Here is a 52,786-nt window from a genome sequence, read left to right on the forward strand (position 1 = left end):
AGACCCACTTGCCACGGATGTGGCGCTCGACGGTGAACACGCCGGGCGTGTAGTCGAGCTTTTCGCTGGCATCTTCGCCGATACGCTTGAGGGCGCAGCCGCACTGGCAGTGGGTGTTGTCCGGTTCGTGATGGATCAGAGTGCGAGGAAACTGCGGTGGCAGCGGGGCGCGCTTGGGTTGCAGGCGCACTTTGGCTTCGACAGATGCCGGTTGTAGCGCCTCAAGTTCGGCTTCGATAGCGGCGATATCCGTATCGATCAAGTCACCGAGCAGGCTGGCTTGATCCGGGCTCAACTGCTCGCTGCGCTTGGCAAACTTGAAGCGTTTGAGCAGCGCGATCTCGTGGGTCAGTTTCTCGTTGACCGACTTGTGATGAGTGATTTTCTTGTCCATCGTCTCGACGCGCTGGATCAACTGCGCCGCCAAGGCACGCAGTTCTTCAAGGGTTAATTGATCGAGATTCGGATGCGAAGTCATGTCGCCGATTTTGCCAAAGAGGGCTAGTGGCGGCGATAGACTGATGGGCCAATTGCGTTGGCAAGCGCGCCATGGCAGGCGAGTTAGAGCACCGTGATGGCCCCTCCGGAACCGACGCGTTGCCAAGGTAAGCCGAGCACTAAGGCTTGAAGTTGCTCTGCGTCCAACGCGACTTCAGAGCCGTGCCGCACGCCAGGCCAAAAGAAGCGTCCTTGATTCAAGCGCCGGGCGGCAAGCCAAATCCCCACGCCGTCATGCACCAACACTTTCATACGATTGGCGCGGCGGTTGGCGAACAGATAAGCACAGTGCGGCTTCGCCGCACCGAACACCGCGACGACTCGCGCCAGCGCGGTGTCAGTGCCGGCGCGCATGTCCATGGGCTCGGTGGCGAGCCAGATCGAGTCGATGCGGATCATCGCAGCAGATCTCGCAGGAAAGCAGAACACGCCGCTGCATTTTCTGCCGGCCAACTCACAACGACTATGCCTTTTGAATGAGGCACTTCGATTCGGATCGTGGCGGGAAAAGCTGGATGCTTCGCTATCGGCGGCGCTGCCTTGACCGGAATGAAAGCAGCTTGCAGTGCCAAATTTTTCTGCGCATGCACTCGTATCCATTTATGGACGAGGTTGGCATTGAGGTTGTGGGTCAATGCGACATTGGCAATCGAGGTGTCAGGCTGCGCACATTCGGCAATGACCTGGGCCTTGAAGGATTTGGAATAGGAACGGCGTTCTTGTGGCATGGGCGTCCGCTTAAGAAAGGCTAAAAATGGTGTCCACTTAAATTTTGGTGGACACCATCGCCTCAAGCGACGGTGTCAGGAAGGTGTGTTGCGCGGACGGTTACGATTCTCATATAACTTATTGAAAATGATGAGGATATTCGTGGATTGCAAATCCGCCTACGCCGGTTCGATTCCGACCTCGGCCTCCACTCTTGAAAACCCCGTAGATTAACGTCTACGGGGTTTTTTATTGGGCGTAAGAAAAGGCCCGGGTGCCAACCTCTCGAGCAGGCCGATCTACCTTCCTCCGCATCCGCCTGTGCAGGCGCCATTCCCTTCCCGTTGTGTACAGCGTTGTGCCGTGTCCCTCCCACGCTCGAAGGTTTTTTCGACGAGTGACGTGTCTAGATCAAGGGTCAGGAGGCTTTTAAGGTTGTCATGGCCCGTGTTGGCGACTACCCTGAAAATGTTCGTATTGTTACGAATAATTTCGGTTGTGGCTGTTTTCAAGTCACGCTACTTCAGGATGAGGAACGAAAATGTTTTCACACGAAGGTCCCGCAATAGAGCTGCTGCTATTCATTTTTGGTCTGGCGATGCTACTTTTGGTCGTTTGGTTTTTTCATCATCAATACGAGCGGAAGACGGGGAAGGGTGTTAAAAAACTACATGATCTCGACGAGAAACGCTCAACCTGACGCTGCTGTCGAATGACCTGATCGAGTCGGCTCCCGCTGGCTCGCACTATTCGCTGACGTAAAGATCGAGGGCTGGCTACGATTTCCGAGTCGAGGCCCTCATTCTTGAGCGTACTGAACTCTATCTTCAGCGCCAGTCTCTGACCTGCTGATGCGCTGCGCCTTCACTTCAACCGCGTAGCAGGCGATTTTATCCCGCTGAGTTGCCAGCAACGTGCCGATCTTCATTAGCGCCAACGCCTCACTCGGCGTCCTGCTGCTGTTCGCCAGGGCTGTCAGTTCAACCACGGACCAGCCAATGACTGCAGTTGCATCTTCCAGGTCATAAAACAATTCCTGCTGGGCAGTTCTGGGTCCATCGAGGCCCTGTATCAACTCTTTCATCTACTTCTCCCTTTGGTGCTGATCAGGTAGCGAAGTTGGCCTTACTCGCATCAACGAATGACGTGTATCCACCCCAACACAAACCCTACCAAGACGTTACACGAAACTCATGACGGACTTCATTTACCGAGGTCTTAATTGACGTACACCCAACCTTGTAAAGCAGAGAGCGTTGTCATGAAGTTGAATTACCTAACCAAGGCGGCTGTTGTTGTCGCGCTGTTGTCGACCTTGTCGGGCTGCTGGATATTCATGCCGCCGGGCGGTGGCGGGGGTGGTGATCACGGCGGTGGTGGTCATGGTCAAGGCGGTGGCCCAGGCGGTGGTCCGCGTTAACCGTTAGTCAGCCAGAGGTGGGCCATGAATTATGGCTCACCTCTTTTTTTGCCCCGGATAAATCCCAGGCAAAGAAAAGCCCGCGATGGGGAGCACGGGCTAAAAGGAATGTTCATTAGGAGCTGGGTTCACCATAAGGCCGCGTCTGTGAAAGCTTTGTGAAAACGCCGGAGCCATCTGAACCTGAAGTGTATGCCTCGATCCGTGCCTGGCTGTACGGGGCGCCGGGCGGCATAACCCACTACTGTCGCAGGCCTACCACACTGCTCGGATGCCGCACCATGTCCATGTCTACCAGCCTGCTGTCAGCCTTTGTGCTGTTCGCCTTCGTGTCCTCGATCACCCCAGGGCCGAATAACACCATGTTGCTTGCCTCGGGGGTGAACTTCGGGTTTCGTCGCTCGATGCCCCATGCGCTGGGGATCAGTATCGGCTTCATGCTGCTGGTGATTTCGGTCGGCCTGGGCCTGGGCGAAGTGTTCAAGGTATTCCCGTGGGCCTACACGGTGTTGCGCTATGTGGGCGCGGTGTACTTGCTGTACCTGGCCTGGAAGATCGCCACGGCGGGCGGCATGTCCGATAGCAATGATGAACACGGCAAACCCATGACGTTCTTGGGCGCGGCGGCGTTTCAGTGGGTGAACCCCAAGGCGTGGATAATGGCGCTCGGGGCCATCACCACCTATACGCCGGCTGAGGGCTATGTCACCAACGTGCTGGTGATTGCGCTGGTCTTTGCCGTGGTCAACCTACCCAGCGTGTGCGTGTGGGTCGGGTGTGGCAGCGGCTTGCGTAATGTGCTGCGCGAGCCGCGCTGGTTGAGGCTGTTCAATTGGTCAATGGCCGGGTTGCTGGTGCTGTCGCTGTACCCGATGTTGTTTGCCGGCTAGGTGCTAAACCGGCGAGATGGTCGCCAGCAGGCCGATGCCGATGGTCAGCACCAAAAAACCGAACAGGAAAATCGCCATCTTGGTCATAAGGCCTCCGAAGGAAGGGGGTGGGGATGGGGGCCATTGTCCGCCCAGGCGGCGTTTCAATACAGGCGCAGATAGCAAAGAAAAAACCGTATCAGATGCGTCGGCGAGGGTTCTGCCACGGGCTTTTGGCGCCCGTGGTTTTTTCAAGATCAGTGCCTGAGACAGCCAGCGTTTTTCCCCCTAAGATGGCGCCCATTGCATCAACAATAAAAGTGGGCCAATCCTCGATGGAAAGACGCCAGTTCAGCGGTGGCATGAAAGGCAAGAACCTGCGCTACCTCAACGAAACCTCCCAGCCGGCATCGGTCACTCGCGTCGGCTTCCTGCTGCTCGAACATTTTTCCCTGCCGGCATTCACCCAGACCCTCGACACCGTGGTCACCGCCAACCTGCTGCGACCTGATCTGTTCGCCACGCGCACCTTCGGTTGTGACGACGGGGAAGTCATCAGTGACCTGGGCCTGGTGATCCGGCCGGATGCGCGTCTCGATGCACCCGCGCTGCAAGGCCTGGATCTGCTGGTGATCTGCGGCGGCTTTCGCACCGAACTCAAGGCTGACGACCAATTGATCCAACTGCTGCGTAGTGCCGCCGAGCAGGGCGTGAGCCTCGCGGGGTTGTGGAACGGCGCATGGTTCCTCGGCCGTGCCGGCCTGTTGCAGGGCTACCGCTGCGCCATCCACCCCGAACACCGCCCGGCCCTGGCGGAAGTGTCCAAGGCCACCCACGTTACCAGCGAGCCCTACGTGATCGACCGCGACCGCCTCACCGCGTCGAGCCCCTCCGGCGCCTTCCACATGGCCCTGGACTGGATCAAAAGCTTGCACGACAAAGCCCTGGTCGAAGGTATCGAAGACATCCTGGCCTTCGAGGAATCGCGTTATCGGCGGATCAAACCCACTGAAAACGTCAGCGTCAGCGCGCCCCTGCGCGAAGTGGTCAAGCTGATGGATGCCAACCTCGAAGAACCGCTGGAACTCGACCAACTCGCCGTCTACGCCGGCCGCTCGCGCCGCCAACTGGAGCGCCTGTTCAAGGAACAACTGGGCACCACGCCGCAGCGCTACTACATGGAACTGCGCGTCACCGAAGCACGCCGGCTGTTGCAGCACACCGAACTGTCACAGGTGGAAGTGCTGGTGGCGTGCGGGTTTGTCTCGCCGAGCCATTTCAGCAAATGCTACAGCTCGTATTTCGGATATCGCCCCTCCAAGGAGAAGCGGTTGGTCAAGTAAAGTGACTGCCGCTCCGTGCACTCCGACATGATTTTTCAAGGAGGACCCATGTCTCTTACACGTTTGGATCGTTATCGCGGCAGTTTGCTGGGCTTGGCCTGTGGCGATGCAGTCGGTACCACGGTCGAGTTCATGCCCCGTGGCACATTTACTCCGCTCACCGATATGGTGGGAGGAGGGCCGTTCAACCTCAAGCCCGGCCAGTGGACTGACGATACTTCAATGGCGCTGTGCCTCGCCGAAAGTCTGTTGCGCAAAGAGGGTTTTGACGCGGCGGATCAGATGGGTCGATATCTGAATTGGTGGAAATGGGGCTATTTGAGTTCCACCGGCGACTGTTTCGATATTGGCCTGACCGTGAGTAAGGCGCTAACGGCGTATCAAGACAGTGCAAACCCCTTTTCAGGCTCTACGGATCCGTATTCCGCCGGAAATGGTTCGTTGATGCGCCTTGCACCGGTGGTGCTGTTTTACTTTCCGGACCTTCAACGTATCCGCCATTACGCCGCCGAAAGCTCGCGCACCACCCACGCTGCTCAGGAAGCAATCGAGTGCTGCCTGGTGCTGGCCCAGGCAATCAGCAATGCGCTTGAGGGTGTTTCAAAGGATCAGGTATTGCAGTTGGCGCAGATGGACCTCGCGACCGCCAAAGTCGCCGCACTTGCGCAGGGCAATTACCTGGATAAGTCCCGTGATGACATCGTCGGCACCGGCTACGCCGTGGCGTCTCTTGAGGCCGCACTCTGGTGCTTCCACCATACCGACAGCTTTGCGGCGGCAGTGCTGATGGCGGCCAATCTGGGCGATGACGCAGACACTACCGCAGCCATCGTTGGTCAGCTGGCCGGTGCGTATTATGGCGCCCAAGCAATTCCTGGCGGCTGGTTGGAAAAGCTGTGGATGCGCGAAGAAATCCAAGGCACGGCGGATGCCCTGTTGGCTGCTTCGACCGGTAATCTCGTGCAGTGAAGCGAGCACCGTCTGCAAAACCATGAAGATCAAATGTGGGAGTTGTCGAGCTCAATTGTGGTGAGCGGGCTTGTCCCGCGTTGGGCTGCGCAGCAGCCCCAAAACCAGGCGCAGAGGAGTGCCTGAGACTCGGCATTCGTCTTGATCAGGGGCGCTTCGCCCCCCACGCGGGGCAAGCCCGCTCACCACATGAAATAGCTTGTGCAAGTTGCTGTGCTTGGACGTGGCGGTTCTTCTCAAAACCGCCCCAGTCGATACGGCCCTAGCGCCGGCAACCCCGAAAACGCAGGCGCCCCCGACGCCAATTGCCCCACCATCTCCGCCGTCACCGCCGCCTGGGTCAGCCCCAGATGCTGATGCCCGAACGCAAGCAGCACCTTCCCGTCACACACCCGATCAATAATCGGCAGCGAATCCGGCAGCGACGGTCTGAAGCCCATCCACGGGGTCGCGTCCTCTGCACTCAAATCCTCACGAAACAACCCCTGGCTCAACCGATGCAACTGCCACGCCCGCGCCATGTTCGGCGGGCGGTCGAGGCCGGCGAATTCCACGGTGCCGGCCAGGCGCAGGCCGCCTGTCATGGGTGTCATGATGAACTTGCGCTCCAGGGACGTGACGGCAAACGGCAGGCGCTGATGTTCATGGGGCAGCATCAGGTGATAGCCGCGTTCGGTATCCAGCGGGACTTTTTTGCCGGTCAGGGCGGCGGTGAGTCTGGCCGAGTGGGCGCCACAGGCGATCAGCACCTGGCGGGCGGCAAAGGTGCCTTGATCGGTGCTCACGGTGACGCCATCGCCTTCAACCCGCGCATCCAGCACCTGGTGTTGGAGGAACTGCACGCCACTGGCCTTGGCCGCCTCCACCAATTCGCAGACCAATCGGTAAGGGTCGAGGAAGTGCCCTGTTCGCGGGAAAAACAGGCCGCCCTGGATCTGGGCGCCCAATTGCGGGGCAATCCCTCGAATGGCATCCGCCGACCAGAAATCCACCGGCACGTTTTGCGCCTGCACGCGCCGTTGCAAGCCATCGATGGCCGCGCGGGAGTCTGAACGTTCGAACACCAGCAGCGAGCCATCTTCGCGCAACAGCTCCGGGCGCTGAATACTGGCCAGCAACCGTTGCCAGGCGCCAAGGCTCGCTTCATTGAGCGCGCGCAGACCCGTCACCGTGCCCTGGTAACTCGCCGGGCGCAGGTTCAGCAGCAGGCGGATGAACCAGGGCAGGGCGCGTGGCAGGTATTTCCAGTCCAGGCGCAGCGGGCCCATGGGGTCCATGAGCATGGCGGGCAAGCGCTTGAGGATCGACAGGTCGGCGATCGGGAACACTTGCTCGGTCGCCAGGTGCCCGGCGTTGCCGTAGGAGGCGCCCATGCCGGGCGCCTGCTGGTCGATCACCCGCACTTTCCGCCCCTGGCGCGCCAGCTGCAGGGCGCAGGCAACGCCAATGATGCCGGCTCCGATTACGGCGATATCCGCGGGGTCAGGGTCGTGCATCAGCTACGCCTCTCTCGACCAGTTGGCATACCACTGGCGAAACAGCGCGTACTGGGTTTCGGCGTAACGCCGCTGGGCATCGCTGAGCACGTCGGTCTCGTTGAAGTGCAGGGCGTAGCCCTGGTCGCCGTTGAGTACCATCAGGTGCTTGTAATACAGCACCAGGTCGCAGCCTTCGTCGAAGGACGACAACACCGCCAACGCCGCTTCCAGTTCCCGCGCCAGGCGCCGGGCCTTGGCATCGCCCTTGGCGGCTTGCTTGCTCAGGGCCACCAGGTGCAGCACTTCGCGGGGCAAGGCATTGCCGACGCCGGTGATTGCGCCCGTGGCGTTGCAGTTGACGAAACCGTGCACCACCTGGGTATCGACGCCGACCATCAGTGTCACGCTGTCGTCCTGGGAGGTGATGTGCTCGGCGGCATAGCGCAGGTCGGCAGCGCCACCGAACTCCTTGAAGCCGATCAGGTTCGGGTGTTCGCGACGCAGTTCGAAGAACAACTCCGCGCGAGTGGCGAAGCCGTAGTAGGGGCTGTTGTAGATCACCGCCGGCAGGTTGGGCGCGGCCTTGAGGATCGCCGAGAAATGCGCCTTTTGCGCCGTGGCGGACGCACCTCGGGACAGCACGCGCGGAATCACCATCAAGCCCTGGGCGCCGACCTTGGCCGCGTGGGCGGCGTGGGCCACCGCCTCGCGGCTGTTCACCGCGCCGGTACCGACAATGGTCGGCACGCCGGCCGCCACCAGGCGCGCCACGCCTTCCTGGCGCTCGGCTTCGGTGAGCAACGGCCAGTCGCCCATGGACCCGCAATACACCACGGCGCTCATGCCGATATCGATCAACTCGCGGCCCTTGGCGACCAGCGCGTCGAAGTCCGGCTTGCGCGCGGCGGTGCATGGGGTCATCAGCGCGGGGACGCAACCGGTGAAGATGTTGTCGCTCATTGTCCTGGCTCCTTGCAGCGTTCAATCAAAGGGGTTGGGCTCAGATGCCCCAGGCAAACGGGTCCTGCTCGTCGATCAGCAAGGTGCTGTCGGCGGTCATGTAGGCGCGGCCGGTGATGAAGGGGATGACACGTGTGCCGTCCCATTCATATCGGCCTTCGAAGCGGCTGCCGGTGATGCTGGCTTGTACCCAGGTTTCACCGGGGTTGAGTTTCCCATCGGCGGCCAGGCACGCCAGCTTGGCGCTGGTGCCGGTGCCGCAGGGGGAGCGATCGTAGGCTTTGCCGGGGCACATGACGAAGTTGCGGCTGTCGGCGTGGGCGTCGTCGGCGAACAGTTCGATATGGTCGATCAGGGCGCCGTCTGCGCCGTGGATGCCCTGGGCCTCGAGGGCCTTGAGCATCGCCCAAGTGTAGTCGGTGAGAGCGTCGACGTTGCTCATCTCCAACGCCATGCCATGCTCGCAGACCAGGAAGAACCAGTTGCCGCCCCAGGCAATATCGCCCTGGACTGCGCCATGGCCCGGTACATCCACCGTCACCTGCTGGCGATAGCGATAGGCAGGCACGTTGCGCAGGGTCACGGCACCGTAGTCGTGCAAGGTCGCGGCCACCGTCCCCACCGGGGTGTCGAGGGTGTGCACGCCCGGCTGGATAAGCCCCAAGTGCTGCAGGGACGCCACCAGGCCGATGGTGCCGTGGCCGCACATGCCCAGGTAACCGGTGTTGTTGAAAAAGATCACCCCGCAGGTGGCGCCCGGGGTGACGGGCGCACAGTACAGCGCCCCCACCAGTACGTCATTGCCACGGGGTTCCAGCAAGCAGGCGCGGCGCCATGGGTCGTGCTCCGTGCGCAGGTTTTCCAACTGGTCGGCGATGCTCGCGCCCTTGAGCGCGGGGAAGCCGGTCATCACCAGGCGCGTGGGTTCGCCGCCGGTGTGGGAGTCGATCACATGCAGTCGCTTCATAACGCGCTCCATCAATAAGAGCTGTGGGCTGCCTTCTTGTGAGTGTAGGGATAGGCATGCAGTGGCCCTATCGTGAACGCGCAGGCTGGGCGGCGATTGATGTTTTTTGCCGACATCGATGACGAAATCAGCACAGTTCGCCCTGCTCGACAGCACCCCAGGCATGGGGCAATCTGCTTGCCATCAAGGTGACAGCCGGGGAGAGACACTCATGCTTCAACGCGCGTTTGCGAGCCTTTGCCAAGGGGCCAGCCCTCCCCACAGCATCGAGCAGCTACTGGCCGGTGTGGCGCAGCTGCTGCCAATGCTCGACGTGATCCCCAATGCCGCCATCTTCATCAAGGACCTGGAGGCCCGTTACGTCCTCGCCAACCGCACTCTGGTGCAGCGCTGCGGCCTCAAGCAGCTGCAACCATTGCTGGGCAAGACCAGCGCCGACGTCTTTCCCGCACCATTGGGACCGGGCTACACCGAGCAGGACCGGCGCGTGCTGCAGCAAGGTTTTGTGCTGGAAGACCAACTTGAACTGCACCTGTACGGCAGCCGTGAACCCGGCTGGTGCCTCACCCACAAATGGCCGCTGTACAACCACGAAGGCCGCATCATCGGCCTGGCCGGGATCTCGGTCGACCTGCAATCGGCCAGCCAAACCCACCCGGCCTACCAACGCCTGGCCGCTGTGGACGAGCATATCCGCACGCACTTCAACCGCCGCGTCACCCTCGGCGAACTGACGCGCATCGCCGGGATTTCCGTGGCGCAACTGGAGCGCTACTGCAAGCGCGTGTTCCACCTGACACCCCGGCAGATGATCCAGAAAGTACGCTTGGAACACGCCCATCGGTTGCTGCACAGCGACATGCCGATTACCGAGGTCGCGCTGCAGTGCGGCTATACCGACCACAGCGCGTTCACCCGGCAGTTCAAGGCATCGACGGGGTTTACGCCGAGGCAGTATCGGGAAACCTGCTGAGCGCCCGAGCCCCCGTTCAGGCACGCCACATTGCAATGCAACGAATGGCCCACCGAGCCCTCATATGTTCACGAGTAATGTTTAACCACGACAGGTACCAAGCTTATGACCGCGGCTGAAAACAACCATGTGAACTGGCTGGTGGAACAATCGATGCTGCACGCGGCACGCCAGCGCGCCAAGCTCTATTCGGGCCAGGGCCGGTTGTGGCAACAGCCGTATGCGCAGACCCGGCCCCGTGATGCCTCGGCCTTGTCGTCGGTGTGGTTTACCGCCTACCCGGCGTCGATTGTGACGCGCGAGGGCGGTACGGTGCTGGAGGCGCTGGGGGATGAGACGCTGTGGCATGCGCTGTCGAAGATCGGCATCCAGGGCATCCATAACGGCCCGCTGAAGAAATCCGGTGGCCTGACCGGCACCCGGCACACGCCGACCATCGACGGCAATTTCGACCGCATCAGCTTCGAGATCGACCCGCAGTTGGGCACCGAGGCGCAGTTGCAGGCGTTGACGCGCATGGCGGCGGCGCACAATGCGGTGATCATCGACGACGTGATTCCGTCCCACACCGGCAAGGGCGCGGACTTTCGCCTGGCGGAGATGGCCTACGAGGATTACCCCGGCCTTTACCATATGGTGGAGATCCGCGAGGAAGACTGGCCGCTGCTGCCCGACGTGACCGAGGGTCGTGATGCGCAGAACCTCAGCCCGGCCCAGGTGGACGCCCTGCGCGACAAGCACTATATCGTCGGCCAGTTACAGCGGGTGATCTTCTTCGAGCCCGGCGTCAAGGAAACCGACTGGAGCACCACGCCGGTGGTCATCGGCGTGGATGGCAAGCCGCGTCGCTGGGTGTACCTGCATTACTTCAAGGAAGGCCAGCCGTCGCTGAACTGGCTCGACCCGACCTTCGCCGCGCAGCAGATGATCATCGGCGACGCCTTGCACGCCATCGACGTGATGGGCGCGAAGATCCTGCGCCTGGACGCCAATGGTTTCCTCGGCGTGGAACGCACCCTCGATGGCACGGCCTGGTCCGAGAGCCATCCGCTGTCGATCACCGGCAACCAACTGCTGGGCGGGGCGATTCGCAAGGCCGGTGGTTTCAGCTTCCAGGAGTTGAACCTCACGGTGGATGACATTGCGTCGATGTCCCATGGCGGCGCCGACCTGTCCTATGACTTCATCACCCGCCCGGCGTACCAGCACGCGCTGTTGATGGGCGATGCCGAATTCCTGCGCCTGATGCTGCGCGAAATGCACCGCCAGGGCATCGACCCCGGCTCGCTGATCCATGCCTTACAGAACCACGATGAGCTGACCCTGGAGCTGGTGCACTTCTGGACCCTGCATGCCCACGACACCTTCCTTTACCAGGGGCAGACATTCCCCGGCAATATCCTGCGCGAGCACATCCGCGAGCAGATGTACGAACGCCTGGCCGGCGAGCACGCGCCGTATAACCTCAAGTTCGTGACCAATGGCGTGTCCTGCACCACCGCCAGCATCATCACGGCCGCGCTGGGCATTCGCGACCTGGAGGCGATCAGTGCCGCCGACATTCAACAGATTCGCCAGATCCATTTACTGCTGGTGATGTACAACGCCATGCAGCCCGGGGTGTTCGCCTTGTCCGGCTGGGACCTGGTAGGCGCGCTGCCGTTGGCCGCCGAGGAAGTCGCGCACTTGATGCAGGATGGCGATACCCGCTGGATTCATCGCGGCGCCTACGACCTGGTGGACCTGAACCCGGACGCAGAATTGTCGGCCGGCCAGATGCCGCGCTCGAAAAGCCTCTACGGCAGCCTCAACAGCCAGTTGCAGGACCCGGACTCGTTCGCCTCGCAACTGCAAAAGATCCTCGCCGTGCGCCGCGCCTACGACATCGCCGCCAGCCGCCAGATACTGGTGCCCGACGTGCAGAACCCCGGCCTGTTGATCATGGTCCACGAATTGCCGGCCGGCAGAGGCACGCAAATCACCGCGCTGAACTTCGGCGCCACGCCGATCACCGAAACCCTGAACCTGCCGGATATCGCGGCGGGGATGGTGGTGGACATCATCAACGAACGGGTGGAGGGCGACCTGACGGCGGAGGGCGCGTTCACCATTACCCTGGATGCGTACGAGGGGTTGGCGCTGCGGGTTATCAGCAGCACGCCGATGTAACCTCAATCTTCCAAGCACCGAAGAACCCAATGTGGGAAGGGCGGTGCGACGATTCGACTTGCCCCCGATAGCGGTGTGTCAGTCACAGAGTTGTTAACTGACCCACTGCAATCACTGTCCAGCCTGTTCAAGGCCGGCAGTCGCCCCGAGCATCAGCCTGCCGATCTTCGATGCCGGCAGCAACCGCGCGACCCTGGATGCGGCCAAGGTCGAGAAAGAGATCCAGGTGAAGACCTACCAGCAAACCCTGCAAACCGCATTCAAGGAAGTCGCCGACGCTCTGGCCGTGCGCAGCACCCTGGACCAGCGCCTCACTGCCGAGCAAGCGCTGACCGAGGCGAGCCGGAAGAGCTACGACCTGTCCGACGCGCTCTACCGCGCCGGCTCGCAAAGCTACCTCGAAGCCCTGGATTCCCAACGCTCGCTGTACAGCGCCCATCAGGACCTGATCACCCTGCGCCTGGCGGAGCAGAGTAATCGGGTGAGTTTGTATAAGGTGATGGGGGGCGGGTGGCAATCGCTTTGAGCGTGATGATTGGGTCTGACAATGGCGTGTCAAGCAGCAGTAACGCTTAACACCCACGTTAAATAATTAATGCTCTTGACGCAATTGTCGTTCTTAGGGGTCAGGTCAGAAAGTGATATTCGTCATTTTGATCATAAGTGACGATAGTGCCATCCCAATGTTTTGAGTAGATGCCGATAATGTCTCTAAGGAAATCCGCATTTCTACTGGAGTATTCACTTAGCGTGTCTTTATATTCCTCAGGATCACATTCCTCAAAGCCGAGAGATGTTAGCTTTTTGCACCGCTCGGTACCGGCTTCAATAGTGCGGGAGTAGGTTTCATATGAAAGACCCGAGCTTCGGACGATAAAGGCGTCATTCTCGTCGAGCCCACCCCAGTTCAAAGGCGCTAGTAGATTTACTATTTTTCCCTCAAAGTGATTGTTTACGATGCTTTTCATTGAGGGGGTTTTATGCGTATCGGTCAGTCTTCCGATATATTCGGTTGTTGTGGTTTGTGTGTCGACCTGTATGGAGAAGTGTGGTAGAAAATTGGCTTCATCTTCTGGAGTGAGTGTTTTATATAGAGATAATAGAATGTGGTTGGGGTTGAATATGTAAATGCTGATTTTATTTATATTATTTTGTTTTTCTATCTCGGCAAACGTCCTGTTGATCTGCTCGGTCCATTGAGGGTTGTGGATCAAGCATTTCCTTATTTCTTCGCGGGTAGTGGCGAGATAGCGAGTGTCTTCTCCGCTCAACGTCTTCTTGTAATGCTGTCGCGTGTTCCCCTGGTCGCCGCATAATTCGCTGACGAGGGTTTCTTTAACCAGAAGATCGTTGTGCGCGAGGGCGCCGAATTTCAAAACATCCATAATCTCCCATTCATCATGGAAGAGCTTCTCGGCGAACTTCGCCGGATAACCCATTTCGTGGTCATCGTAGGGAACTTCAGGAGGCGCTGCCATAATTTGCTCATGGGCGTCATGCAGCAGCTGTTCGTTATTCTCGGTGTATTTCAAGGTGTCGCGCCATTCTTCCAGGGCGTCACCCTCAAGAAGCGTTTCGAGTTGCATCAGGCAGTACTCTAAATCAAGCTCCACCATCGCAAAGTACAACATGTATGGCATCAACGGTACGCGTTTTATGTAGTCGTCATAGGTTCGAGCAGGTCCTAGCTGCTCGAACAGTTTAGTGAGTTTTTCGTATTTCTTGCGGCGGTCTAATTCTGGTCTACCTTGGGCGGCGCTGAGTTGAATAAGCACATAGTCTTTGATGCCTTTTGCTGCGCAGGAAGCGATGTATTGCTCAGTCCCAATCCTCAGGTTCTCTAAAGACTGATAGCGAATTAAATGGTGTTGCGAGCTGAATAATCTGTCTGACCGCACCGGCGCTGGGGTGACAGGTTTAGCATGCGTTGGGTTCCCAGATGTATCAACGGTCAACTGGATTCCGGAAAGTCTGAAGTTTACTCGGGCTACTAGTGAGGAGAAGGGTATCAGCAGCTCCTTCCATTCTGTTGAGACAATCAAGATTCTGAGTTCGTCTTCTTTTAGTCCGAGATTTAGTTTGATGCCTTCGATGTACTTTAATATTTCATGAATGGCTTGGCGTGCTGCGGCATTGGTTTTTTTTAACTCAATCAGTACATACTTTCCATTTTTATCGCGGGCCAAAATATCCACAAAACTTCGTGTGCCTTCTGGGTTTGGTAAAAACTTTTCAGTTTTTTCCAATGTGAGGCCCTCTTCAAGAATGTCGAGGTTCTCAGCCAGTTTGTCTCTTATTACAGATTCGTCGACCTTCATTATCTATCCTTGATGTTGCGTTGAGTCAGTCCCTTCGGAGTACTGGGTGGCATATTGCCACTGATTGTGTGGAGTTCGCTAGTGGGGCTGTTGGTGAGTCCAATGGCCGTTGCCATTGGGCTACGCTCCAGGCGCCTTAAGCTTTACGGAGCAAATGAAACGTTGTTAAACGCCTCAGGGCCGCCGCTGATCCTGCGCCGCCTGCAACACTCGCAGCAAATTCCCGCTCCAGATATTCGCGATCTGCACCTCGCTATACCCCGCATCCAGCAACCGCTGGGTAATCACCGGCAACTGGCTCACATCGTCCAGCCCGCTTACGCCACCGCCGCCGTCCCAGTCGGCGCCGATACCGACGTGGTCCGGGCCGGCCACTTCCAGCAGGTGCAACAGGTGCTTCATGAACACGTCGAGGCTGGCCTTGGGTTGGGCGAAGCGTTGGTTGAGGCTGTCGCGTTCCTGATAGAGCGCCTTGACCTGCTCCGGGCTGAGGGCGGCGAGGTTGTGGAAGCGTGCGCCGAGCGCGGCCATGGCTTTGTTGCGATCCGGGTTGGGCGTGAGGGGGATCAGGTAGTCGCTGTAGGCGTTGACCTGGATCACCCCGCCCTTGGCCGCCAGTTGGCGCACGCGGTTGTCGTCGAGGTTGCGCGGGTGCGGGTTGACCGCGCGGCTGCTGGAGTGGGAGGCGATGAGCGGGGCGCTGGACAGCGCCAGCATCTGGTCGAACACCGCGTCGCTGGCGTGGGACACGTCGAGCAGGATGCCCAGGCGGTTGGCCCGTTGCACCAGGTCGCGGCCCTTGGGGCTCAGGCCTTTCCATTCCGGCAGCGCGGTGGCCGAGTCGGCCAGGTCGTTGTTCATGAAATGCACCAGGCCGAGCATGCGCAGGCCTTGGCGGTAGTAGGTGTTGAGCAACTCGGGATCGGAGCTGAGTGGATCGGCGTTTTCCATGCTGATAAACACCACGCGCTTGCCCTGGGCCGCAATACGCCGGGCGTCGGCGGCGGTCAGGGCCAGGGCGAAGCTGTCGGGGTTGCGGTCGATCACATCGCGGATGCGGGTGAGAGTGGCCAGGCCATAGGCGCTGGCGTAGGCGCGGCCTTCCTCGGTGCGTGGGCCTTGGGGCGTGTAGACGGCAAAGAACCCCCCATCCAGGCCGCCTTCGCGCATGCGCGGCAGGTCGACCTGGCTGCCGTCCTGGCGATAGTCGTGGCGCTCGAGGATGTTCCAGCCGGGGCGGGTCAGGGTCAGCGGCGTGTCCAGGTGGCTGTCCAGCACCAGCAAGCGCTGGTGCAGGGCCAGGGTGGTGGGGCTGACGGTGGTGTCGGCGTGGGCCAACAGTGGCAGCAGGGCGAGCAGCAACAGGCGCGTGTTCATGTTCAGAACTCCATGCTCAAGGTGCTTTGGAAGGTGCGCGGCGAACCCGGTCGGAACACGGCGGGGCCGCTGGTGCTGGTGAGGATGTAGCCGAGGTAGTCCTTGTCGAACAGGTTGTCGACATTGAAGCGCACCTTCACATTCTTCAGTGGGCCGTAGTGCAGGCGCTCGCCCCCCAGATCCAGGTAGGCGTTGTACAGGGTGTAGCCGGGCACGGATTCACTGTTGGTGAAGTTGCTGTAGCGCTCTCCGATATAGCGTGCCGAGAAGTTCAGCAGTGCCCATGGCGCCAGCTCATAGGTAACCCCGGCCTGGGCCAGCCAGCGCGGGCTGTCGGGCACCTCGTTGCCTTTGATCGAAAGGCCGCCGGCGTCGTTCCGGAACGTGGAGGTGTTGTAGGTCAGGTTGCCGTTGAGCACCACCTTGTCGGCCAGGACCGGGGGTTTCCATTGCCCGCTCAGCTCGGTGCCGTAGGCCTGCACCTTGCCGACGTTCTGGTAGTAGGTTTCCACCTGGCTGCTGCCGGGCACGGCTGAGGCGAAGGCTTGCAGGCGGTTGTCGAAGTCGGTGCGGTACAGCGCCCAGGCCGCGTTGAAGGTCGGGCGGTTGATGCGATAGCCCACCTCGTAGTTCTTCGCCCGCTCCGCCTCCGGTGGCGGCGCGCTGGGGCTGGCCGCGCGGAAGATGTCGTCGGCGCCACGGGGCAGGGCCATGTTTTCCGAATAGGAAGCAAATACCTGGGTGTCATCGGTGAGGTTGTAGACCAGCCCGGCCTGGGGCAGGAAGGCGTCGTTCCACTGGGTGGCCAGGCGCGGCTGGCGGTCGTTGATGTAGTCGCCGGCGTTGCGATAGCCCTCGATGCGGTACTTGAGGTGCAGGCTCTTGAAACCGAACTGCAGGCGCAGGCGGTCGTCGAGCAGGGTCCAGGTGTCCTTGAGGTGGTACTGCAACGAGTTGCGCGTAGAGCTGAAATCCCCTTGCAGGTGCACCGGCTCATTGAACAGCGGCTCGCCGGCCGGGCTGCCGTCGGTGAGGTTGTAGCGCGCCTGCTGGCGGTTGAACACATCGGTCTCGGCCCACACCCCGGTGTCGATCTGGTGCTGGCCGATGTCCCATTGCAGCCCGGTGCGCCCGCCGAAGCGGTGGCCGCTGAGGGACGACAAACCGTATTGCACGCCCCGTGGAGCAAACAGGCCATCCACCGTGTTTTCGGCATTGTGCAGCGCCAGGGAGGTGGCGTAGGCCTCCGGGGACACGCCAAAGCCTTTCTTGGCCTCGTAGTAGAGGGTGGTGTAGTTGAGCAGGTCCGGGCGGATCTCGAACTGGCCGCCCAGGCTGTACAAGGTGTCGCGGCGCTGGTTCACCGCCTGTTTGTAGAACTGGTTGTAGTTGGTGTTGCTGTAGCGCACGCCGGGCACGCTCTCGGGTAAGTCGGGCAGGCTGCCGAGGTAGGCGAAGTAACGGCCCGAGCGACCGAACGGGTCATTGGCGCTGCCGTCGTACTGGGCGCTGCTCACGTAGGGCGAGTCGTAGTCGTAGAACGCGTTGTGCACGGCGCGCAGCCACACCTCGTCACGTTCACCGAAGCGATAGCGCACCTTGGCTTCCAGGTGTTCACGGTCGATGGTGCCGGGGCCGCGCCATAGGTCGCCGTCGATTTTCGAGCGGCTGAAATACGCCGACAGGCCCTGGTATTCGCCGCTTTGCAGCTTGACGAAACTGCGCCGCAGGCTGTCGCTGCCGAGGGTGTAGGACAGGCTGGCGCCCGGCTCGAGTGTGGGGTTGCTGGTCTGGTAATCCACATACGGGCCCAGGGACGCATAGCCCGATTGCGACACGTCGCCCGCGCCGGTGGAGGCGGTGACCCGCTCGGTGTTTTCATTGTCGACGTAGCGATAGATCGGGCTGCCGCCGAACTGATCGGTACGTCCCAGGGGCACACCGTCGATGGAAAAGCCGATCTGCTGCAGGTTGAAGGCACGCACGAACACCGAGTTGCCGAACTCATACAGGCCCAGCGCATCGTTGACCTGCACGTTGAAACCGGGCAGCGCCTCGAGCATTTTCAGCCCCGAAGTGCCGGCCGGCGCCGACAGCAACGCCTGGTGCGAGATGCTCAGGGTATTGCTGATCTTGTCTTCGCCAATGGCGGCGCTGGCTTCAGTCACGCGGGCACCGACCACCTCGACTTTGCTCAGTCGGGGTTCGGTGGAATCGGCGGCCTGCGCCGCCCAACTTGAATCGGCGACCAACAGGCTGGCCAGCAGGGTCTTGCGGTACTGAGCAATCATTGTCTGTCCTTGGCAAGGGTGTGGCGTTAAAGCCCGGTGTGGGCTTGGGCGAGAAACTCGGGCTGGGCCCACTCGTGCACGCTGAAGTCGTTCTGCAGGAAGCCGCGTTGCACCAGGAAGTCCTTCTTCAGTTCCAGGGCCGCCAGGTTCTGCGGCGCCAGGTTCGGCACAAAATCCAGCTCGGCAATGGCGCGGCGGATAAACCCGGCGTCCGGCAGGAAGGTCACGCGGGTGAACAGCTCGGCGGCGGCATCGCGGTGCTGGTTGATCCAGCGCCCGGCGCGGATCGCGGCGCGCAGGAACGCCACCAACACCTGGGGATGCTCTTCGGCAAAGGCGCGGTTGACGGTGGTGGCGTAAGGGCCGTTGTGGTTTTTCAGGGTCCAGTCCGGGTAGCGTTCCAGGTCTTCGATTACCGTGAATTCACCGCTGGCGAGCAGTGCCGGCACATGCCCGGCGGCGACATGCAGCGCGTCCACACGGCCTTCGGCCAGGGCCTGCACCTCATGCCCGGGTTGGCCATGCAGCCCATGCAGTTGCGACCAGAACGCCGAAGGCCGCACCGCCGGCAGCAAGGTCTGCGGATCACCTTCATCCTCCAGCTCGATCAGGCGCACTTGCGACGGCTCCAGCCCGGCCAGTTGCAGTGCATTGAACAGGCCATGTTCGGCCAGCGCCTTGAGCACATCGACCCGCGCCTTGTTGCGGCTCACCGGTACGCCGATGCGCTTGCCGAACAGGTCGGCGACCTGGCGGATACGCCCCTCGGCACGCACCAGGATCTGCCCGGCGCGTTGGGTGGCGGTGCTGGCCACCAGCAACGTATCGGCCTGGTCGGCGCGCGCCCACAAGGCCGGCACTGCGCCGCCGTCGCGAATCAAGCGCGCTTCGCCATGGGTGAAGTGCGGCAGCCAACCGAGGTTGTCGGGCAGTGAGCGCAGGTAGATCGCGTCGGCGCCGACGCGTTGGTATTCCTCGTCCAGCCAACCGAGTTCAACGGCAATATTGGACGCGACCAGCAGCGGGCAAATGCTGTAATGGGTGGGCAGTGCTTGGCTCATGGCAGACTCCTTGGGGAATGTGGGGTGGTGCTCAGGCGTTCGAGGCCTTGTTGCAGGTCGGCGAGCAGGTCCTCGACGGCTTCAAGGCCTACGTGCAGGCGCAGCAACACGCCTGGTTCAATCAGTGCTGAAGGGTGGCGCTGCTGTTGGCGAATCAGACTCTCGAAACCGCCCCAGCTGGCGCCCATGGCGAACAACTGCAGGCTTTCCAGGAAGGCGTTGGTTTGGGGCTCGAAATGCGGCTTGAGGACCACGCCGAACAGCCCGGTGGAGCCGAGGAAATCGCGCTTGAACAAGTCGTGCCCGATGGCCCCCGGCAGCGCCGGGTGCAGCACCTGGGCCACTTCGGGACGCTGTTGCAGCCACTGCGCGACGGTGAGCGCCGAGCGCTGGTGTTGGCGCAGGCGTACACCCAGGGTGCGCAGGCCACGCAGGCCCAGGTAGGCGTCGTCGGCGCTGGCGATATAGCCCAGTTGGCGGACGGTCTCGCGCACCGTCGAATACAGGGTCTGGGTGGTGACGATCACGCCGAGCATCGCGTCGCTATGACCCACCAGGTACTTGGTGGCGGCATGAATCGAGATGTCCACGCCGTGGGCGAACGCCTTGAAGAACAGCGGCGTGGCCCAGGTGTTGTCGAGCATCAGCAATGCGCCGTGGGCATGGGCGGCACTGGCCAGGGCGGGAATGTCCTGGACCTCGAAGGTGCTGGAACCGGGTGCTTCGGCGTACACCAGGCGCGTATTCGGGCGCAGCAAGCCGGCGATGTCGGCACCGAGCATGGGCGCGAAGTACGTGGCCTCAATGCCATAGCGCGGCAGGATCTGGTCGAACACCTGGCGCGCATGCCAATAGCAATTGTCGGTCACCAGGATATGGTCGCCGGCCCGCGCCACTGCCAGCACCGCGCCGACAATCGCCGCCAGGCCGCTGGGCATGATCAGCCCGCGAAAGCCGCCTTCCAGCTGCGCCACGGCGTCTTCGAACGCGGCAGTGGTGGGGTTGCCGTTACGGCCGTAGATATGCCCGCGATAGTGCGGGTCGGCGGCCTGTTGCAGGTGGTTTTCGAGGGTGCCGGTGTCGGGCCAGATAAAGGTCGAGCTGCGATACACCGGGGTGTTGACGCTGCCTTCGTGGCTGGCGGGGTCGCGTCCCAACCGGGTCAGCAGGGTATCGTCATGCATGGGGTCAGTGCTCATGTGCGCTCCAGCCGTTTGGCCAGGCAGGAGAGGGGGTAGATGTAGACAAAGAAGGCGATGAACACCAAGCCGTAGGCGGGCAGCAGCAGGTCGTTGCGCAGTTGGGTGGACAGGTGCGATTGCACGGTGGTCATCAGCTCTTCCACCCCCAGCAGATTGGCCAGGGAGGTGGACATGGTCACCGCGCAATACAGGTTCATCCACGGCGCCACCAGGCTGGGCAGGGTCTGCGGGATGATCACGTGGCGCAGCGCCTGGCCATGATGCATGCCCAGGGCCCGGGCGGCTTCCCATTGCCCCAGCGGCACCGCGCGTACGGCGCCGCGCACGATCTCCGAGACATAGCCGACAGCGGGCAGGGCCAGGCCCAGCGCGACCTTGAGCCAATCCGGCAATTGCCACCAGCGCCCGGCCCAATGCACTTCATAGGGCAACAGGTAGGCCACGTAGAACATCACCACCAGCCACGGCAGGTTGCGCAGCAGGCGGCTCAGATGCCCGGCACCACGACGCAGGCGCGGCCGGGCGCTGACCTGCAGGCTGCCGAGCACGACACCGGCCAGCGTGGCCACCAGCATCGCGGTGACGCCCATGAGGATATTCAGGCCGAAGCCTTGCAGCAGCGCCGGCGCCCACTGCCACAACAGCGCGGGCCAGGACGGTTCAGGCAGCATCGGGCAACTCCTGGCCTGGCAGGCGCAGATGGTTTTCCAGGCGGCGCAGCAGCCAACTGCTGGCGCCGATCAGCAGCAACCAGACCAGCAGCAAGACCTGCATCATCTCGGCGACGTTGAAGTTGTCCGACCAGATCCGATTGCTCGCATAGAGCAATTCCGGCACCGCAATCGCGTAGGCAATCGAGGTCGACTTGATGGTTTGCACCACCGTATTGCCCATGGCCGGCAGGCTGTTACGCAGCGCCAGCGGCAGTACGATATGGCGCAGTACCGTGACCCCCTGCATGCCCAGGGCCGCAGCCGCGTCGAGGGTGGCGCGGGGCACGGCATCGATCCCGGCGCGCAGGTTCTCGGCCTGGAATGCACCGCTGTGCAGGGCGATCACGATGATCGCCCATTGCGTGCCGTTGAGCAGCCGCACGCTGGTGTCGTCCGCCAGCGGCAGCCAGGCGCCGACGCCGAAGTAGAAAAAGAACAGCTGCACCAACAGCGGCGTGTTGCGAAACAACGCGACGTACCCCGCGCTCAACCGGCGCCACAGCAAGCGACGCGAACCCAGGCCGGCAGCGCCCCACACGCCGATCACCAGGGACAGGGCAATACTCGCCACCGACAGCAACAGTGTCAGGCCCAGGCCGAGCAGGAAGCGCTGGCGGTCCATCGGGTCCCACAGGATGCTCAGCGACAGGCCATGCTGTTCCAGCCACAGGCGCAGGTTGGCCTCACTCATGGCTGGCCCGCGCATGCTGCTGCGCTACCCAGGCATTCGGCGCCAGGCCGTAGCGCTGTTCCAGGCCGATGATCACGCCCTGGGCATGCCAGCCTTCGACAATACTCGACACCGCTGCCAACAACGCCGGCTGGCCCTTGCGCAAAGCAATGCCCCACGGCGCCGGATCCTGGCCCGGCAGCTTGACCTCGTAATCGGCCCATTCCGGCTGGCGCGCCAGGGCGCTGTACAACGCATCGTCACCCATCGCCCCCAGGCAACGGCTGTCGGCCACCGCCTTGCGCACTTCGGCCGTGCCGTTGAACGAGGCGAACTGCACGCCGTAGCGCGTTTCAAACGGGCGCACCCACACACTGGTGGCGGGCGCACACAGGGTCTTGCCGCGCAGGCTTTGCCAGTCCGGCACGGCGGTGCTTTTCGGCGCAAACACCGTGGCGGCCGAGCTGTAGAAACCGGGGCTGGCGAAATCCACTTCGCGCCGCCGTGCGGGGGTGTCGAGCAGGGACGTGACCAGCACTTCACAACGGCCCTGTTCGAGAAACAGCAAGCGGTTGAGCGGATTGACTTGCACAAGTTGCAGCTTGAGCGGCTGGCCGACCTTGGCAGACAACTGGCGTTGCAGGTCGACGATCAGGTCCAGGATCAACCCGCCGGGCTTGCCTTGGGCATCGAAGGTCTTGAAGGGGGGGAATTCGTCGCTGGTGCAGACGTTGAGGGTGCCACGGGATTGGGCCCGTTCCAGCAGGGGGGCGGCGTGGGCGTGGAGCGCGCCGAATGCAAAAATAACCAACAGCGCCCGCTGCCAAAGTGACCTGTCGTAAGGGCCGGAGGCAAGTCGAATCGTCGCACCGCCCCTTCCACTTTTATCAGGGCAACGAGTGAGCGCACTCATGTCGCACTCCAGCCCAGGCGCGACCGCTGCGCCGCGCCGCTGGGAAAGGGCTGCGGCGTACCGAGCTGCTGCGCCAGGAAGGTCAGGTAGGCCGCTTCTTCCAGGTTCACCAACAACCGCGTCGCCGCCAGCACGTCCCGCTCCGACCACGCAAACGGCCCGTGATTGGCCAGCAACGCCGCTGGCGCACGCGGATGTTCGCGTAACGCCGCCACCACCGGCTCCGGCGCATACCGCGGCCCCCACGCCGTCAGCGGCACCTCCTGGTCTTCATCCAGAATCCCCAGCAACTGCGTGGCATGGGGGCGCAACGCTCGGCCGGCAATCGCGAAGGCGGTGAGATACGGCGAGTGCGTGTGAATCACCGCATTCACCGAGGGCCGCTCGCGGTAGATCGCCACGTGCAGCGCCGCCACTTCCTTGAGGTTGTCGGTGAGGCTGCCCTGGCTGTGTTGCAGGTCGAAATCGACAATCGCCGCCACGCCACTGTCGGCGCCGCTGAGCGAGGCGATCACCAGCCGTGCTTCGCCGGGAATACGCAGGCTGATATTGCCCGCCTCATTGCTCGACAACACCTGGTGCTTGATCAGCAGTTGCTTGGCCAGGGCAAAGTCGTGTTCGAACACTTGGGTAAAACGCACAGCATCAAAGCTCATGGGAACTCCTTGGTTGAGTCAGAAGCGGTAGTCGGCTTTCACGTAGTAGAAGGCGCCTTCGGCACCGGCCGGGGAGATGCTCTGGTAGGCCACGCGCCCGCCGACAAAGCGGTTGGCCACGTCGATCTTGTCCGGGTAGCTGTCGAAAATATTGTTGCCGCCCAGGGTCAGGGTGAGCGCCTGGTTGATGTCGTAGGACAGGCTGGCGTTGCTCACCCATTGCGCCGAAAAGGTCTGGTCGCGGGCTTCGCCAAGGTTGGAATCGAGGGTGTAGGCGCCGTAGCGAATCGTGTTGACGCTCGCCTGCCAGGCACCCTTGCGCCAGTCGGCACCGAGGATCAGCTTGCTGTTGGGCGAGGCGCTTTCCACATAGCTCAGGGCTTCGCGATTGATCAGGGTGATGCCGGTGCCGGCCAGCGGGCCGGGGTTGTCCTTGATGTCGGTGACCTGGGTCTTGCTGTAGTTGAAGGCGCCGTTGAGGGTCAACTGGCTGGCGTCGGCCAGGTCCAGGCGATAGTGGGCGGCGAGGTCCACGCCGCTGGTCTTGGTGTCGAGTGCATTGGTGAAAAAACTCACCCCGGAGTAGTTGCCATAGCCTTGGTTGGCGAGGATCTGGCTGACCTGGGGGCCGCTGAGGGTTTCCGACAGGGCAATGCGGTCCTTGATGCGGATGTGGTACGCATCGAGGCTGACACTTGCACGCTCGAGCGGCTGCCAGACCACGCCGAGGGACAGGCTGGTGGATTTTTCCGGCTTCAGGTCACTGGCGCCCAAGGCGCGGGCGACCGGGGTGTTCACGCTGACGGTGCCGACCTGGTAGGCGGTGGGGTCGCCGGCCTTGAACTCGGTCTGGGTCGCCGAGGTGCCGATCTGCCCCAGGGTGGGCGCGCGGTAGCCGCTGCTCAGGGTCGAGCGCAGGCCCCATTGCGGGGTGAAGTCGTAGCGCGCGGAGAACTTGCCGGTGCTGGTGGTACCGAAGTCGTCGTAGTGCTCGCTGCGCCCGGCCAGGCCCAGTTGCAGTTTGTCGGTGACTTGCTGCTCCAGGCCCAGGTAGCCGCCGAACACATGGCGGGCGTAGCGGCCTTCGTCGCTGTCCTGGGTGCCGGGGAAGCCCTGGGCGCCGCCGGCACGGGCGGGCAGGGCGCTGCCGTGGGTCCAGGAGGCGAGGTCGCCGGCGATCACTTCATAGGCTTCGTTGCGCCACGCCAGGCCGCTGGAGAACACCAGCGGGCCTGCGCCCCAGCCGACCTTGAGTTCCTTGATGTGGTCCAGGCCGACGTTGGTTTGCTCATTGACCAGCGCCCCGGCATTGAAGCTCGTCGGGCTCGCGGCGCCGAGGCTGGCGTTGAGCGAATCGCTGAGGTGATAGTCGATGCGGTTGCGCCCGTAGTTGGCACTGAGGTCGAAGCTGCCAAGTTGCTCATCGCGAATCTTCACGCCGCCGGTGACCGAGGCATCCCGCGAGCGCACGTCGAGCAGTGGCAGGAAACCGTTGGGGTACACGGCCACCAGGTTGTTGGGGTCGATGGGGCGGCGAAAGGTTGCCTGGGATTCGCCGGTACGGTCCTGGTAGGTGGCGAAGCCGTACAGGTCGACCGTGTCGCTCAGGGACAGGCCGCTGTTCAGCGCCAGGTTCCAGTCTTCAAGGCCCGGCGAGCCGTAGCGCCAATGGCGGTCGGCATCCGCTTCACGGGCGTCGCCGCTGGGGTAGAACTGCCGGCCATCGGTGCCGCCGGTGGAGGTGCGTTCGCTGCGCAGGCCTTCGCCGCTGAGGGTGAGGAAGCCATCGCCGGGCAAGGTGAAACCGCTCCAGCCCCCCACCGACCGGCGAAAGCCATCGCCCTTGGTGTACTGGCCGAAGGTGCTTTGCACGGCGCCGCCGTGGTCCTGCTCCTTGAGCACGATATTGACCACCCCGGCAATCGCATCCGAGCCGTATTGGGCCGAGGCGCCATCGCGCAGCACTTCGATATGGTCGACGGCGCTGACGGGAATCGTCGACAAGTCCACCGCCTGTGAGCCACGCCCCAGGGTGGCCTTGGTGTTGACGAACGCCGAGGCATGCCGACGCTTGCCATTGACCAGCACCAGCACCTGGTCGGCGGCCAACCCACGTAACGACACCGGCCGCTGCGACGACACGCCATCGGTGCCGTTGACCTGCGGGTAGTTCACCGACGGCACCAGGGTTTCCAGGGCCTTGGCCAGGTTATCGGTGCCGGCGCGCTGCAGTTGCTCGCTGCTGATCACATCCACGGGGGCCGCGCTTTGCAGTGCGGTGACGTCGCTGCGCCGGGTGCCGATCACCTCCACGGATTTCAGGCGTGGCGCCAGCGGTTGGCTGTTGGCCGCCGCTGCAGGGTCGGCCAGTCGATGGATCAATACCGCACCGCTGGCCGTCTGGCTGAAGCCCAACGGGGAGCCGCCCAAGGCAATGCCCAGCGCCTGTTCCTGGCTCAGTCGGCCCTGGATCGCGCGGCTCCCACGGCCTTCCACCAGCGGCGGGTCGAAGGCGATAGGGTGGCCGCTTTGCTGGGAGATGCTCAGCAGCACCTCATCCAGGGGGCCTGCGGGGATATTGAAGTCAATCACCCGTTGTACCGACGCCGCGTCGTTTTGCGCCAACGCCAGGCTTGGCAGCGTCAGCCCGCCCATGGCCAATGCACACGCCAAAGGCGCCAGGGTGAATCCTGTTTTCAACATGTGAATCTGCTCCGGGTCGTGATGTTCTTTACGACCTTGAGCAACTTCGCGTGTGGATTTTCACTACTAAGTTAGAACGATTAGTTGGGTGTCTAGATGATTTAGTTGCGCTTATAAGCTTCGATCAAATGGGTCTAAGTGCGCAGTGAAAATATAAGGGACTATCTGCACAAGGGTACTGACAGCCAGAACGGGTTGTCCGCGCAAAGCATACAACGTTCACCGCGATGAACGTGTACGGCGGTCTGCACGCTTACGGAGAAGCTCATCAGGAGACAGATACCCATGTCTGAAGTGCAAGTTCTACAGGTTCATGTCCAACGACCTGGCCGTTCGGTCAGTTGTGGAGAAAAAACGTTTCAGCTTAGCCTTCTCGCGGTAATCAAAGGAGGAGATTGCTATGTCTGAAGCCCTGGCTATTCGTTGCGAAAACACCGTGCCGCGCAGCATGGTGCACCGTGCCGCCGTCAGCGAAGTGTTCCTGACCGGCGCGGAACTGGTAAAGGAAGGACACTTTCGCTGCAGCGCCCAACTACCGCGTACCCACAGTTACTTCAGTGAACATACCCACCGCGCCGCCCACTACGACATGCTGTTATTGCTGGAAGTATTCCGCCAGGCGTCAATTTATATCTCCCATGCGTTCCTCGACGTCAGCGCCCAGGACAAGTTTATCTACCTGGACAGTGTGACCCGCGTGACCGACCGGAGTTTATTGGTGGTGGGGGATCGTCCGGCATCCGCCGAGATCGATGTCTACGTGGTGGATGAATACCTGCGCCACGGCGAGCGCAGTGGCGTGACCCTGAACATGTCCCTGAGCATCAATGGCGAAGTGGCTGCACGCCACGAACGCATGAGCATTCGCTGGATGAGCGGCGCGGCCTGGAACAAGATGCGTGCCCGTGGCCTGGCGGCGATTCCCGCCAACGCCGACCCATTGGCACAGTTGCCGCCACCCTTGAGTCCATCCGCCGTCGGGCGTCACTGGCTGAACAATGTGGTGCTCGGCCGTGAACTGGAGCAGGGCGCCGCGACGCTGGTGGCGCCGCTGATCGTCGATCTGAACAATCCGGCGATCTTCGACCACCCCCTCGACCATATCCCCGGCATGCTGTTGCTCGAAGGCTTCCGCCAAGTGGCGCTGGTGGCGGCGGACCGGCAGTTTCAGGTGGGCCCCGAGCAGTTGCTGTTATCCCGCTGCCATGTGGTGTTCACCCGCTTCGGTGAGTTTGGTTTGCCAACCCAGGTCCGTGCGGACCTGACCTCCCTGGCCCGCGACGAACACGGTCGCATCACCCTGGCGCTGGAGGTCGAGCAGGGCGGCGCGGTGATTGCCACCGCTGAGCTGGAGTTGCTGCCGCTGGTCGCCAGCCAACCCTTGGCCCTGGTGGCGGGAGGTGTGCGATGAGCGACCTGCAATTTATCTGGTTCGATTTCGGTGGCGTGCTGTCGCCGCCGATTCCGGCGCTGTTCGAGCAATACCAGGTCAAGACCGGCCTGGCTCCACACGTGCTGCAACAGGCCATGGGCGATGTGGCCGATGAGTTGGGCGTGCCCATGCTCGCGCCGGTGGAGAGTGCCTTGCTCACCGAGCGCGAGTGGGGCGAGCGCCTGGCGCAGGCCCTGCGTCGCCGTGACCCGCAGGTCGATTTATCCCGCGCTCACCTGCACACCTTCGGCGCGCAATGGTTCGCCGGGGTGCCGGCCAATGCGCCGCTGGTGGCCGCCGTGCGCGCACTCAAGCGTTCCGGTTTTCGCGTCGGCATCCTCACCAACAACGTGGTGGAGTGGGAGCGGCATTGGCGGGCGATGGTGGGCCTGGATGAGGTGGTGGACCTGATCGTCGATTCCAGCCAGGAGCGCAGCCGCAAGCCGGAGCCGGCGTTCTTCCAGGTGGCGACCGCGCGCTCGGGCGTCGCGCCGCAGCACAGCCTGTTGATCGACGACGTCGCGGAAAACATCGACGCCGCCGCCGCGCTTGGCTGGCAAGTGCTGCACTTCATCGACAACCACCAGGCGCTCGCCCAGCTGCAGCGCCTCACCGCTGTCAGCCTGTTGCAACCTGCCGTGGAGCCTGCCTGATGAATATCGCCGTGATCGCCAGACCCGAGGTCACCGTGGCACGCATCCCGCAGTTGGATGCACCGCCGGCCTATCAACCTGCCAGCCCCGCCAATGGCCTGCCGAGGATTCTGCTGCCCAGCGGCCACCTGGCCTTTCACCTGACCCGTTACCAACACGTGCAGGCGTTGCTGCTGGATAACCGCGCGATACGCGCCCCGTGCAACGAAGAAGACGGCGCGAGCTTTTTGCCGACCATCACGCCGCCTGAACTGCTGCTCAACAATGACATCCCCGACCATGGTCGCCTGCGCAAGGTGGTGGCCCGGGACTTCAGCCCCAGTGGCGTGGCGTTGCTGCGCGACAAGGTGGAACACGCCACCCATGAACGCCTCGATGTATTGCAGCGCCAGGCGCCCGGTGCCGATCTGTTTGCCCAGGTGCTTGACCACATCCCCGCCACCGTGGATTGCCAGTTGCTCGGCATCCCCTTGAGTGACCGTGAGTATTACCGGCCCCTCAGCCACACCGTGCAGGTGGCGTCGGATGCGGATGTACCGGAGCTGCTGAACCAGTTCTGGGGTGTGTACAACTACCTGACAGACCTGGTCACCGGTGCGCGGCCCACCGATCCCGATGGGCTGATCCAGCGCTTCGTCGCGACCCGTGCCGACAGCGAGCCGCCGCTCAACGACAAGGAGCTGGTGGGCATCCTCCTGGGGGTATTGATCGGCGGCGACCAGAACATCCTCACGGTGCTGACCAAATCGGTGTACACCCTGTTGGCGGCCCCTGAGCTGTGGCAGCAATTGGTCGACGATCCGGCGCTGATCCCGGAGGCGGTCGAAGAACTGCTGCGCCTGATTCCCCTGGGCACCATCTCGACCTTCCCGCGCCTGGCCAGCGTCGACCTGGAAGGGCCGTGGGGGCTGATTCCCGCAGGCAGCATCATTTACGCCGATGCGTTTGCCGCCAACCGTGATCCGGCGGCGTTCCCCGAGCCCCTGGCGATTCGCCTGGACCGCAAGGGTGCGCGGCATTTGCAGTTCGGCTACGGCATGCACAACTGCATGGGTGCCGCCCTGGCGCGCCTGGAAATCACCACGGTGTTGCAGATCCTCGTGCAGCGCTTCCCGAACCTGCGCCTGGCGGTGCCGGCGGACCAGGTGCCCTGGGTCGACGGCATCATCCTGCGCCGTCCTGCCCGCTTGCCGGTGCACGGCTTCACTTCAACCTGACCTTGGAAGGACCCATGAAAACGACCTTTGCCGATACGGCTTTACTGACCATCATCCTGCTGGCGATTTTCGTCGTGCCCAGTTCCATCTCGGGTACGGCGCTCGCGTTGCCGGCCATCGGCGCCGACATCCAGGCGCCGTTGACCAGCCTGCAATGGGTGGTCAATGCGTTCAACCTGGCGTTTGCCTGCTTCACCCTGGCGTGGGGCGCGCTGGCGGATCGGCTCGGGCGCAAACGCTGTTTTGTCGCAGGCGCTTCGCTGTACGTGGTGGCCTCGGTACTGTCCGCCGTGGCCGAGAGCGCCTGGCTGCTGGATGCGGCGCGGGGGCTGGCGGGCATCGGGGCGGCGGCGATCTTTTCCTGCGGCATCGCGATTTTGTCCACCCACTTCAGCGGCCCGGCGCGGCTGCGCGCGTTTGCCCTGTTCGGCACCGTTGCCGGCCTGGGCGTGAGCCTGGGCCCGACCTTGTCCGGCCTGCTGCTGGACAGCGTCGGCTGGCGCGCGATTTTCTGGGCCCATGGGGTGACCCTGGTGATCGTGCTGCTGGGCAGCCCGTTGATTACCCGCGATGGCGTGCTGGCTGAACACACCGCGCGCTTCGATGTGCCGGGTGCGACGCTGTTTGTGCTGGCATTGTTGGCGCTGATGGTGGCGATTGTGCAGGGCTCGCAATGGGGCTGGAGCAGCCGCGGTGTACTCGGCCTGGTGGCGGTCGCCGTGGTGCTGTTGGCGGTGTTTACCTGGCAGGAGCGTCGCCACCTGCAGCCAATGCTCGACCTGTCGCTGCTGGCGCGCGGGCCCTTTGTCGGCCTGGCGCTGGTCACCGTGGCGGCGTCGTTCGGCTTTGTGACCTTGCTCACGTACCTGCCGAGCTACCTGTTCGGCGTGCTGCAATTGAGCGCGACCCATGCGGGCCTGGCGATGTTGCTGCTGACGGTGCCGATGCTGTTTTGCCCGATCCTGGCGGGCAAGTGGGCGGCACGCGGGGTGTCGGCGATCGGCATTCTCAAGGCCAGCCTGATTGCGTTGTTGGTCGGTGTGGTGGCGTTGGCGCTGGTCAGCCAGGTCGGTGTGGCGCTGTGGCAACTGGCAGTGCCGCTGTTGCTGGTGGGCATCGGCATGGGCCTGTCGGCCGGGCTGGTGGATGGCCTGGCGCTCAAGACCGTGCCGGAGCAGAAGGCCGGGATGGCGGCGGGCCTGCTCAACACCTTCCGCCTGGGCAGTGAGGCGATTGCGGTGGCCTTGTATGGCTCGCTGCTGGCGACCTTGCTCGACAGCCAGTTGCGCGGCACGTTGAGCCGCCTGGCGCCCGACCCGGCGACCCTGCAACGCTGGATCGACGACGTCGCCGCCGGCAATCTCACCGGGTCCCTGCAAACCCTGGGCGCGGAGCAGGCGGGGGCGGTGCACAGCCTGTTTATCGGCGGCTATGACAGTGCCTTCCATGGCGTGCTCTGGGCGCTGGCGGTGATCCTGCTGGTGCTGACCGTAGTGGTCACCTGGCTGGTGCGCCCCTTGCGCGAACAGGAACGCAGCGAGGCGCAACTGGCCACGCACTGAGCCACGCGCCGCATCGCCTGCGACAGCCGCAGGCGGTGCTTTGGCGTGCCCGTAAAAGCGCCGAAGGTTATGCAGAAAATGCAGCTTGATGGCTTTTTTTATTCTTTTATCTGGTGAAGCCCCCTGGGGCAAACTGGACTCACCTGCCCGGACGCAGGTCTACCTCAAACCGACAGGCCCACCACCACTTGTCCGCTGGCGTGTGCAGTCCATGAAGATTATGGACCTATGGACCCGAATGCTTTGCTCAAGACCCGCCTTATCGGCCAGATTTTCCAGCAGCACTACAGCTGGTTGTGTGCGCGTTTGTCGTACCGCACCGGTTGCAGCCACAGCGCCGAGGACATCGCCGCCGAGACCTTCCTCAAGGTGTGGATGCTGCCCGACCCCACGGCCATTCGCGAACCGCGCGCGCTGCTGACCACCATCGCCCAGCGGCTGATGTACGAGAGCTGGCGCCGACGCGACCTGGAAAAAGCCTACTTGCAGATCCTGGCCGACGTGCCCGAACACGTGCACCCATCACCCCAGGAACAACTGATTCTGATCGAGAGCCTGTTGGCCATCGACCGGCTGCTGGACGGCCTGTCGGGGCAAGCCAAGGCGGTGTTCGTGCACAGCCAGTTGGACGGCATGACCTACACGCAGATCAGTGAACGCCTGGGCCTGTCCCTGGGGCGCATCCACCAATTGATGACCCAGGCCCTGCGCGCCTGTTACCTGGGGTTGAGCGAGTGAGCAAACAGCCTTTGAACGACCCGGTGGCCGAGGAAGCCATCGGCTGGCTGGTGCAGATCCAGTCCGGCGACTTCAGCCCCGCCCAGCAGCAGGCGCTGGATGAATGGCGGGGCACCTCGGCCCATCATCGCCAGGTATATGCGCAACTGCTCGCCGGTCTCGATCAGCTCAAGGCCTCACCCTGGCGCGGGCGCTCCAGCGCGCAGTTGCTGCGCAGCCTGGAGCAACCCAACAGCCGTCGCGCATTTCTGCGTACCAGTCTGTGTGCGCTGGGACTGGCGGCCGGCGCGGGGTGGGGCTGGCGTTTTGAAGACGCGGGGCAGACCTACGCCACCGGCACCGCCGAGCGTCGCACCTGGCAACTGGCCGATGGCAGCACCCTCAAGCTCAATGCCCGCAGCGAGGTGGTCTCGACGTTGGCCGGGGACGCGCACAGCCTTGAACTGCGCACCGGCGAAATGCTGGTGAACCTGCTGCGTCCGCTGCAGGTCAAGACCCGCGCCGCCCATATCAGTGCCACCACGGGCCGCCTGATGCTGAGTGAACAGGACGGCGCGATGCGCCTGGTCACCCTGGATGCCGATGCGGTGCTGCACTTCGACGGCGGTGCGCAGCAACGGGTGGCCATGCACCAGAGCACGCTGTTCGACCACCAGCGCATCCTCACCCAAGTGCCCATGGCCGCCACCGAAACCGCCTGGCTCGACGGCTGGCTGGTGGTGCGCAACCAGACACTGGCCAGCGTGGTGGAAGCGATCCGGCCCTACCGCAAGGGCATCGTGCGCCTGGATGCCGCGGTGGCGCAGCTGCGCGTGAGTGGCCGGTTCCCGCTGGATGATGCGCGCCAGACCCTGGAGGCCTTGGAGCAAAGCTTGCCGATCAGGGTGACGCAGTGGGGTGGGGTGCTGGTGTTGATTGGGGCGCGGGTGTAGGCGAGGGTAATGCCCTCTTTGTGGGGCGCCTGTGCGGTGCGGGACTGTTGGGTTTCCATGCGTTGGTGCTCCCCTCGATATGCATCGGTATCGTAGTAGTCACCCCCGGTAACCACGATGCGAAGCGAGCCGCCCTTGATCTTGCTTTAGATCTTGATCTCAGGCGCCCCGTTAAACCACGCTGGCCGGAATTCGATAGTAATTTGGGGGGTAAACCGGCAGGGATGCCGGTTTAGCCGCCGTAAGGGCGGAACCCATAGCCGCCGTTACCGAAGCAACGGATATGTACTCGGTCTGATCCAACATCCTGGTCGGCCCAGAGGCCGCCGTCGGAGGCAAGTCGAATCGTCGCACCGCCCCTCCCACATTTAGGTAGCGGGGCATCAGTTAGATAGGCGTCGGCTCCCTCGCCACAGGTCCAGGGCCCTACCAACATTGTGTAGATACCCATGCCCTGATCTGAGGACATACGGAGCGGGCGAGGCTCTGAAAAGCGGCTAACCAGCCCCGGCTCGATGTCGATATCAGGCGACTGAGTGCCGTTATCAGGCTATTTTCGCGGCAGGGATGCCGCGTACTGTGACCCGTCATTAAGAAACGATGATCGCCTGACCTTCCAGTCAGTACGTCTTAACGTCGATCACAGAGAATAAAAAACAACGATGAATAGCCTGATTTCCAAGGACTCCAACGGCCAGCTGGCGCAGGGCTTCAAGCCGCGTCATGTCACCATGCTCTCCATTGCAGGCATTATCGGCGCGGGGCTGTTTGTCGGCTCCGGGCACGCCATCGCGGCGGCGGGGCCGGCCGTGATGCTGGCGTATCTGTTTTCCGGCCTGTTGGTGGTGCTGGTCATGCGCATGCTGGGGGAGATGGCGGTGGCCAACCCCGACACCGGCTCATTCTCGACCTACGCCGACCAGGCCATCGGCCGCTGGGCCGGGTTTACGATCGGCTGGCTGTACTGGTGGTTCTGGGTGCTGGTGATTCCCATCGAAGCCCTGGCCGCCGGGCATATCCTCAACCAGTGGTTCCCGCAGATCGACGCTTGGCTGTTCGCCTTGTTGTCGATCTTTTTGTTGGTGGTTACCAATTTGTTCAGCGTCTCCAAGTACGGTGAATTCGAGTTCTGGTTTGCCATGGCCAAGGTGGTGGCGATCATCGGCTTCATCGGCCTGGGAGGCGCGGTGCTGATGGGCTGGATTCCCGAGCGGGAGGCCAGTGGCCTGAGTCGCCTGATGGAAGAACACGGTGGTTTCGCGCCTAACGGCCTGTCGGCGGTGGTCGGGGCATTCATCACCATCATGTTCAGCTTTATCGGCACGGAAGCCGTCACCATCGCGGCTGCCGAGTCCAATAACCCGGCGCAGAATATCGCCCGGGCCACGCGCTCGGTGATGTGGCGCATCGGCGTGTTCTACGTGTTGTCGATTTTCGTAGTGATTTCCGTGGTGCCGTGGAATGACCCGCTGTTGGCGTCGGTAGGCTCTTATCAGCGCGCCCTGGAGCTGATGAACATTCCCCACGCCAAGTTACTGGTGGACGTGGTGGTGTTGATTGCCGTGGCGAGCTGCATGAACTCGTCCATCTACATTGCTTCACGCATGCTGTATTCCCTGGGCAAACGTGGGGATGCGCCCACACTGATGAAAAAGACCTCCGCCGCGAGTGTGCCGAGGGCCGCCGTGATCGCCAGCACGATCCTCGGGGCTGGCGTGACCTTGCTCAGTTACTTCATGCCCGCCGGATTGTTCCAGTTTCTGCTGGCCAGCTCGGGCGCCATCGCCTTGCTGGTGTACCTGGTGATCGCCGTGTCGCAACTGCGCATGCGCAAGGTCCTGCAACGCCGCAATGTCACCCTGACGTTCAAGATGTGGCTGTTTCCCTGGCTGACCTGGGTGGTCATCGTCTTCATCTGTTGCGCATTGGCGGTGATGCTGCTGACGCCCGAGCACCGCTTCGAGGTGTCGTCGACCATCGGCCTGGCCTTGCTGATTTCCCTGGTCGGCGTGATCACGGCGCGGCAGCCGGACCGCACCCAAAAATCGATCCCCCTGGCTTCGCGCCCATGAACCCCCGGCCGGTCACCTGTTTGGTATTCGTGCTGCTGGATCAGTTCACCCTGATCTCGTTGGCGTCGGCGGTAGAGCCGCTGCGCATGGCCAACCAACTGGCAGGCCAGGAGCTTTATCGTTGGCACACCGCCAGTGTCGACGGTCATCCTGTGTGGGCCAGCGACGGCATGCCCATCACGCCGGACTGTTCCATAGCCGCTGCGCCCTCTGCGGATATCGTCGTGGTGTGCGGCGGCACGGGTATTCAACACACCCTGAGCGACGAACTGATGAAGTGGCTGCGGACCCAGGCGCGTTATTCCAAGCGCCTGGGCGGTATTTGTACCGGCAGTTGGGTATTGGCCCGGGCGGGGCTGCTCGACGGGTTTGAATGCAGCGTGCATTGGGAATGGCTGGCGGCCATGCAGGAAGCCTTTCCACGGGTGAGCCTCAGTGCCAGCGTGTTCACCCTCGACCGCGAACGCCTGACCAGCTCGGGCGGCACCGCGCCCATGGACATGATGCTGCACCTGATCGGGCGTGAGCATGGGCATGAGTTGTCGGCGGCGATTTCGGACATGTTCGTGTACGAGCGCATGCGCAACGAGCAGGATCATCAGCGCGTGCCGCTCAAGCATATGCTCGGCACCCAGCAACCGAAGCTGCAGGAAATCGTCGCGCTGATGGAGGCCAACCTGGAAGAACCGATCGACCTGGATGAACTGGCCGAGTACGTGGCCCTGTCACGTCGGCAGCTTGAACGCATGTTCCAGAAGTACCTGCACTGTTCGCCCTCGCGCTACTACCTGCGGTTGCGGCTGATCCGCGCGCGCCAGTTGCTCAAGCAAACCCCCATTTCGATCGTGGAGCTGGCCTTGCTCTGCGGGTTTGTGTCCACGCCGCACTTCTCCAAATGCTACCGCGAGTACTTTGGCGTGCCGCCCAGTGACGAGCGCCTGGTGACGGCAGGCGAGCGAGCCGGCATGTTGAGGCCGATGATTCGCGCCGTACCGGTGACGATGCCGATGCCAATGAGTGCCTTGGAGCAGGCGCGGGGGGAGTCGACGTTTGCCAGTGTCCGGCTCAAGGCCAGGAACTGAGAACACGATGAGTGGCGCTGATCAGCGACGCTTGCGTTTCGAGTTTCAGCCCCCACTTACGCCGGGTTCAAACCCGCATGAACGCCTTGATTCTCTCGCCGCACTGATCTGCACGAATCATCCCAGGCGCCGCATCCAGCGCAACCAAGCCGTCTTCCATGAAAACCACCCGGTCGGAAATGGACAGGGCGAAGTCCATCTCGTGGGTCACGATCAGCATGGTCATGCCTTCTTTGGCCAGGTCGCCGATGACCTTGAGCACGTCGCCTACCAGTTCCGGGTCAAGGGCTGACGTCGGCTCATCAAACAGCATGATATGTGGATCCATGGCCAGTGCGCGGGCGATTGCCACGCGTTGTTGCTGCCCCCCAGACAACTGATGCGGATACTTGTGCGCGTGAGCCAGCAGTCCGACCTTGTCCAGCAGGGCGTAGGCGCGCTGCTCGCTGATCAGCTTGTCGCGGCCGTGATAGCGCGGCGCGAGGGTGACGTTGTCGAGAATGGTGCGATGGGGAAACAGGTTGAAGCCCTGGAACACCATGCCGATGTGCTGTACCCCACGGCGTACTTGTTGCGTGTTGGTGTTATCACCGGCGTGGATATAGCTTTCGCCGAACAGAATGATCTCGCCTTGGTCGATGCTTTCCAGGGCGTTGACGGTGCGGATCAGCGAGGTTTTTCCCGAGCCCGACGGGCCGATGATGGAAATCACCTGACCCGCATTTACATCAAGGTTGATGCCCTTGAGCACAGCGTGCTGGCCGTAGCGCTTGTGAATGTCGACCAGTTGCAGGGCGGGTGCCGAGCCAGGCCCGGAGGTTTTCCGAGCGCTTGCCGAAGGAGGGGCGGGTTGTGATGCGCGTAGGCGCCCCATGCTGGTGTCATCCAGCGTCTGGGGGGTGCGGTTGTTGAGTTCCAGGTGGTGCTCCAGCCAATGAAACAGCCAGCCGAGCACGGTCACGATCAGCACGTAATACACCGCCACAGCCGATAGGGTTTCCATCACCAGGAAGTTTTGCGCGTAAAGGCGCTGGCCCACGGTCAACAGTTCGGTCAAGGAAATCACCGAGACCAGTGAGGTCAGTTTCACCACGGTGATGTATTCGTTGATCAGCGTCGGCAGGGAAATGCGGAACGCCTGGGGGATCACGATCAGGCGCTGCAAACCGATCAGGCCGATGCCCAGCGCGCGGCCGGCCTCTTTTTGACCTTTGGCCACGGATATCAAGCCACCACGGTGGATTTCCGCCATATAGGCCGCTTCGGTGACCACCAGGGCCAACAGGCCGGAATAGAACGGGTTGGACAGGACGCCACGGGTGACCGGGAACATCTGCGGCAGGTTATAGACGAACACCACCAATACCAGCAGCGGCACGCTGCGAAAGAACCAGATATAAATCGACGCCGGCACGCTGATCCAGCGCGCGGCCGAAAGCTTGGCCGAAGCCAGCAGGAAGCCCAGCAGCATGCCGATGAACCAGCCCAGCGTGCTGAGCTCCACCACCGTAATGCAGGCTTTCCAGAAGTCCGAGAGCGAAAACAGAGAAAAAAAGTAAGGCCATTCAAATTGCATGTGTCTCTCCAACTGCTGGCGTCGACACAGGCTTTACCTGGGCCGGGCAGTCAAGCGAAAGCCGCCGACTGTGGGAGCGGCAGCGCTCCCACAGGGCTGCACCGGGTCAGTTAGTCGGTTCTTCGAGGTTGTATTTCTTCAACAGGGCGGTGTATTCACCGGAAGCCTTGCTCGCCTCAAAGGCCTTGAGCAGTGCTTGATAGAGCGCGTCGTTGCCTTTCTTGACGTAAATACCCAGCGTCTGCTGATAGATCGAGTGCTCGGTGCTCACCACGACGCGGCCCTTGGTGCGTTCTGCGATCATGCCGGCGGCGCCGTCGATCTCAACCTGAGCCTGCACATTGCCGGAGAGCAGCGCCTGGGTTACCTCCGGTGCGGACGGGAACTCGCTGACCATAATCGCGCCCTTGTTATTCGGGGTGCAGTAGTCGGTCGAGAGCGTGTTGAACTGCGTCACCCACGTGGTGCCTTTTTCCAGGCCGACTTTCAGGCCGCAGAGGTCTTCCGGTACTTTCGGTTTCAGCGGGCTGTCCTTCAGCACCATGATCGCTGCGCCGGTCTTGGCGTAGGGGATGGTTTGCGCTTGCGTCTGCCGCTGGGGCGTGATGTACATGCCGGAGATGATCGCGTCGTAGTGGCCGGCGTTCAGGCTGAGGATCAGGTTGGAAAACTTGGTGTCGACGAAGTCGGCCTTGAGGTCCAGGTGCTTGGCGAGCAGGTGCGCCAGCTCGGGGTCGGAACCGACGACGTTTTTATGTTCGTCGTATGACTCAAAGGGCGGATAGGTGATTTCCATGCCGATCTTGAGTACGCCGGGCGTCACCGTCGTTGCTGCATGGGCGCCGGCCGCACCAAGGAGTGCGACGGCCAGCAGGGTCAAGCGGACAGCATGATTGATTGGATTGCGCATCATCGATGACTCCACGTCGGTAAAGTAGGGTTGGGCGGGTGGTTAAACAGGGCGGTGTGACCAGGCTGAGGGTTGCATCAGGACGCGTCCTGCGCCTGGCTCTTCAAGTGACCGAAACTCGATGGCTTGCGCGCTTTCTCGTACAGCGTGAGTTCGCCCTGTTCGACTTTGCGGCGCAGGTACTGATAGGTCTGCAACGCTTGGCCGAACATGTGCTCACCGATGGTGATTTCCTGGTAATCCCTAGCGCCTTCAAGAAAAGCGCCTTCAAGAAACTGTGGCAGTGGCTTGATCTGCGTATGAAAGTCGCACGCGTAGAAGAGTGGGAAGGCGTAGCGCTCTTCGCTGACGGTTCGCACTCGGTGAGCCGTAGCGACGAACGTACCCGCGGTCATGACCTCCAGCATGTCGCCGATGTTGACCACAAAGGCACCGTCCACGGGCGGCGCATCAATCCATTGGCCTTGATCGTTCATCACCTCGAGGCCTGGCTTGTCGGCAAGCAAAATGGTGAAGCACTCGTAGTCGGTATGCGCACCAATGCCGGGTGCGTCTTGGGCGGCCAGGTCAAAGGGGTAGTGAATCAGGCGCAGTTTCGACGGTGGGCGGGTAACCAGTGCCTCGAAATAGTCCTCTTCCAGGCCCAATGCGAGCGCGAAGCCCTTGAACAGGCGACGCCCCAGCGCAAACACCGCAGCGTAGTACGCTTCGACGGCGGGACGGAAACCCGGCAGGTCCGGCCATTCATTGGCCCCGATCAAGGGGGTCCCGGCCCTGACCAGCGGATCGTCTTCGCCCACTTCAAAACCGATATCGAACGCTTCCTTGTGGTCCGGTTTGCCTTTGGCATAGACCTCTTCGCCTTCAGGCACAAACCCCTTGTGGCTGCGGGAGGTGCCGATGTAATGCTGCATCTTGTACTCAAGAGATTGCGCAAACAGGTCCTTCGCCGCGTGACGCACGCCGTCGATCAGCGACGACTCGATGCCGTGGTTCTTGATGTACAGAAAACCCACTGCGCGGGCGGCGTTACCGAGCTCTTCGGCCACTGCCTGGCGCTGTGTGATGTCGTCGCTGTACAGCCCGGCGATGTCCACCAGCGGAATGCGATTGAAGTTGGCGGCCTTTGGCGTTTGGTCAGGCATGAAGTAACGCTCCTTATCGGGTTGAGGCACCGCTGAAGCGCCGGAAATGCTCGCGCTCGGTATTTGCCATCCATACGTTCAGCGACCACAGGTCGGCCACCGGCACATTGGTGAAGGGCAGGTGATGCAGGTAGCCGTCGGCACCGAACTCCGGCGTCAGCGTGGTGACCTGATAGCCGCGACTTTCCTGGGATCGCCAGATGGCCTCCCAATGCTGCTGATGGAAGGCCAGCGCCTGGGCGTACTCGGGAGCGGCGGGGTGGGGAACCTGGGGCCCCTGGTCATAACCGACCCGGGCTTGAATGTGATGAACGCGCTCGACGAAAGCGCTGAGGTCATCTTCCGGATCGTTGAGCAGGCGCTCGCAGGTGACGACCCAATGACTGATGTCGCTGGTGAAGCGCAGGTCCGGCAGTTGACGAATCAGCTCGAGGGTGACCCAGGGGTTGAACAACGAGCGCGCACGATGGGTTTCAAAGGCGCACACCTGGCCGTGCTTGCGCGCGACGTCCATTGCGCGGCCAAAGAAGTCGACTTGCTGTGCCAGTGGCCAGCGGTCGTTGCCAGCCAGCAGGTTGATGAAGCGCGGCGACAATTCAGCCGCCCAAGCGAGTTTTTTATCGAGGTCCAGAAGGTGTTCGTCGACGCTCGCCGATTGTTGCGGCAGAACATCGTAGGCGCTGAAGACGGTACTGATATAGCTGACATGGTTGGCGCGTAGAAAGGCTGCGAACTCGGCGCGTTCGCTGGCGGTCATGGGCAGGCGGGCTTCCATCCCATCGAACCCGGCCTCAAGCAACTCTTCGAGCGCTTGTGCCTTGCTTGCGGTGTAGCCCCACAACGTTCGGAATACTTCCAATTTCATCGATCTGCTCCAAAGGTGCCTTCGCATGATTGACACAGCGGCGTTTCGGCGTGGACCGAAACGCACAAAAAACGGCAGTGACAATCAGAAAAGGCAATCTTCGGGCCCCATCTCTGTGGAAAGGCTCCTTTGTTGCCGCCAATAGTAGGGAGGGGCGCTTGGCGGAAAGAATAGGGAAGTGCAAATAGATAGTTCAGAGATTTCTAAACTATTGTTCAGTGCGGCTCAGGGTGGCGTCATGGGTTAAAACTCGGTTATGACGGTTACCCCTGCCGTCTCGAAGCGGTCCATGTTCGTCAACGCGTCGATGGACTGTTCCAGGCTGATGGTTTTACCCACGAGTTTTTCAGGCGCCAGCTTGCCTGAGGTGATCATCTCGATCATGGCGCCATAGCGATGCGCCTGCATGCCGTGGCTACCGTAGATCTCAAGCTCATGGGCGATAACCTTGCTCATGGGGATCGCCGGCGTGGCGTGATCAGCGAGCATCAGCCCGACCTGGACGTGCTTGCCGCGACGGCGCAGGTTGTTGATGGAGTTGAAACAGGTGGTTGGGTGGCCCAAGGCGTCCAGCGAGACGTGGGCACCGCCCTGGGTGATTTCCAGCACGGCTTCGGTGACGTCTGCGACGTACTGGGCATTAATGGTGGCGACAGCGCCGAGGGCGCGCGCCAGATCGAGTTTTTCCTGGGAAATATCGATGGCGATCACGTTCGCGCCAATGGCCTGGGCGATCATCACCGCAGACAGGCCTACACCTCCGCAGCCGTGAACCGCGACCCACTGACCGGCGCTGACGTTGCCTTGGTCGACGACTGCACGGAACGAGGTGGCGAAGCGACAACCCAGGCTTGCGGCGGTAGCGAAGTCCATGCTCTCAGGCAGCGGGACCAGGTTCAGATCGGCCTGGTGGATGCCGACGTACTCGGCAAAAGACCCCCAATGAGTGAAGCCTGGCTGGAATTGCGTGTGGCACACCTGCTGATTGCCGCTGTTGCACTGCGCACAGGCACCACAGCCACCCACGAACGGCACGGTCACCCGGTCGCCGACCTTCCACCGCGTGACGCCGTGGCCCACCTCGGCCACGATGCCCGCCAGCTCATGACCCGGTACATGGGGCAGTTCAATGTCGGGGTCATGACCTTTCCAGCCATGCCAGTCGCTGCGGCACACCCCGGTGCCAAGCACCTGGATCACCACGCCATGACGTTCCGGGGATGGATCGGCCACGTTCATCAGGCGCGGCGGTTTGGAAAAGGCTTCGTAGACGACTGCTTTCATTCAAATTACCTCGGCTTGGAGGGGCGATTCAGGCATTGCCATTATGAATGAGCGCCTTGAAATTACCTTTCAAGTTGCAATTGACCGAGCGCAAGAATTGAAATTAACCTTCATTTTTAAGCCTGAATTTGAGGGGTTATTTCATGGTTGAGCAGCTCGATAAAGCGGACATTGCAATATCGGAGCGTTTGCAGCGGGACGGCAAGCTGTCGAATGTCAAGCTGGCCGAGCAGCTGTCCCTCAGCGAAGCGTCCTGTTGGCGCAAGCAAAGACGGCTGGAAGAATGCGGGGTGATCGAGGGATACCAAGCCATTCTCAATCGAAAGAAACTCGGGCTGGGCCTGAAGGCGTTTGTCCAGATCTCCTGCACGGATCACAGCGAAGAAGCCACGGCAACGTTTGAAAAGATTATCCAGGCGGCCCCGCAGGTATTGAGTTGCCATAACACAACGGGGGAGGCGGACTTTCTACTTGAGGTGGTTGCACGGGACCTGGACAGCTATAGCCGCTTTGTCGAAACAGTGCTGAGGAAGCTCCCTGGGGTTTCAAGTATTCGCTCGAACCTCTCCCTGCGGGAGATGAAGACCACTCATCGACTGCCCGTCAGCGAGCTCTTGAGCATCTGAAGGCTGTCGGGCACGTCGAGAACCATCGTTCGTCCGGACAATCGAGCATTTCGGCACTGTTATCGAGCATTTCGGCACAGTCTCCCGGTTTTGTTCAACCTAGACTCGAGCTTCACTTCAAGACTCAGCTGGAGCCGCAATGAACATCAGATTAATCCTGCCTGCACTCTCCATGGCCGTCACACTCAGTGGCTACGCTGCGGATTTCTCACTGACCAGCCGGGATATTGCTGACAACCGCCCGCTGACCCGTCGCGAAGTGTTCCAGGGCTTCGGTTGCGAAGGTGGCAACACGTCTCCTGAGCTTTCGTGGAAAAACGCCCCCGCAGGGACTAAAAGCTACGCGATCACCGTTTACGATCCCGATGCCCCCACCGGCAGCGGTTGGTGGCATTGGACGGTGGTCAACCTGCCAGCCTCCACCCATAGTTTGCCCAGCGGCGTGGGGGCAAACCTGCCTGCGGGTGCAGTACAAGGGCGAACCGATTATGGCCAGCCGGGGTTCGGTGGCGCTTGCCCTCCTGTCGGCGATAAACCCCATCGCTATCAATTCACCGTGTGGGCCTTGAAAGTCGATAAGCTACCGCTCGACAACCAGGCCAGCGGAGCCTTGGTCGGTTACATGCTCAACGCCAACGTCCTGGCCAAAGCGACCATTACTTCAACTTACGGACGTTAAGAACCATGCGCCCTTGTGACGGCATACAGCACCGGGAAAATATTATCGATGCCTGTGTCATACGGGCGCGACATGCCCTTACCTTGCCCAGGGTGCCGGTGTTCGTGACCACCTTGTGTCGAGTGCGGCAGGGGGAAAAACTGTTGCAATGGGATGACCGGGAAATGCGCGCAGGGCCTCGGCATCTGATTCTGATGCCGGCCGGGCGCGAGCTGGGTATCTCAAACTTCCCCGGCCCTCAGGGTCACTACATCGCCGATGCGGTGACCTTTCCCGTCTCGACATTGCGTCAATTCAGCAGCCGATATAGCCAGCAGATCAAGAGTGGTCGCGGTGCACTGAAGAGCGATCTATGCGTTCCCCTGGACAGGCACACGACCCAGGCATGGGAGCAGTTGCTGGTCGCCATCAATGCAAACGCCCCGCAGGCACTCTGCACACATTATGGGGAAGCGGTGCTGCTGAGCCTAAGCCTTGGCGGCCAGGCCGGACCTCTGCTGATGGGGCGCAACGATCCCTTGTGCGAGCGGGTGCAGCAGCTGGTAATGGCCAGCCCGGAGAGAGACTGGACGGTTGCGAGCATCGCACAGCACATGAACCTGGGGGAGTCGACCTTGCGTCGCCAACTGGCGAACGAAGGGAATAGTTTCAGGAATATTCTGGAGGGCGTTCGACTGGCGACAGCATTACAACGGCTGCAAACAACGTCTCGCCCGATCGGTGAAATTGCCGGCGCCTGCGGCTACGCCTCGGCCTCACGTTTTGCCGTGCGCTTTCGCTCACACTATGGCCTGTCACCCCGTGAGTTGCGGGCAGCGATTTGAGCATTTGCGGGAGGGCTTTCCCTAGTCTGCCGGCCGGCAGTGTCAACTTGTGCCAGCCTGGGCGCGTCCATTCGTCTGTTGCCCGGCACTCTGGGGGGCATGGTGTTTCTCAACCTTAAGCACGGATATCCCGAGCCCAAGAACGGAGAGCCAGCATGGAAATCAATGAGAATGCCCCGGGCAACATTTCACAGCAGGCTGTTACGCGCGGCACGGACAACGAGACAGGGCACGACCCGAAGCGTGATGAGGATAAGATCCCGCTGCCGCCGGACGACGATGCACCCCTTGAGGAGGATATGTCTGATGTGGACGCTGCCGATTCAGTGGCGAGCGAGCACCCTGACAACTGAGGTGTTTCAGATCAACGAACCCGGCCGGGGTGTCGCAGGTGGCTGGGAATCCGAAGGCGGCTGTAAAGCCGCCTTCTGGGCGATGGCTACCGGGCGTTCAGCCCGTCGAGAAACTCGGTGTGTTGCAACGTCCTGGAAAACATCGGCAGCGTGAAGCGTTCTGCGGCCTGTTGTTGTTCGTCGGTGAAGGTCGCGGTGCAATCGATCAGGGTCACCACGTTATAGCCCTTCTCATAACCTGATCGTACCGTGCCTTCGACACAGCAATTGGTCAGGAAGCCCGCCACCACCAGGGTCTGGATGCCGTTGTTGCGCAGCACCAGGTCCAGGCCCGTGGTGGCGAAACCGTCCAGCCCGCGCTTGCCCTCCACGAGGATGTCGCCGTCTTCCCGGGTAATCGCCTCGCTGATGTCGGCACCCCAACTGCCGGTGCGAAAGGCGCTGCCATCGGCAACGCCCTTGAGAATCCCGTAGTCGCGGGTGGTCAGCTCCGGGTAGCCCTCGGCGAACTGGATCGGCAGGTGGATGATCTTCACGCCGAGCGCGCGCGCCTGTTCAACCGTGGTGGCGGTGTTCCCGAGCATATTGGACGTGTGCATGACGTCTTTGACGGCGTCATGGAACACGCCGCCTTGGGTGGTGAAATCGTTCTGGTATTCGATCAGGACCAGGGCGGTGGTGTGTGGGTTCATGTCGGGTCTCCGATAAGTGGGTCGAGCAACAAGCGTAGAACAGCAGGCAGGGTTGAGTGGGGCGGCAGTCAAACACAAAACTATGGCTCGGAACGCCGCATCCGTTCACAGACCGCGAGCAAAGCGGGCACTTTGATACTATGCTCATTGCCAATGCGAGCCATCTACGGGTTTCAATGTTCGGCCGCCAAGGGCACCGACCCTGGCAAAATCATTGACGTTGGCCAGCAGCCTTGTATCGGCAAGACAGCCGGTGGGCGGGCTTCAGGCGTTTTCAACGGCTCACGCAACAACCCGCACGCGGCATACAGGGAAACGTTCAATGCCTGCCTCAAACCTCACCTGCTCGAAAATCTCCAATGTGGGGGCCAACGGCTCCAACCAGAACACGCCGTCGATCCAGGCTGTAAGCCGGTACGGGTGGATGACTGTTGGTAAATGCCAAGCACGATGGAGAACAGCATGAACACCCAGTCGATCCACAAGACCTTGGGGCGCTTCGCCGGCTGCGTGGCGGGGCTGGCGATAGTTGCCGCCAATCCGGCCCAGGCTGCCGCCGACGGCATCGCCAGCGGCCCTACCGCGAGCTACAGCATTGCCTTCAGCAATTCCTACGCAGGTAGCGATTTTCGCAAGGTGATGGTGCGCAACTGGCAGGAAATTGCGCTCCAGGCGCAAAAGGAGGGCTTGATCCGTGAGGCTCCCGTCATCAGCGCCAATAACTCGGCTTCGGAACAGGCGGCTCATATCCAGGACATGATCGTCAAGGGCGTCGATGCCATCGTGATCCTCGCTGCCTCCGACACGGCCCTCAACGGGGTGATCCGCGATGCCTGCAACGCCGGCATCGTGGTGGTCGTCATGGCCAGCCTGGTCACCGAGCCCTGTGTCTATACCGTGGATTACAACTGGTCCGCCATGGGCCGTGTGGAAATGGACTACATCGCCGAGCGCCTGAAGGGCAACGGGACATTACTGGAGATCCGTGGCATCGCTGGCGATGCCACGGATAAAAACATCAGCGATGGCATTCGCAAGGCCGCCAGCGACTATCCGGGCCTGAAATTCGTCAAGACCGTATACGGGAACTGGACGGCTTCTGTCGCCCGCAGGGAGGTGACGCTGGCGCTGCCGTCGCTGCCCGCCATTGATGCCGTGGCTACCCAGGGTGGCGACGGATATGGTGCGGCCATGGCGTTCAAGGCGGCGGGACGCCCTTTGCCGATCATTGTGATGGGGAACCGTCAGGACGAACTTGCCCTGTGGAAACAGGAACGCGATGCCAATGGCTACGAGACCGTCTCTGTCTCTGCCTCCCCGAGCGTCTCCCAGATGGGGTTCTGGGTGGCCCAGCAGATACTGGCGGGCAAGCAGGTGCCGAAGTTCGTCGAGGTGCCGCTGGTACGTATTGATGCCAAGGACCTGGACGCCTGGCTTGCCACTATGCCGGTGGGCGGTGCCGCCAATCCGTTCTACGGCCAGGCTTCCGTTGCGGCGATGATCGATGCGGCCATCAACCATACGGCGCCGCCGGCGCCTTTGCCGGAGGTGACGAAACAGTAGCGGCGGGCTAGGAGGCGAGGCCCCATGTTGACATTCAAATCAGCCACGGCCAGGCCTATTGCGGTCAGGATCGGCCTGGCGGTTGCCGCACTGGTGTTGCTGATGCTGGCGGTATCGCTCGTGAACCTCTACGGCCTGCGAGGCATGGTACGTGCGGTGGATTCCGCCAGCCATTCCGCGGAAATTCTGGCCTCGGTCAACGGGGCTACCGGGCGGGTGGAAAACTTCATTGCCACCCGCGACCAGGACAGCGTGTCCCAGGCCGAAGGCTTGGTCGCGACCGCTATCAACGGCCTTAACGCCATCCCGGCGGCAGAGGCGCAATCGCTCAAGGGCAGCCTGGAGAGGCTCGCTGCGGCGATCGCGTCCTTGCGGGTGGCGACGCTGACCATGGATGGCGAAACCGAGAATATGACCGCCCATTACGCCCGGATGCGAGAGGCGACGGCCCTCGTTGAACAGGGTATCGCCGATGGGCTGAAGGGTCTGGACTCCCGCGCCGCCGACCACCAGGCGCGGGTGAGCAACGCCCAGAGCGCCCATCGCATCCTGGATATCCTGCGCAACGGCGAACGCATCATTACCGCCAATGTGGCCCAGGTGCTGGTGAGCGGTGATGGTGCGGCCGCCACTGCGGCGCGCAACGCCTGTGCGGCGCTGCCGCCTGTGGTCGAGCAATTGCGTGAGTTGATGGGCGCGCCGCAACAGGTGGAGACCCTGGAGCAGTTGGCGACGGCGGTGGCTGCAGCCAGCCTGGCGCTCGAGCAGCTTGGCGAGGCTCCCAGGCTCCGGGGCGGCGAGGCTTTGCGGCATCTGGGGGCTGTTGGAGGCGTGGCAGAGCGCCTTGAAGTCATGTTGGCTGAAGTGGACGAGCACATTGCCCATGACGCCAGTGACATTCAGGCCGCCATCGGTTTGCTGCAAAACGCCGCCGCGTTGTCCAAGCGTTTCGCCGAACGTGTTGCCACCCTGGAAGCGCAGACCTTGTCGTTTCGCCTGGCGCCGTCGGCCGAGGTCGCCAGTTCTGTAGGCGTCATCCTCGATGAACTCTCCCGTCTCGCCCGGGTTCTGCCTTCGTCTGTGGGGCAGCAGGCCAACGCTGAGCCCCTGACGGTCAGCGATCAGATTGTTGGCTACCGGGCGGCATTTGCCGGGTTCCATCAGGCGAGCAACGCCTTGGGCGACGCGCGCGACCAGGTTCGTATCGAGGCACGCAGCGCTGGCCTGTTGGTTGCGCGCTTCGCAGGCGAAGCGCGTTCAGACGCCTTGGTCCACAAGGATCGCGGCATGCTGGCGACAATAGTCGCTGGCGCCGTCGCCATCCTGCTGGCCGGAGCCATCGCCTGGAGCACCTCGCGGTTTGTCGCGCAGCCCATCGTCGCCCTGGCTTCGGTCATGCGCCGGCTGGCTGCCGGTGACTTGACCGCCGAAATCGCCAGTGCTGGACGCGGCGATGAGATTGGGATCATGACTCGCGCCGTCCGGGTGTTCCAGGAGAATGCCTTGCGCATCCGGGTGCTGGAGGCCGAGGCCGAAGCCGAAAGACAGCAGGTACAGGCCTCTCTGGAGAGAATGGTCGCCGAGCGGACCGACACGCTGCACCGACAGACCGAGGTGCTGGAGGCGCAGGCGGTTGCACTTATTCAGGCGCGCAACCAGGCCGAGACGGCCAACCAGGCAAAGAGTGATTTCGTCGCCACGGTCAGCCACGAACTGCGCACCCCTTTGACCCTTATTCTCGCCCCGTTGGAGCAGCTCTCGGTGGCGATCACGCCGCCGGCGGACTGGCGCGTGCAAATCGAGCGCGCACAACGAAACGCACTGCGCCTGATGAACCGCGTGAACGATATCCTTGACTTCTCCAAGGCCGAAGCAGGCAAGTTTGAGCTGTGTCCGGCGCCCGTTGATTTGAACAAGGCGGTGGGTGTGCTGGCCGAGGACGCCGCCATGGTGGCCAAGGGCAAAGGCTGCACGTTGACCTGCAGCATCGATCCTGCCCTCGGCACCGTGTTCCTGGACCCCCGACACTTTGAGAAGATTCTGCTCAACCTGGTGAGTAATGCCATCAAGTTCACCTCTGCTGGCGGTACGGTGCATCTGGCAGTCACTGCGCTTGATGACGAGCGATTTGAGCTCGCGGTGCAAGACTCGGGCATTGGCATCGCGCCTGACAAATTACCCCTGCTGTTCCAGCGTTTTTCCCAGATCGACAATTCCGCCACGCGGCATTACAGCGGTACAGGCATCGGCCTGGCCCTGGTCAAGGATCTGGTCGAACTGATGGGGGGCGAAGTCAGCGTCAACAGTGAGCCTGGAAAGGGGTCGTGCTTCCTTGTTCGATTTCCTCGAGGAACCGAGCAAAACACGGTGCCGACCGAAGCCGGTCATCTGCATGAGGGATCGTCATCCACCGCAATGATCACAACCGAGCAGCGCCACTTGCTGTTCGACGACGGCCGCCGTGGCAGTAGCAACGACCAGGCGTCCATGGGCGATGCAGACAACGAGCAGCACCCGGAACGCACCTCGCAGTCCAGGGTCCTGGTGGTCGATGACAGCCCGGAAATGCTTGGCTACCTCAGCGAGCTTTTGCGCGACGACTACAGCGTCGTCACCGCCGCTGATGGAGAGCAGGCCTGGGCCATGCTGCAGCGTCAACCGATCAATGTCGTTCTCTCGGATGTGATGATGCCGGAGCTTGACGGCTTTGGCCTGACCGCCAGAATCAAGGCGAGCGCCGGTTTTGCCCATCTGCCCGTCATCCTGTTGACCGCCCGCGGCGGCAGCGAGGCTTGCATCTCCGGGCTGGAGAGTGGCGCCGATGACTATATCGCCAAACCTTTCTCGCCATTGGAGCTCAAGGCTCGCGTACGCGCGGCGCTACGCATGAGCCAGGTGCAATCCGAACTGAATGCGAAATCCCGTCAGGCGGGCATGGCCGAGATCGCCACGACGGTGCTGCACAATGTCGGCAACGTCCTCAACAGCGTGAACGTTTCGGCCGAGTTGGTCAGCAGCCAGATGCGCACCTCCAAGGCCCAGGGCCTGGGCAAGGTGGCGCAGATGATGAACGAACACATCCATGAGCTGAGCGATTTTCTCACCCAGGACCAGAGGGGAAAGATGCTGCCCGACTACCTGCTCAAGCTGGCGCAGGCGGTGGCGGCAGAGCAGCAGGGCATCATCGAAGAGCTCGAGCAACTCACCAAAGGCATTGACCACATCAAGACCATTGTCGCTGCCCAGCAGTCCTATGCCGTTGCCGTCAGTGTCGTCGAGACAATACCGGTCTCGGAATTAATCGATGATGCCTGGCGCATGAGTGCCGGCTCACGGATGAATCAGGAGGTGACGGTGGTCAAGGACATTGCCGACTTGCCCCTGCTCTCGCTGGACCGGCACCGGGTGCTGCTGATTCTGGTAAACCTGATCAGAAACGCCAGGCAGGCGTTGGACGGCGTGGTCGATCGCAGCCCGTGCATCACGTTCAGCGCCTCCCTCATCGGTGACGGGGCAGTCTTGCGTATCACGGTGGCCGACAATGGCAACGGGATTACGCCAGAGCACCTGACGCGTATCTTTTCCCATGGCTTCACGACTCGCAAAGACGGTCACGGTTTCGGCCTGCACAGCTGCGCGCTCGCCGCGCAGGAAATGGGTGGCAGCTTGACCGTGCACAGTGACGGGGAAGGGCAGGGCGCAACCTTCATCCTCGAGATCCCTCTTGATGCGCAGCAGGGCAAGCGATGAGTATCGAACCATTCCAGAGTGATAGATCGGTAGTGCGTCGTTTTCGATTGGCCCGGCAGACTCGATGGGGTCGCCATCACCGCATGAGTGGCCGGGGGGCAGGGGGGGATGCGCATCAACCAAGCTTAATAGGTTGCGTTAATTTACGGTTAAGGCAGGTAAACCAATAGCGCACTGGTCACGGGCTGACTGCACGTCAAGTCAATCATTGGTGCTTTCTTCATCCCTGAGTTGCCGACTCATGGCATCGCAGCTCTGCGACCACGAGGTCAGCCATTCCGGCATCTCTGGCGACCGTTCGGGCAGTCCCAGTTCTCGAACAAACTCGCTTGGCGGAACAATACCTTTCGCTGAACGGAATAGACCTCGCATTACGACAACGCCGATCACTCTGCCTTTACTCACAAATCGATGCTCCATGAAGCTCCACTTGTCGTCCCAGCCAAGCATCCTTGTGTGGATTTCAAACGCTTCAAACAGTCTAAGCTCACGACGAAATTTACCCCAAGTGTCTCCGACGATGGGCAGCGCCTTTGCTCTAATAGCTACTCGATAGGCGCCACTGCGCAAAACGAAATCCATGCGTCCGACATCGGCCAGGGTGAAATATCGGCCGTTGGTGACATGTCGATTGAAGTCGAGGTCCAGTGGCCAGACGCGCATTCGGATAACGGTCGAATCCAGCGCTTTTGCCGGTTTGCGCCAAGGTCGACGAAGCAGCATGAGGAGAAGTCGAAACCAGAGATTCATACAGACGCCGATAGTTGAATGATTGGCGTACTTTAAAGTGCTGAGGGCTGAGCCAGGTAGGTCCCTAAATGACTTAATTCTGCGCAAAAGTACATTCCGATCACTCATTCTATGGTTTAAGTCTTTCGAGCGGGTTTCGCAGGCCTCTATCGCGCTATCTGCGGCCTGTGGTTTTCGCGACCTTTGTCTACCATCTACGCTCCAGGCTGCTGTCTGCGGTCGAAAATCGATTCAGTAAAATCTGCTGGACGGCTTTTAATCAGTGCCATCTATCTCAGGTCCTCTGTTAGATTAAATATATATAGCTTGCCGAGTGCAAAGCTGTTGGAAGTTATAAAAGGGTTGAGATGTCAGGAAGTACTCTGCCTTGTGCGAAAAAGTGTCATAAATAAAATTTCTTTTGATTCAATTGGCGAGAGCAGGCAGTCAGTAATTTAAGAAAGTCAATATGCGAAGTCATGAAATTTTATTCATATGGGTGGCTGAGGAACCCTGATTTGCGATGCTTGATATTGCTGCAACCCTTCAAGTACATTTCATTTGATTTCCAGTATCAACGCTCACCGACAGGAAGTTATCCTATGCCTGCGCGTATCAAGATGATATTGATGCGGTTGCGGCGACAGGAGCACACTGGATAGGCATATTTGCTGGTATCAATGAAACGTCACAGAAATATCGAATTAGAAAATCAAAAGCACAGATACAAGATCTCATTAAACGACGTGTGCTGTATGCAAAATCACTGGGCCTGAAAGTTCGCTACGCCGCCCGATTATCGGCGAGTACAGCTTCGTACATACCGCAAAGCTTCATGTGACCGCCAGCTCCCGAAATAGAAACTGCTATCACTGGATAGACCCGGTTTACTTGAGCGAGTAAGCCGTGCCATGAATCTTATGCGAGCACCTCAACATGATGGGTCATGAGTGGTTGACAGGCGTCGGTCTGATTTTCCTCGGAATAATAACGGGATTCGTCGGGACCAACACCGGTGGGAGTGTTTTTTTGACCGTTCCGGTGATGATCTGGCTGGGGATTGCACCTCAGTCGTCGATCGCCACTGCGCGCCTGGCCTCGGTAGGCACCATGTTTGCCGGCCTGCGGCACTTCCATAACCAGGGAAAGGTCGATTATGCGCTGGCCTTTCCAGCTGCGGTACTGGGGTTGGTTGGGGCTCTGGCAGGCGCGAGCCTGCTTCTTCAAATAGATCCCGCGCTGCTGCACAAGGTAATTGGCGGGCTGACATTGCTGCTCGTCGCACTGTCCTTTATAAAAAAACCTAGTAGCGGCGAAACACCTCCCTCAGCGATCAGACGTCTGTTTGGTTATATCCTCTTTATACCCGTAGGAATGATCGGCGGGCTATTTGGTGGGCAAGCCAAACTCTCGACGTATTTGTTCATTATCTTTTTCAGAAAAACCATCAGCGAATCGGTGGGGACCCGCAAAGTCGGTGGGCTGGTTCTCTCCGCGGGATCATTACTGATTTTCGGCGTCAGCGGCATCATTGACTGGCAGTACGGATGTTGTTTGATTATTGGCACGCTATTGGGTGCAAATGCCGGCGCGAAGTTTGCCTTGAAGAAGGGCGACCAGTGGATGGAGGCAGTTTTCAATCTAGTCGTGGTCGCGTTGGCATTGAGGATGCTGTTCTGGTGACCAGATTGGATGGGTACTCGCAAATACGTAAATGGTCTCACCTGTTTGCCAAGCCTTCATCCACAAATGGTCATGTCCTGTCTTTTATGTATTCGATCTCACAGGGTGTAGGCGCAAGCTTTGGGTTTTGCTTGCCTGGCGGCGGTATCAGGGAGTGCCAT

Annotated in this window: 45 protein-coding genes and 4 pseudogenes (1 of these 49 only partly in view); 24 read left to right on the forward strand and 25 right to left on the reverse strand. The window is 61.3% G+C overall.

Annotation, left to right across the window (positions count from 1 at the left end; genetic code table 11):
• The 4 genes from tnpC to V3W40_RS29410 form a co-directional block, all read right to left on the reverse strand.
• Positions 1 to 478 carry the beginning of an IS66 family transposase gene (gene tnpC, locus V3W40_RS29395; RefSeq protein WP_330216179.1) on the reverse strand. The gene continues 1,049 nt to the left of window position 1, outside the view, so the window shows 478 of its 1,527 coding nt (coding positions 1-478); it begins with the start codon at positions 476 to 478; its stop codon lies off the left edge, out of view.
• Between the two features lie 83 nt (positions 479 to 561).
• Positions 562 to 897 carry an IS66 family insertion sequence element accessory protein TnpB gene (gene tnpB, locus V3W40_RS29400; RefSeq protein ID WP_223496835.1) on the reverse strand — a complete coding sequence of 112 codons (336 nt, stop codon included), beginning with the start codon at positions 895 to 897 and terminating at the stop codon, positions 562 to 564.
• Positions 894 to 1,226: an IS66-like element accessory protein TnpA gene (tnpA, locus tag V3W40_RS29405; RefSeq protein WP_223496833.1), complete on the reverse strand. Its 333-nt coding sequence runs from the start codon at positions 1,224 to 1,226 to the stop codon at positions 894 to 896. The genes tnpB and tnpA overlap by 4 nt, the downstream gene beginning before the upstream one ends.
• 779 nt (positions 1,227 to 2,005) lie before the next feature.
• Positions 2,006 to 2,290, reverse strand: coding sequence for a hypothetical protein (locus V3W40_RS29410; RefSeq protein WP_137212258.1), 285 nt, complete (start codon positions 2,288 to 2,290; stop codon positions 2,006 to 2,008).
• Positions 2,291 to 2,467: 177 nt separating this feature from the next.
• Between V3W40_RS29410 and V3W40_RS29415 the strand changes: the two genes are divergently transcribed.
• Positions 2,468 to 2,626, forward strand: coding sequence for a hypothetical protein (locus tag V3W40_RS29415; RefSeq protein ID WP_162844265.1), 159 nt, complete (start codon positions 2,468 to 2,470; stop codon positions 2,624 to 2,626).
• A 281-nt stretch (positions 2,627 to 2,907) separates the two neighbouring features.
• Positions 2,908 to 3,516, forward strand: a complete 609-nt coding sequence (locus tag V3W40_RS29420; protein ID WP_065927383.1) for a LysE family translocator — start codon at positions 2,908 to 2,910, stop codon at positions 3,514 to 3,516.
• Between the two features lie 3 nt (positions 3,517 to 3,519).
• Here the strand turns inward: V3W40_RS29420 and V3W40_RS29425 are convergent, their stop codons facing one another.
• Complete coding sequence (locus V3W40_RS29425) at positions 3,520 to 3,750, reverse strand: hypothetical protein (protein WP_141690759.1); 231 nt, start codon at positions 3,748 to 3,750, stop codon at positions 3,520 to 3,522.
• Between the two features lie 80 nt (positions 3,751 to 3,830).
• Between V3W40_RS29425 and V3W40_RS29430 the strand changes: the two genes are divergently transcribed.
• Together V3W40_RS29430 and V3W40_RS29435 are read left to right on the forward strand one after the other, a co-directional pair.
• Positions 3,831 to 4,838 carry a GlxA family transcriptional regulator gene (locus V3W40_RS29430; RefSeq protein WP_074846863.1) on the forward strand — a complete coding sequence of 336 codons (1,008 nt, stop codon included), beginning with the start codon at positions 3,831 to 3,833 and terminating at the stop codon, positions 4,836 to 4,838.
• Positions 4,839 to 4,886: 48 nt separating this feature from the next.
• The gene (locus V3W40_RS29435; RefSeq protein ID WP_330216180.1) at positions 4,887 to 5,807 is read left to right on the forward strand and encodes an ADP-ribosylglycohydrolase family protein; all 921 of its coding nucleotides are present in this window, start codon (positions 4,887 to 4,889) and stop codon (positions 5,805 to 5,807) included.
• 236 nt (positions 5,808 to 6,043) lie between these two features.
• Here V3W40_RS29435 and V3W40_RS29440 read toward each other — a convergent pair whose 3' ends face one another.
• From V3W40_RS29440 to V3W40_RS29450, 3 genes are read right to left on the reverse strand one after another with little or no spacing between them, the layout of a single operon-like run.
• The gene (locus tag V3W40_RS29440; RefSeq protein ID WP_065927385.1) at positions 6,044 to 7,303 is read right to left on the reverse strand and encodes an FAD-dependent oxidoreductase; all 1,260 of its coding nucleotides are present in this window, start codon (positions 7,301 to 7,303) and stop codon (positions 6,044 to 6,046) included.
• A gap of 3 nt (positions 7,304 to 7,306) precedes the next feature.
• The gene (locus V3W40_RS29445; RefSeq protein WP_065946923.1) at positions 7,307 to 8,245 is read right to left on the reverse strand and encodes a dihydrodipicolinate synthase family protein; all 939 of its coding nucleotides are present in this window, start codon (positions 8,243 to 8,245) and stop codon (positions 7,307 to 7,309) included.
• Positions 8,246 to 8,285: 40 nt separating this feature from the next.
• Positions 8,286 to 9,212 (reverse strand): 4-hydroxyproline epimerase, encoded by a 927-nt coding sequence (locus tag V3W40_RS29450; RefSeq protein WP_330216181.1) that lies wholly within the window; start codon positions 9,210 to 9,212, stop codon positions 8,286 to 8,288.
• A 211-nt stretch (positions 9,213 to 9,423) separates the two neighbouring features.
• Between V3W40_RS29450 and V3W40_RS29455 the strand changes: the two genes are divergently transcribed.
• The 3 genes and pseudogenes from V3W40_RS29455 to V3W40_RS29465 form a co-directional block, all read left to right on the forward strand.
• A complete protein-coding gene (locus V3W40_RS29455; RefSeq protein ID WP_027606712.1) occupies positions 9,424 to 10,185 on the forward strand; it encodes an AraC family transcriptional regulator in 762 nt (253 codons plus the stop codon).
• 105 nt (positions 10,186 to 10,290) lie between these two features.
• On the forward strand, positions 10,291 to 12,354 hold the full coding sequence (gene treS, locus V3W40_RS29460) for a maltose alpha-D-glucosyltransferase (protein WP_330216182.1): 2,064 nt from the start codon (positions 10,291 to 10,293) through the stop codon (positions 12,352 to 12,354).
• A 114-nt stretch (positions 12,355 to 12,468) separates the two neighbouring features.
• Positions 12,469 to 12,880 (forward strand): annotated as a pseudogene (locus tag V3W40_RS29465) (TolC family protein); the annotation flags it as partial.
• A 100-nt stretch (positions 12,881 to 12,980) separates the two neighbouring features.
• On the opposite strand, the gene V3W40_RS29470 reads toward V3W40_RS29465, so the two are convergent.
• From V3W40_RS29470 to V3W40_RS29515, 10 genes are all read right to left on the reverse strand, one after another.
• Entirely contained in the window at positions 12,981 to 14,672 is a 1,692-nt protein-coding gene (locus V3W40_RS29470; protein WP_330216183.1) for an endonuclease NucS domain-containing protein, read from the reverse strand.
• 174 nt (positions 14,673 to 14,846) lie between these two features.
• Positions 14,847 to 16,049, reverse strand: coding sequence for a dipeptidase (locus V3W40_RS29475; RefSeq protein ID WP_330216184.1), 1,203 nt, complete (start codon positions 16,047 to 16,049; stop codon positions 14,847 to 14,849).
• A gap of 2 nt (positions 16,050 to 16,051) precedes the next feature.
• A complete protein-coding gene (locus V3W40_RS29480; protein WP_065927396.1) occupies positions 16,052 to 18,340 on the reverse strand; it encodes a TonB-dependent receptor in 2,289 nt (762 codons plus the stop codon).
• A 26-nt stretch (positions 18,341 to 18,366) separates the two neighbouring features.
• Positions 18,367 to 19,401, reverse strand: coding sequence for an ABC transporter substrate-binding protein (locus tag V3W40_RS29485; RefSeq protein ID WP_065927397.1), 1,035 nt, complete (start codon positions 19,399 to 19,401; stop codon positions 18,367 to 18,369).
• Positions 19,398 to 20,600, reverse strand: a complete 1,203-nt coding sequence (gene metC / locus V3W40_RS29490; RefSeq protein ID WP_218064733.1) for a cystathionine beta-lyase — start codon at positions 20,598 to 20,600, stop codon at positions 19,398 to 19,400. The genes V3W40_RS29485 and metC overlap by 4 nt, the downstream gene beginning before the upstream one ends.
• A complete protein-coding gene (locus tag V3W40_RS29495) occupies positions 20,597 to 21,274 on the reverse strand; it encodes an amino acid ABC transporter permease (RefSeq protein WP_065927398.1) in 678 nt (225 codons plus the stop codon). Before V3W40_RS29495 ends, metC begins: the two co-directional genes overlap by 4 nt.
• Complete coding sequence (locus V3W40_RS29500; RefSeq protein WP_330216185.1) at positions 21,264 to 22,007, reverse strand: amino acid ABC transporter permease; 744 nt, start codon at positions 22,005 to 22,007, stop codon at positions 21,264 to 21,266. Before V3W40_RS29500 ends, V3W40_RS29495 begins: the two co-directional genes overlap by 11 nt.
• The gene (locus V3W40_RS29505; protein WP_083244941.1) at positions 22,000 to 22,899 is read right to left on the reverse strand and encodes a transporter substrate-binding domain-containing protein; all 900 of its coding nucleotides are present in this window, start codon (positions 22,897 to 22,899) and stop codon (positions 22,000 to 22,002) included. Before V3W40_RS29505 ends, V3W40_RS29500 begins: the two co-directional genes overlap by 8 nt.
• Positions 22,896 to 23,555 (reverse strand): class II aldolase/adducin family protein, encoded by a 660-nt coding sequence (locus V3W40_RS29510; RefSeq protein WP_330216186.1) that lies wholly within the window; start codon positions 23,553 to 23,555, stop codon positions 22,896 to 22,898. Before V3W40_RS29510 ends, V3W40_RS29505 begins: the two co-directional genes overlap by 4 nt.
• A gap of 18 nt (positions 23,556 to 23,573) precedes the next feature.
• Positions 23,574 to 26,258, reverse strand: coding sequence for a TonB-dependent receptor (locus V3W40_RS29515; RefSeq protein ID WP_330216187.1), 2,685 nt, complete (start codon positions 26,256 to 26,258; stop codon positions 23,574 to 23,576).
• A gap of 400 nt (positions 26,259 to 26,658) precedes the next feature.
• Here V3W40_RS29515 and V3W40_RS29520 point away from each other — a divergent pair, with 400 nt between their 5' ends.
• The 8 genes from V3W40_RS29520 to V3W40_RS29555 all read left to right on the forward strand — a co-directional run bounded on the left by V3W40_RS29520 (position 26,659) and on the right by V3W40_RS29555 (position 35,946).
• Positions 26,659 to 27,669, forward strand: a complete 1,011-nt coding sequence (locus V3W40_RS29520; RefSeq protein ID WP_330216188.1) for a ScbA/BarX family gamma-butyrolactone biosynthesis protein — start codon at positions 26,659 to 26,661, stop codon at positions 27,667 to 27,669.
• Positions 27,666 to 28,343, forward strand: coding sequence for an HAD family hydrolase (locus tag V3W40_RS29525; RefSeq protein ID WP_074846851.1), 678 nt, complete (start codon positions 27,666 to 27,668; stop codon positions 28,341 to 28,343). The genes V3W40_RS29520 and V3W40_RS29525 overlap by 4 nt, the downstream gene beginning before the upstream one ends.
• Positions 28,343 to 29,560, forward strand: coding sequence for a cytochrome P450 (locus tag V3W40_RS29530; RefSeq protein ID WP_330216189.1), 1,218 nt, complete (start codon positions 28,343 to 28,345; stop codon positions 29,558 to 29,560). The genes V3W40_RS29525 and V3W40_RS29530 overlap by 1 nt, the downstream gene beginning before the upstream one ends.
• A gap of 14 nt (positions 29,561 to 29,574) precedes the next feature.
• A complete protein-coding gene (locus tag V3W40_RS29535; RefSeq protein WP_065927403.1) occupies positions 29,575 to 31,122 on the forward strand; it encodes an MFS transporter in 1,548 nt (515 codons plus the stop codon).
• Between the two features lie 228 nt (positions 31,123 to 31,350).
• Complete coding sequence (locus V3W40_RS29540) at positions 31,351 to 31,860, forward strand: sigma-70 family RNA polymerase sigma factor (RefSeq protein WP_065927404.1); 510 nt, start codon at positions 31,351 to 31,353, stop codon at positions 31,858 to 31,860.
• Positions 31,857 to 32,792 carry a FecR family protein gene (locus tag V3W40_RS29545; protein ID WP_074846850.1) on the forward strand — a complete coding sequence of 312 codons (936 nt, stop codon included), beginning with the start codon at positions 31,857 to 31,859 and terminating at the stop codon, positions 32,790 to 32,792. The genes V3W40_RS29540 and V3W40_RS29545 overlap by 4 nt, the downstream gene beginning before the upstream one ends.
• Before the next feature lie 662 nt (positions 32,793 to 33,454).
• A complete protein-coding gene (gene gabP, locus V3W40_RS29550; protein WP_065941630.1) occupies positions 33,455 to 34,864 on the forward strand; it encodes a GABA permease in 1,410 nt (469 codons plus the stop codon).
• Positions 34,861 to 35,946, forward strand: a complete 1,086-nt coding sequence (locus tag V3W40_RS29555; protein ID WP_330216190.1) for a GlxA family transcriptional regulator — start codon at positions 34,861 to 34,863, stop codon at positions 35,944 to 35,946. The genes gabP and V3W40_RS29555 overlap by 4 nt, the downstream gene beginning before the upstream one ends.
• 67 nt (positions 35,947 to 36,013) lie before the next feature.
• On the opposite strand, the gene V3W40_RS29560 is transcribed toward V3W40_RS29555, so the two are convergent.
• The 5 genes from V3W40_RS29560 to V3W40_RS29580 all read right to left on the reverse strand — a co-directional run bounded on the left by V3W40_RS29560 (position 36,014) and on the right by V3W40_RS29580 (position 41,726).
• A complete protein-coding gene (locus tag V3W40_RS29560; protein WP_330216191.1) occupies positions 36,014 to 37,522 on the reverse strand; it encodes an amino acid ABC transporter permease/ATP-binding protein in 1,509 nt (502 codons plus the stop codon).
• A 106-nt stretch (positions 37,523 to 37,628) separates the two neighbouring features.
• Positions 37,629 to 38,432 carry an ABC transporter substrate-binding protein gene (locus tag V3W40_RS29565; protein ID WP_074848160.1) on the reverse strand — a complete coding sequence of 268 codons (804 nt, stop codon included), beginning with the start codon at positions 38,430 to 38,432 and terminating at the stop codon, positions 37,629 to 37,631.
• Positions 38,433 to 38,509: 77 nt separating this feature from the next.
• The gene (locus tag V3W40_RS29570; RefSeq protein ID WP_330216192.1) at positions 38,510 to 39,577 is read right to left on the reverse strand and encodes an isopenicillin N synthase family dioxygenase; all 1,068 of its coding nucleotides are present in this window, start codon (positions 39,575 to 39,577) and stop codon (positions 38,510 to 38,512) included.
• A 13-nt stretch (positions 39,578 to 39,590) separates the two neighbouring features.
• Positions 39,591 to 40,442, reverse strand: a complete 852-nt coding sequence (locus V3W40_RS29575) for a sugar phosphate isomerase/epimerase family protein (RefSeq protein ID WP_330216193.1) — start codon at positions 40,440 to 40,442, stop codon at positions 39,591 to 39,593.
• Positions 40,443 to 40,685: 243 nt separating this feature from the next.
• Positions 40,686 to 41,726 carry a zinc-dependent alcohol dehydrogenase family protein gene (locus V3W40_RS29580; RefSeq protein ID WP_330216194.1) on the reverse strand — a complete coding sequence of 347 codons (1,041 nt, stop codon included), beginning with the start codon at positions 41,724 to 41,726 and terminating at the stop codon, positions 40,686 to 40,688.
• Between the two features lie 143 nt (positions 41,727 to 41,869).
• Between V3W40_RS29580 and V3W40_RS29585 the strand changes: the two genes are divergently transcribed.
• The 4 genes from V3W40_RS29585 to V3W40_RS29600 all read left to right on the forward strand — a co-directional run bounded on the left by V3W40_RS29585 (position 41,870) and on the right by V3W40_RS29600 (position 44,208).
• Complete coding sequence (locus V3W40_RS29585; protein WP_065927454.1) at positions 41,870 to 42,352, forward strand: Lrp/AsnC family transcriptional regulator; 483 nt, start codon at positions 41,870 to 41,872, stop codon at positions 42,350 to 42,352.
• Between the two features lie 139 nt (positions 42,353 to 42,491).
• Entirely contained in the window at positions 42,492 to 43,031 is a 540-nt protein-coding gene (locus tag V3W40_RS29590) for a kinase inhibitor (protein ID WP_065927455.1), read from the forward strand.
• Positions 43,032 to 43,036: 5 nt separating this feature from the next.
• Complete coding sequence (locus V3W40_RS29595) at positions 43,037 to 43,855, forward strand: helix-turn-helix transcriptional regulator (protein ID WP_330216195.1); 819 nt, start codon at positions 43,037 to 43,039, stop codon at positions 43,853 to 43,855.
• Positions 43,856 to 44,010: 155 nt separating this feature from the next.
• On the forward strand, positions 44,011 to 44,208 hold the full coding sequence (locus V3W40_RS29600; protein WP_027606646.1) for a hypothetical protein: 198 nt from the start codon (positions 44,011 to 44,013) through the stop codon (positions 44,206 to 44,208).
• An 86-nt stretch (positions 44,209 to 44,294) separates the two neighbouring features.
• Here the strand turns inward: V3W40_RS29600 and V3W40_RS29605 are convergent, their stop codons facing one another.
• A complete protein-coding gene (locus tag V3W40_RS29605) occupies positions 44,295 to 44,900 on the reverse strand; it encodes a cysteine hydrolase (protein ID WP_330216196.1) in 606 nt (201 codons plus the stop codon).
• A 450-nt stretch (positions 44,901 to 45,350) separates the two neighbouring features.
• Here V3W40_RS29605 and V3W40_RS29610 point away from each other — a divergent pair, with 450 nt between their 5' ends.
• From V3W40_RS29610 to V3W40_RS34970, 4 genes and pseudogenes are all read left to right on the forward strand, one after another.
• Positions 45,351 to 46,463, forward strand: coding sequence for an ABC transporter substrate-binding protein (locus tag V3W40_RS29610; protein ID WP_442962875.1), 1,113 nt, complete (start codon positions 45,351 to 45,353; stop codon positions 46,461 to 46,463).
• A gap of 1,287 nt (positions 46,464 to 47,750) precedes the next feature.
• Positions 47,751 to 48,800 (forward strand): annotated as a pseudogene (locus V3W40_RS34960) (sensor histidine kinase); the annotation flags it as partial.
• A gap of 213 nt (positions 48,801 to 49,013) precedes the next feature.
• Positions 49,014 to 49,349, forward strand: a pseudogene (locus V3W40_RS34965) (response regulator transcription factor); the annotation flags it as partial.
• A gap of 519 nt (positions 49,350 to 49,868) precedes the next feature.
• Positions 49,869 to 50,213, forward strand: a pseudogene (locus tag V3W40_RS34970) (ATP-binding protein); the annotation flags it as partial.
• Positions 50,214 to 50,414: 201 nt separating this feature from the next.
• On the opposite strand, the gene V3W40_RS29620 reads toward V3W40_RS34970, so the two are convergent.
• Complete coding sequence (locus tag V3W40_RS29620; protein ID WP_065946955.1) at positions 50,415 to 50,963, reverse strand: thioesterase family protein; 549 nt, start codon at positions 50,961 to 50,963, stop codon at positions 50,415 to 50,417.
• Between the two features lie 915 nt (positions 50,964 to 51,878).
• Between V3W40_RS29620 and V3W40_RS29625 the strand changes: the two genes are divergently transcribed.
• Positions 51,879 to 52,625: a sulfite exporter TauE/SafE family protein gene (locus V3W40_RS29625; RefSeq protein WP_065927463.1), complete on the forward strand. Its 747-nt coding sequence runs from the start codon at positions 51,879 to 51,881 to the stop codon at positions 52,623 to 52,625.
• Positions 52,626 to 52,786: the final 161 nt, after the last annotated feature.

This window comes from Pseudomonas sp. AM8, assembly GCF_036346475.1.
Taxonomy (GTDB): domain Bacteria; phylum Pseudomonadota; class Gammaproteobacteria; order Pseudomonadales; family Pseudomonadaceae; genus Aquipseudomonas; species Aquipseudomonas marginalis.

Coding starts and splice junctions, on each gene's coding strand:
- tnpB (WP_223496835.1), bottom strand. CDS start 897: ATGATCCGCATCGACTCGATCTGGCTCGCCACCGAGCCCATGGACATG.
- tnpA (WP_223496833.1), bottom strand. CDS start 1,226: ATGCCACAAGAACGCCGTTCCTATTCCAAATCCTTCAAGGCCCAGGTC.
- V3W40_RS29410 (WP_137212258.1), bottom strand. CDS start 2,290: ATGAAAGAGTTGATACAGGGCCTCGATGGACCCAGAACTGCCCAGCAG.
- V3W40_RS29415 (WP_162844265.1), top strand. CDS start 2,468: ATGAAGTTGAATTACCTAACCAAGGCGGCTGTTGTTGTCGCGCTGTTG.
- V3W40_RS29420 (WP_065927383.1), top strand. CDS start 2,908: ATGTCCATGTCTACCAGCCTGCTGTCAGCCTTTGTGCTGTTCGCCTTC.
- V3W40_RS29430 (WP_074846863.1), top strand. CDS start 3,831: ATGGAAAGACGCCAGTTCAGCGGTGGCATGAAAGGCAAGAACCTGCGC.
- V3W40_RS29435 (WP_330216180.1), top strand. CDS start 4,887: ATGTCTCTTACACGTTTGGATCGTTATCGCGGCAGTTTGCTGGGCTTG.
- V3W40_RS29440 (WP_065927385.1), bottom strand. CDS start 7,303: ATGCACGACCCTGACCCCGCGGATATCGCCGTAATCGGAGCCGGCATC.
- V3W40_RS29445 (WP_065946923.1), bottom strand. CDS start 8,245: ATGAGCGACAACATCTTCACCGGTTGCGTCCCCGCGCTGATGACCCCA.
- V3W40_RS29450 (WP_330216181.1), bottom strand. CDS start 9,212: ATGAAGCGACTGCATGTGATCGACTCCCACACCGGCGGCGAACCCACG.
- V3W40_RS29455 (WP_027606712.1), top strand. CDS start 9,424: ATGCTTCAACGCGCGTTTGCGAGCCTTTGCCAAGGGGCCAGCCCTCCC.
- treS (WP_330216182.1), top strand. CDS start 10,291: ATGACCGCGGCTGAAAACAACCATGTGAACTGGCTGGTGGAACAATCG.
- V3W40_RS29470 (WP_330216183.1), bottom strand. CDS start 14,672: ATGAAGGTCGACGAATCTGTAATAAGAGACAAACTGGCTGAGAACCTC.
- V3W40_RS29475 (WP_330216184.1), bottom strand. CDS start 16,049: ATGAACACGCGCCTGTTGCTGCTCGCCCTGCTGCCACTGTTGGCCCAC.
- V3W40_RS29480 (WP_065927396.1), bottom strand. CDS start 18,340: ATGATTGCTCAGTACCGCAAGACCCTGCTGGCCAGCCTGTTGGTCGCC.
- V3W40_RS29485 (WP_065927397.1), bottom strand. CDS start 19,401: ATGAGCCAAGCACTGCCCACCCATTACAGCATTTGCCCGCTGCTGGTC.
- metC (WP_218064733.1), bottom strand. CDS start 20,600: ATGAGCACTGACCCCATGCATGACGATACCCTGCTGACCCGGTTGGGA.
- V3W40_RS29495 (WP_065927398.1), bottom strand. CDS start 21,274: ATGCTGCCTGAACCGTCCTGGCCCGCGCTGTTGTGGCAGTGGGCGCCG.
- V3W40_RS29500 (WP_330216185.1), bottom strand. CDS start 22,007: ATGAGTGAGGCCAACCTGCGCCTGTGGCTGGAACAGCATGGCCTGTCG.
- V3W40_RS29505 (WP_083244941.1), bottom strand. CDS start 22,899: ATGAGTGCGCTCACTCGTTGCCCTGATAAAAGTGGAAGGGGCGGTGCG.
- V3W40_RS29510 (WP_330216186.1), bottom strand. CDS start 23,555: ATGAGCTTTGATGCTGTGCGTTTTACCCAAGTGTTCGAACACGACTTT.
- V3W40_RS29515 (WP_330216187.1), bottom strand. CDS start 26,258: ATGTTGAAAACAGGATTCACCCTGGCGCCTTTGGCGTGTGCATTGGCC.
- V3W40_RS29520 (WP_330216188.1), top strand. CDS start 26,659: ATGTCTGAAGCCCTGGCTATTCGTTGCGAAAACACCGTGCCGCGCAGC.
- V3W40_RS29525 (WP_074846851.1), top strand. CDS start 27,666: ATGAGCGACCTGCAATTTATCTGGTTCGATTTCGGTGGCGTGCTGTCG.
- V3W40_RS29530 (WP_330216189.1), top strand. CDS start 28,343: ATGAATATCGCCGTGATCGCCAGACCCGAGGTCACCGTGGCACGCATC.
- V3W40_RS29535 (WP_065927403.1), top strand. CDS start 29,575: ATGAAAACGACCTTTGCCGATACGGCTTTACTGACCATCATCCTGCTG.
- V3W40_RS29540 (WP_065927404.1), top strand. CDS start 31,351: ATGGACCCGAATGCTTTGCTCAAGACCCGCCTTATCGGCCAGATTTTC.
- gabP (WP_065941630.1), top strand. CDS start 33,455: ATGAATAGCCTGATTTCCAAGGACTCCAACGGCCAGCTGGCGCAGGGC.
- V3W40_RS29555 (WP_330216190.1), top strand. CDS start 34,861: ATGAACCCCCGGCCGGTCACCTGTTTGGTATTCGTGCTGCTGGATCAG.
- V3W40_RS29560 (WP_330216191.1), bottom strand. CDS start 37,522: ATGCAATTTGAATGGCCTTACTTTTTTTCTCTGTTTTCGCTCTCGGAC.
- V3W40_RS29565 (WP_074848160.1), bottom strand. CDS start 38,432: ATGCGCAATCCAATCAATCATGCTGTCCGCTTGACCCTGCTGGCCGTC.
- V3W40_RS29570 (WP_330216192.1), bottom strand. CDS start 39,577: ATGCCTGACCAAACGCCAAAGGCCGCCAACTTCAATCGCATTCCGCTG.
- V3W40_RS29575 (WP_330216193.1), bottom strand. CDS start 40,442: ATGAAATTGGAAGTATTCCGAACGTTGTGGGGCTACACCGCAAGCAAG.
- V3W40_RS29580 (WP_330216194.1), bottom strand. CDS start 41,726: ATGAAAGCAGTCGTCTACGAAGCCTTTTCCAAACCGCCGCGCCTGATG.
- V3W40_RS29585 (WP_065927454.1), top strand. CDS start 41,870: ATGGTTGAGCAGCTCGATAAAGCGGACATTGCAATATCGGAGCGTTTG.
- V3W40_RS29590 (WP_065927455.1), top strand. CDS start 42,492: ATGAACATCAGATTAATCCTGCCTGCACTCTCCATGGCCGTCACACTC.
- V3W40_RS29595 (WP_330216195.1), top strand. CDS start 43,037: ATGCGCCCTTGTGACGGCATACAGCACCGGGAAAATATTATCGATGCC.
- V3W40_RS29600 (WP_027606646.1), top strand. CDS start 44,011: ATGGAAATCAATGAGAATGCCCCGGGCAACATTTCACAGCAGGCTGTT.
- V3W40_RS29605 (WP_330216196.1), bottom strand. CDS start 44,900: ATGAACCCACACACCACCGCCCTGGTCCTGATCGAATACCAGAACGAT.
- V3W40_RS29610 (WP_442962875.1), top strand. CDS start 45,351: ATGGAGAACAGCATGAACACCCAGTCGATCCACAAGACCTTGGGGCGC.
- V3W40_RS29620 (WP_065946955.1), bottom strand. CDS start 50,963: ATGAATCTCTGGTTTCGACTTCTCCTCATGCTGCTTCGTCGACCTTGG.
- V3W40_RS29625 (WP_065927463.1), top strand. CDS start 51,879: ATGATGGGTCATGAGTGGTTGACAGGCGTCGGTCTGATTTTCCTCGGA.